General features: G+C 75.6%; 55 protein-coding genes and 1 pseudogene (1 of these 56 cut by a window edge). 35 read left to right on the top strand and 21 right to left on the bottom strand.

All coding sequences use genetic code 11. The features are described 5' to 3' along the window. Positions 1 to 34: 34 nt before the first annotated feature. Entirely contained in the window at positions 35 to 1,102 is a 1,068-nt protein-coding gene (locus ACWCPN_RS23130) for a glucose-1-phosphate thymidylyltransferase (RefSeq protein ID WP_451209208.1), read from the bottom strand. A 135-nt stretch (positions 1,103 to 1,237) separates the two neighbouring features. Then, positions 1,238 to 1,837: an Rv1733c family protein gene (locus ACWCPN_RS23125; RefSeq protein WP_451209206.1), complete on the bottom strand. Its 600-nt coding sequence runs from the start codon at positions 1,835 to 1,837 to the stop codon at positions 1,238 to 1,240. Positions 1,838 to 2,116: 279 nt separating this feature from the next. On the opposite strand from ACWCPN_RS23125, the gene ACWCPN_RS23120 reads away from it, so the two are divergent. The 3 genes from ACWCPN_RS23120 (at position 2,117) to ACWCPN_RS23110 (ending at position 4,787) form a co-directional block, all read left to right on the top strand. Further along, the gene (locus tag ACWCPN_RS23120) at positions 2,117 to 2,557 is read left to right on the top strand and encodes a pyridoxamine 5'-phosphate oxidase family protein (RefSeq protein ID WP_199209496.1); all 441 of its coding nucleotides are present in this window, start codon (positions 2,117 to 2,119) and stop codon (positions 2,555 to 2,557) included. Between the two features lie 239 nt (positions 2,558 to 2,796). Continuing rightward, the gene (locus tag ACWCPN_RS23115) at positions 2,797 to 3,480 is read left to right on the top strand and encodes a response regulator (protein ID WP_451209201.1); all 684 of its coding nucleotides are present in this window, start codon (positions 2,797 to 2,799) and stop codon (positions 3,478 to 3,480) included. A 407-nt stretch (positions 3,481 to 3,887) separates the two neighbouring features. Further along, positions 3,888 to 4,787, top strand: coding sequence for a universal stress protein (locus ACWCPN_RS23110; protein WP_451209198.1), 900 nt, complete (start codon positions 3,888 to 3,890; stop codon positions 4,785 to 4,787). 74 nt (positions 4,788 to 4,861) lie between these two features. Here the strand turns inward: ACWCPN_RS23110 and ppk2 are convergent, their stop codons facing one another. Further along, complete coding sequence (ppk2, locus tag ACWCPN_RS23105) at positions 4,862 to 5,665, bottom strand: polyphosphate kinase 2 (protein WP_451209195.1); 804 nt, start codon at positions 5,663 to 5,665, stop codon at positions 4,862 to 4,864. A gap of 311 nt (positions 5,666 to 5,976) precedes the next feature. On the opposite strand from ppk2, the gene ACWCPN_RS23100 reads away from it, so the two are divergent. From ACWCPN_RS23100 to ACWCPN_RS23080, 5 genes are all read left to right on the top strand, one after another. Continuing rightward, on the top strand, positions 5,977 to 8,685 hold the full coding sequence (locus tag ACWCPN_RS23100; RefSeq protein WP_451209192.1) for a bifunctional acetate--CoA ligase family protein/GNAT family N-acetyltransferase: 2,709 nt from the start codon (positions 5,977 to 5,979) through the stop codon (positions 8,683 to 8,685). 71 nt (positions 8,686 to 8,756) lie between these two features. Beyond that, the gene (locus ACWCPN_RS23095) at positions 8,757 to 9,254 is read left to right on the top strand and encodes a flavodoxin domain-containing protein (RefSeq protein WP_451209189.1); all 498 of its coding nucleotides are present in this window, start codon (positions 8,757 to 8,759) and stop codon (positions 9,252 to 9,254) included. A 144-nt stretch (positions 9,255 to 9,398) separates the two neighbouring features. Further along, complete coding sequence (locus tag ACWCPN_RS23090; protein WP_451209186.1) at positions 9,399 to 10,412, top strand: 2-hydroxyacid dehydrogenase; 1,014 nt, start codon at positions 9,399 to 9,401, stop codon at positions 10,410 to 10,412. A 90-nt stretch (positions 10,413 to 10,502) separates the two neighbouring features. Continuing rightward, positions 10,503 to 11,510, top strand: coding sequence for an Acg family FMN-binding oxidoreductase (locus tag ACWCPN_RS23085; protein WP_451209183.1), 1,008 nt, complete (start codon positions 10,503 to 10,505; stop codon positions 11,508 to 11,510). Positions 11,511 to 11,796: 286 nt separating this feature from the next. After that, positions 11,797 to 12,015 carry a hypothetical protein gene (locus ACWCPN_RS23080; RefSeq protein ID WP_451209180.1) on the top strand — a complete coding sequence of 73 codons (219 nt, stop codon included), beginning with the start codon at positions 11,797 to 11,799 and terminating at the stop codon, positions 12,013 to 12,015. Positions 12,016 to 12,059: 44 nt separating this feature from the next. Here the strand turns inward: ACWCPN_RS23080 and ACWCPN_RS23075 are convergent, their stop codons facing one another. Further along, positions 12,060 to 12,482, bottom strand: a complete 423-nt coding sequence (locus tag ACWCPN_RS23075) for a pyridoxamine 5'-phosphate oxidase family protein (protein WP_199209490.1) — start codon at positions 12,480 to 12,482, stop codon at positions 12,060 to 12,062. Between the two features lie 1,147 nt (positions 12,483 to 13,629). Between ACWCPN_RS23075 and ACWCPN_RS23070 the strand changes: the two genes are divergently transcribed. Continuing rightward, positions 13,630 to 16,014 (top strand): phosphoketolase family protein, encoded by a 2,385-nt coding sequence (locus tag ACWCPN_RS23070; RefSeq protein WP_451209358.1) that lies wholly within the window; start codon positions 13,630 to 13,632, stop codon positions 16,012 to 16,014. Positions 16,015 to 16,027: 13 nt separating this feature from the next. On the opposite strand, the gene ACWCPN_RS23065 is transcribed toward ACWCPN_RS23070, so the two are convergent. The 3 genes from ACWCPN_RS23065 to ACWCPN_RS23055 form a co-directional block, all read right to left on the bottom strand. Next, positions 16,028 to 17,716 carry a sensor histidine kinase gene (locus ACWCPN_RS23065; RefSeq protein WP_451209355.1) on the bottom strand — a complete coding sequence of 563 codons (1,689 nt, stop codon included), beginning with the start codon at positions 17,714 to 17,716 and terminating at the stop codon, positions 16,028 to 16,030. A gap of 145 nt (positions 17,717 to 17,861) precedes the next feature. After that, a complete protein-coding gene (locus ACWCPN_RS23060) occupies positions 17,862 to 18,074 on the bottom strand; it encodes a hypothetical protein (protein ID WP_199209488.1) in 213 nt (70 codons plus the stop codon). A gap of 141 nt (positions 18,075 to 18,215) precedes the next feature. Further along, a complete protein-coding gene (locus ACWCPN_RS23055) occupies positions 18,216 to 19,097 on the bottom strand; it encodes a universal stress protein (protein ID WP_451209176.1) in 882 nt (293 codons plus the stop codon). Positions 19,098 to 19,372: 275 nt separating this feature from the next. Here ACWCPN_RS23055 and ACWCPN_RS23050 point away from each other — a divergent pair, with 275 nt between their 5' ends. Beyond that, positions 19,373 to 19,777 carry an Hsp20/alpha crystallin family protein gene (locus ACWCPN_RS23050; RefSeq protein ID WP_451209173.1) on the top strand — a complete coding sequence of 135 codons (405 nt, stop codon included), beginning with the start codon at positions 19,373 to 19,375 and terminating at the stop codon, positions 19,775 to 19,777. Between the two features lie 66 nt (positions 19,778 to 19,843). On the opposite strand, the gene ACWCPN_RS23045 is transcribed toward ACWCPN_RS23050, so the two are convergent. From ACWCPN_RS23045 to ACWCPN_RS23005, 9 genes are all read right to left on the bottom strand, one after another. Next, positions 19,844 to 20,464, bottom strand: a complete 621-nt coding sequence (locus tag ACWCPN_RS23045) for a V-type ATP synthase subunit D (protein WP_451209170.1) — start codon at positions 20,462 to 20,464, stop codon at positions 19,844 to 19,846. Next, a complete protein-coding gene (locus tag ACWCPN_RS23040; protein WP_451209167.1) occupies positions 20,461 to 21,870 on the bottom strand; it encodes a V-type ATP synthase subunit B in 1,410 nt (469 codons plus the stop codon). The genes ACWCPN_RS23045 and ACWCPN_RS23040 overlap by 4 nt, the downstream gene beginning before the upstream one ends. Continuing rightward, positions 21,867 to 23,756, bottom strand: coding sequence for a V-type ATP synthase subunit A (locus tag ACWCPN_RS23035; RefSeq protein WP_451209164.1), 1,890 nt, complete (start codon positions 23,754 to 23,756; stop codon positions 21,867 to 21,869). Before ACWCPN_RS23035 ends, ACWCPN_RS23040 begins: the two co-directional genes overlap by 4 nt. Further along, positions 23,753 to 24,262: a hypothetical protein gene (locus ACWCPN_RS23030; protein WP_451209161.1), complete on the bottom strand. Its 510-nt coding sequence runs from the start codon at positions 24,260 to 24,262 to the stop codon at positions 23,753 to 23,755. Before ACWCPN_RS23030 ends, ACWCPN_RS23035 begins: the two co-directional genes overlap by 4 nt. Further along, a complete protein-coding gene (locus tag ACWCPN_RS23025) occupies positions 24,262 to 24,486 on the bottom strand; it encodes a hypothetical protein (protein WP_451209158.1) in 225 nt (74 codons plus the stop codon). The genes ACWCPN_RS23030 and ACWCPN_RS23025 overlap by 1 nt, the downstream gene beginning before the upstream one ends. A 2-nt stretch (positions 24,487 to 24,488) precedes the next feature. Then, the gene (locus tag ACWCPN_RS23020) at positions 24,489 to 24,902 is read right to left on the bottom strand and encodes an ATP synthase subunit C (RefSeq protein WP_451209155.1); all 414 of its coding nucleotides are present in this window, start codon (positions 24,900 to 24,902) and stop codon (positions 24,489 to 24,491) included. Positions 24,903 to 24,906: 4 nt separating this feature from the next. Next, positions 24,907 to 26,331 carry a V-type ATPase 116kDa subunit family protein gene (locus tag ACWCPN_RS23015; RefSeq protein ID WP_451209152.1) on the bottom strand — a complete coding sequence of 475 codons (1,425 nt, stop codon included), beginning with the start codon at positions 26,329 to 26,331 and terminating at the stop codon, positions 24,907 to 24,909. After that, positions 26,318 to 27,244, bottom strand: a complete 927-nt coding sequence (locus ACWCPN_RS23010; RefSeq protein ID WP_451209149.1) for a hypothetical protein — start codon at positions 27,242 to 27,244, stop codon at positions 26,318 to 26,320. The genes ACWCPN_RS23015 and ACWCPN_RS23010 overlap by 14 nt, the downstream gene beginning before the upstream one ends. Positions 27,245 to 27,332: 88 nt before the next feature. Continuing rightward, positions 27,333 to 27,770 (bottom strand): hypothetical protein, encoded by a 438-nt coding sequence (locus ACWCPN_RS23005; protein ID WP_451209146.1) that lies wholly within the window; start codon positions 27,768 to 27,770, stop codon positions 27,333 to 27,335. Positions 27,771 to 27,940: 170 nt separating this feature from the next. Between ACWCPN_RS23005 and ACWCPN_RS23000 the strand changes: the two genes are divergently transcribed. The 3 genes from ACWCPN_RS23000 (at position 27,941) to ACWCPN_RS22990 (ending at position 30,731) form a co-directional block, all read left to right on the top strand. Continuing rightward, positions 27,941 to 28,813 carry a CBS domain-containing protein gene (locus tag ACWCPN_RS23000; RefSeq protein WP_451209142.1) on the top strand — a complete coding sequence of 291 codons (873 nt, stop codon included), beginning with the start codon at positions 27,941 to 27,943 and terminating at the stop codon, positions 28,811 to 28,813. A gap of 165 nt (positions 28,814 to 28,978) precedes the next feature. Further along, a complete protein-coding gene (locus ACWCPN_RS22995) occupies positions 28,979 to 29,836 on the top strand; it encodes a universal stress protein (RefSeq protein WP_451209139.1) in 858 nt (285 codons plus the stop codon). 22 nt (positions 29,837 to 29,858) lie between these two features. Beyond that, a complete protein-coding gene (locus ACWCPN_RS22990; RefSeq protein ID WP_451209136.1) occupies positions 29,859 to 30,731 on the top strand; it encodes a universal stress protein in 873 nt (290 codons plus the stop codon). A gap of 349 nt (positions 30,732 to 31,080) precedes the next feature. Here the strand turns inward: ACWCPN_RS22990 and ppdK are convergent, their stop codons facing one another. Next, positions 31,081 to 33,768, bottom strand: coding sequence for a pyruvate, phosphate dikinase (gene ppdK, locus ACWCPN_RS22985; RefSeq protein ID WP_451209133.1), 2,688 nt, complete (start codon positions 33,766 to 33,768; stop codon positions 31,081 to 31,083). Between the two features lie 282 nt (positions 33,769 to 34,050). Between ppdK and ACWCPN_RS22980 the strand changes: the two genes are divergently transcribed. Beyond that, positions 34,051 to 34,335 (top strand): SHOCT domain-containing protein, encoded by a 285-nt coding sequence (locus ACWCPN_RS22980; protein ID WP_392293642.1) that lies wholly within the window; start codon positions 34,051 to 34,053, stop codon positions 34,333 to 34,335. 90 nt (positions 34,336 to 34,425) lie between these two features. On the opposite strand, the gene ACWCPN_RS22975 is transcribed toward ACWCPN_RS22980, so the two are convergent. Beyond that, complete coding sequence (locus ACWCPN_RS22975; RefSeq protein ID WP_451209129.1) at positions 34,426 to 35,310, bottom strand: universal stress protein; 885 nt, start codon at positions 35,308 to 35,310, stop codon at positions 34,426 to 34,428. Between the two features lie 326 nt (positions 35,311 to 35,636). Between ACWCPN_RS22975 and ACWCPN_RS22970 the strand changes: the two genes are divergently transcribed. From ACWCPN_RS22970 to ACWCPN_RS22950, 5 genes are all read left to right on the top strand, one after another. Then, a complete protein-coding gene (locus ACWCPN_RS22970) occupies positions 35,637 to 36,455 on the top strand; it encodes a universal stress protein (protein WP_451209126.1) in 819 nt (272 codons plus the stop codon). A gap of 158 nt (positions 36,456 to 36,613) precedes the next feature. Continuing rightward, the gene (locus ACWCPN_RS22965; protein WP_451209123.1) at positions 36,614 to 38,020 is read left to right on the top strand and encodes a nicotinate phosphoribosyltransferase; all 1,407 of its coding nucleotides are present in this window, start codon (positions 36,614 to 36,616) and stop codon (positions 38,018 to 38,020) included. An 11-nt stretch (positions 38,021 to 38,031) separates the two neighbouring features. After that, on the top strand, positions 38,032 to 38,319 hold the full coding sequence (locus ACWCPN_RS22960; protein WP_199209474.1) for a DUF1876 domain-containing protein: 288 nt from the start codon (positions 38,032 to 38,034) through the stop codon (positions 38,317 to 38,319). 16 nt (positions 38,320 to 38,335) lie between these two features. Further along, a complete protein-coding gene (locus ACWCPN_RS22955; RefSeq protein WP_451209120.1) occupies positions 38,336 to 39,235 on the top strand; it encodes a pyridoxamine 5'-phosphate oxidase family protein in 900 nt (299 codons plus the stop codon). Between the two features lie 94 nt (positions 39,236 to 39,329). Next, a complete protein-coding gene (locus tag ACWCPN_RS22950) occupies positions 39,330 to 40,205 on the top strand; it encodes a universal stress protein (RefSeq protein ID WP_451209352.1) in 876 nt (291 codons plus the stop codon). 222 nt (positions 40,206 to 40,427) lie between these two features. Here the strand turns inward: ACWCPN_RS22950 and ACWCPN_RS22945 are convergent, their stop codons facing one another. Further along, the gene (locus tag ACWCPN_RS22945) at positions 40,428 to 40,883 is read right to left on the bottom strand and encodes a cold-shock protein (protein WP_451209117.1); all 456 of its coding nucleotides are present in this window, start codon (positions 40,881 to 40,883) and stop codon (positions 40,428 to 40,430) included. Positions 40,884 to 41,093: 210 nt separating this feature from the next. Between ACWCPN_RS22945 and ACWCPN_RS22940 the strand changes: the two genes are divergently transcribed. From ACWCPN_RS22940 to ACWCPN_RS22925, 4 genes are all read left to right on the top strand, one after another. Beyond that, the gene (locus tag ACWCPN_RS22940) at positions 41,094 to 41,711 is read left to right on the top strand and encodes a chloramphenicol phosphotransferase CPT family protein (protein WP_451209114.1); all 618 of its coding nucleotides are present in this window, start codon (positions 41,094 to 41,096) and stop codon (positions 41,709 to 41,711) included. A 283-nt stretch (positions 41,712 to 41,994) separates the two neighbouring features. Beyond that, the gene (locus ACWCPN_RS22935; RefSeq protein WP_451209112.1) at positions 41,995 to 42,141 is read left to right on the top strand and encodes a hypothetical protein; all 147 of its coding nucleotides are present in this window, start codon (positions 41,995 to 41,997) and stop codon (positions 42,139 to 42,141) included. Between the two features lie 168 nt (positions 42,142 to 42,309). Beyond that, positions 42,310 to 42,633 carry a DUF2795 domain-containing protein gene (locus ACWCPN_RS22930; protein WP_451209109.1) on the top strand — a complete coding sequence of 108 codons (324 nt, stop codon included), beginning with the start codon at positions 42,310 to 42,312 and terminating at the stop codon, positions 42,631 to 42,633. 306 nt (positions 42,634 to 42,939) lie between these two features. After that, positions 42,940 to 43,341, top strand: a complete 402-nt coding sequence (locus tag ACWCPN_RS22925; protein WP_392401308.1) for an SseB family protein — start codon at positions 42,940 to 42,942, stop codon at positions 43,339 to 43,341. A gap of 61 nt (positions 43,342 to 43,402) precedes the next feature. Here the strand turns inward: ACWCPN_RS22925 and ACWCPN_RS22920 are convergent, their stop codons facing one another. Continuing rightward, positions 43,403 to 43,801, bottom strand: a complete 399-nt coding sequence (locus tag ACWCPN_RS22920; protein WP_365124500.1) for a MarR family winged helix-turn-helix transcriptional regulator — start codon at positions 43,799 to 43,801, stop codon at positions 43,403 to 43,405. A 72-nt stretch (positions 43,802 to 43,873) separates the two neighbouring features. Then, a complete protein-coding gene (locus ACWCPN_RS22915; protein ID WP_199209468.1) occupies positions 43,874 to 44,224 on the bottom strand; it encodes a VOC family protein in 351 nt (116 codons plus the stop codon). Between the two features lie 522 nt (positions 44,225 to 44,746). Here ACWCPN_RS22915 and ACWCPN_RS22910 point away from each other — a divergent pair. From ACWCPN_RS22910 to ACWCPN_RS22855, 12 genes and pseudogenes are all read left to right on the top strand, one after another. After that, positions 44,747 to 45,037, top strand: a complete 291-nt coding sequence (locus ACWCPN_RS22910) for a helix-turn-helix domain-containing protein (protein ID WP_199209467.1) — start codon at positions 44,747 to 44,749, stop codon at positions 45,035 to 45,037. A 6-nt stretch (positions 45,038 to 45,043) separates the two neighbouring features. Further along, on the top strand, positions 45,044 to 45,994 hold the full coding sequence (locus ACWCPN_RS22905; RefSeq protein WP_451209104.1) for an SMP-30/gluconolactonase/LRE family protein: 951 nt from the start codon (positions 45,044 to 45,046) through the stop codon (positions 45,992 to 45,994). Positions 45,995 to 46,062: 68 nt separating this feature from the next. Next, positions 46,063 to 46,524, top strand: coding sequence for a FluC/FEX family fluoride channel (locus ACWCPN_RS22900; protein WP_451209101.1), 462 nt, complete (start codon positions 46,063 to 46,065; stop codon positions 46,522 to 46,524). After that, the gene (locus tag ACWCPN_RS22895) at positions 46,521 to 46,901 is read left to right on the top strand and encodes a DUF190 domain-containing protein (protein ID WP_451209098.1); all 381 of its coding nucleotides are present in this window, start codon (positions 46,521 to 46,523) and stop codon (positions 46,899 to 46,901) included. The genes ACWCPN_RS22900 and ACWCPN_RS22895 overlap by 4 nt, the downstream gene beginning before the upstream one ends. Continuing rightward, the gene (gene crcB / locus ACWCPN_RS22890) at positions 46,898 to 47,272 is read left to right on the top strand and encodes a fluoride efflux transporter CrcB (protein ID WP_451209095.1); all 375 of its coding nucleotides are present in this window, start codon (positions 46,898 to 46,900) and stop codon (positions 47,270 to 47,272) included. Before ACWCPN_RS22895 ends, crcB begins: the two co-directional genes overlap by 4 nt. 75 nt (positions 47,273 to 47,347) lie before the next feature. Next, entirely contained in the window at positions 47,348 to 48,184 is an 837-nt protein-coding gene (locus ACWCPN_RS22885; RefSeq protein WP_199209462.1) for an undecaprenyl-diphosphate phosphatase, read from the top strand. Positions 48,185 to 48,302: 118 nt separating this feature from the next. Continuing rightward, positions 48,303 to 49,034, top strand: a complete 732-nt coding sequence (locus ACWCPN_RS22880; RefSeq protein ID WP_451209092.1) for a FadR/GntR family transcriptional regulator — start codon at positions 48,303 to 48,305, stop codon at positions 49,032 to 49,034. Between the two features lie 76 nt (positions 49,035 to 49,110). Further along, positions 49,111 to 50,133, top strand: a complete 1,023-nt coding sequence (locus ACWCPN_RS22875; protein ID WP_451209089.1) for an asparaginase — start codon at positions 49,111 to 49,113, stop codon at positions 50,131 to 50,133. A 45-nt stretch (positions 50,134 to 50,178) separates the two neighbouring features. Then, complete coding sequence (aspA, locus tag ACWCPN_RS22870; RefSeq protein ID WP_451209086.1) at positions 50,179 to 51,588, top strand: aspartate ammonia-lyase; 1,410 nt, start codon at positions 50,179 to 50,181, stop codon at positions 51,586 to 51,588. A 45-nt stretch (positions 51,589 to 51,633) separates the two neighbouring features. Next, positions 51,634 to 52,572 (top strand): glutaminase, encoded by a 939-nt coding sequence (locus ACWCPN_RS22865; protein ID WP_451209083.1) that lies wholly within the window; start codon positions 51,634 to 51,636, stop codon positions 52,570 to 52,572. 109 nt (positions 52,573 to 52,681) lie between these two features. Next, a pseudogene (mptB, locus tag ACWCPN_RS22860) lies at positions 52,682 to 54,156 on the top strand (polyprenol phosphomannose-dependent alpha 1,6 mannosyltransferase MptB). Beyond that, on the top strand, positions 54,153 to 54,817 hold the 5' end (the start) of the coding sequence (locus ACWCPN_RS22855) for a glycosyltransferase family 87 protein (RefSeq protein WP_451209080.1). It continues 718 nt past the right edge of the window; only the first 665 of its 1,383 coding nucleotides appear in the window; it begins with the start codon at positions 54,153 to 54,155; the stop codon falls past the right edge of the window. The pseudogene mptB and the gene ACWCPN_RS22855 overlap by 4 nt, the downstream one beginning before the upstream one ends.

The raw sequence follows: 54,817 nt of genomic DNA, 5'->3' as shown, positions 1-54,817 counted from the left end.
CGGCCGCCGGGGCCGGTCACCGGGCAGGCGGTCGTCATGACGAGATCTGCACCTTGCTGTGGTCACCGAGTACGAACCGGTGGGCGGCGGGCTTGCGCGGGGAGGGGGTCACCTCGACGTTGCGGCCGATGAGGGAGGCCTCCACCCGCCGGACGCCGCTCACCGAGGCTGCGCGCAGGACGATGGAGTACTCGATCTCGCTGTCCTCGACGCGGCAGTCGCCGGCGATCGAGGTGAAGGGGCCGATGTAGGAGTCGGTGATCACGGTGTCGGCGCCGATGGCCACCGGGCCCACGATCCGGCTGCCGGTCACCTTCGCCCCGGGATCGATCCGCACCCGCCCGATGATCTCGCTGTCGTCGTCGACGGTGCCGTCGATCCGGCGCTCCAGCGTCTCCAGCACCGAGCGGTTCACCTCGAGCATGTCGGTGACGTTCCCGGTGTCCTTCCAGTACCCGGAGATCGTCGTGGAGCGCACGTCGCGTCCGGCGTCGATCAGCCACTGGATGGCGTGCGTGATCTCCAGCTCGCCGCGCCAGGAGGGCTCGATGGAGCGCACGGCCTCATGGATCGCCGGGGTGAAGAGGTACACGCCCACCAGGGCGAGTTCGCTCTTGGGGTGCCTCGGCTTCTCCTCCAGGCCGATCACCCGCCCCGCGGCGTCGAGTTCGGCCACGCCGAACGCGGTCGGGTCCGGCACCCGCGTCAGCAGGATCTGGGCCTGGGGCCGCTCGGCGCGGAAGGCGTCCACGAGATCCGTGATGCCGCCGACGACGAAGTTGTCGCCGAGGTACATCACGAAGTCGTCGTCGCCCAGGAACTCACGGGCGATCAGCACCGCGTGGGCGAGGCCCAGCGGGGCCTCCTGCGGGATGTAGGTGACGGCGAGCCCGAACGCGGAACCGTCGCCGACCGCCTCCCGGATCTCCGCGGCCGTGTCCCCCACGATGATCCCGACCTCGGTGATGCCGGCCCCGGCGATCGCCTCCAGGCCGTAGAACAGCACCGGTTTGTTCGCGACGGGTACGAGCTGCTTCGCCGAGGTGTGGGTTATGGGGCGCAATCGGGTACCTGAGCCACCAGACAACAAAAGTGCCTTCATGCATATCAGCCTACTTACAGCGGACTTGCTGACGGAGGGATTCCGGGTACGAAAGATCCCGTCCTCACGGACCGTCATGCCGCCGGGCCGCGCGACCGTGGAGCAGGGGCGCGGCCGAGCGGGTGTCGCCGCCGGTCAGCCGGTCCTGTGCCCCCACCGCGGGCCGAGCAGGGCCCACTCCCGGCCCCATTCCTCGATGCGCCGCCGGTCGAGCCACCACCGTCCGGCGCACCGGACGCCGAACGCCGCGCCGGTCAGGGCGAGCGCGGCCGAGACGCCCAGCAGCGCCGACTCGGCGGTCGCCTCGCCGGACGTCGGCGGCGCGTTGCTCGGCCTGCCCCAGGCGTCGAGCCAGATCTCCACGGCGGAACCGGCCCGTTGCCCGCCGGGCACCAGCGTGCCGCCGCTGTGCCGGGTGCCGTCCGGGGCCGTCCAGCGGACCCGCGCCGAGGACCGGTCGTCGCCCGGGCCCGCGATCGCCGTGCGCGGGGCGTCGTCGAGCAGCACGGCCGTGACCGGTGTCCGTTCGGCCCGCTGCCGGTCGAAGGACTCGCCGGCGGCCCGGGCGGTGACCAGGCCGACGAGCGTGCCGCCCACCACGACGAGCACCCACACGGCGAGCAGGAACCACGCCTCGAGCACGTAGTCGCGGCGCCGGAGCGGATTTCTCCGCCACCGCCACAGCAGGACCCTCGTCCGCCCCCGTCCGCCGCTCATCCGGCCGCACTCGCGCATCCGTCCCCACCTCCCGCTCGTCACACTCCGAAGGTCGCAGCCCGGGCGGTGCCGCGGCATGGGCCGGCCAGGCGCGGTCGCTGGGCCGACCGGGGCACTCCTGGGCGGTTCCGCTGGGCCGCCCGGCCCTCCCGCCGAGCCGTGCGGTCACGGGCCGTTCTCCGGGGCCGCAGGGACCGGTGGTCCCTCGCACCGCGGCGGGGATCCGGCCCAGCATGGAGCGTGATCCGGTCCACCACCAGGCGAATCCGGTCCACCGTGCGAAAGACGGGCTGTCCGATGTACCCGAACGATGGTTTCCGCGAACTCGGCCGTCACGAGTGCATGCGCCTGCTGGCCACGGCGCCCGTCGGCCGGATCGTGCACACCCGCCAGGCGCTGCCCGCCGTCGTGCCGGTGAACTTCCGCCTCGACGACGACGGGGCGGTGCTGCTGCGCGCCTCGGCCGCCTCGGAGATGGTCCGCGCGGTCGACGGCTCCGTCGTGGCCTTCGAGGCGGACGCGGTCGACGCGGACAAGCAGTCCGGCTGGAGCGTCGTCGTCACCGGGCGGGCCGGGGTCGTCACGGACCCGGCCGAGGTGGAGCGCCTGGACCGGATCGGCCCGCGCTCCTGGGTGCCCTCGCCCGAGGAGATCTTCGTGCGCATCGAACCGGAGCTGGTCACCGGCCGGGAGCTGGTGGGCGGCCGCACGATGTACGGCGTGCGTCTCCCCGCCTGACGCGCGGCACACGGGGACGTGACGGACCTGCCTCCGCACACGGCCGTCCGTCCGTCGCGGGTTCCCGGTGAGGGGCCGGAAGACCCCGCCGGGCGCGCACCCGTGACCGCGGATCGCACGGCACGGCGCACACCAGGGCCGTTCGGCCCTGGCTGTCCGGCCCGGACGGGGCAAGGATCCGTAGGGAAGCCGCCGGGCACCCGCGGGCGGCCACGAAGAGCGCGGACGAGGAGCGGTCAATGGCGGACGGCGAGCGGGGCAGCCCGATCCGGGTCTTCCTGCTGGACGACCACGAGGTGGTCCGGCGCGGTGTGCGCGACCTGCTGAACGACGAGCCGGACATCGAGGTCGTCGGTGAGGCGGGCACCGTGGACCAGGCCCTGGTACGGGTCCCCGCCCTGCGCCCTCAGGTGGCGGTGCTGGACGTCCGGCTGCCCGACGGTGACGGCGTGAGTGTGTGCCGGGAACTGCGCTCGCGCATGCCCGAGCTGGCCTGCCTCATGCTGACCTCGTTCGACGACGAGGAGGCGCTGCTCGACTCGATCATGGCGGGCGCCTCCGGCTACGTCCTCAAGCAGATCCGCGGCTCGGACCTGGTGTCCGCCGTACGCACCGTGGCCCGCGGCCAGTCCCTGCTCGACCCGAGCGCCACCACCAAGCTGATGGCACGGCTGCGCGGAGGCCCGCGGCAGCAGGAGGAACCCGACGAGCTGCCCGGCCTGACCGACCGCGAACGGGAGATCCTGACCCTCATCGGCGAGGGACTGACGAACCGTCAGATCGGGCAGCGGCTCTACCTCGCCGAGAAGACGGTGAAGAACCACATCTCCCGGCTGCTCGCCAAACTCGGCGTGGAGCGCCGCATCCAGGCGGCCGTCATCGCCACCCAGGTCCAGGACAGACGGGAACGGGAGGGGCGCTGACCGCCCGACGTCCCCTAGGGGGCGTCTCCCCGGTCTTCGCGGGTCCGCGGCGTCCGGCACGGCACCTCGCCGCACGGCCGAACCGTCCACGTACGCCCGGTACGAGGGCGACTCGACCGCACGCCGAGGCACCGCACCGGACGCCGCGGCCCGATCCACGAAGATCGGGCAGACGCCCCCTGGGGAAAGGGACGTTCGGCCCACGGAGCGAGACCTTCGGCATCCGGCGAGGTGCCACGCACCCGGCCAGAGTGAGTGTCGTCGGCAGGGGCCGACCACGTGATCCACGGGCCCGCCGCGGGCCCGCCTCCCGCACGAGGGCCCTCGCGGTACCGGCGGCCCCGCGCCGCGCGCCCCTTTGAGGACGACGCCCCCGCGCGTCCCCCGATCCACGAGAGGTGGACATCATGTCCCGCACCATCACCGTAGGCGTCGACGGTTCGGCCGAGAGCCGGGCCGCGGCGGAGTGGGCCGCCCGCGAGGCGCGACTGCGCGGCCTGCCGGTGAAGCTGGTCCAGGTCTGGCAGCCGGTGCCGGAACCCATGGAGGAGGCCCCGCTGCTGGGCGCCGACACCCACCAGCACTGGACCGAGCGGATCCTCCGGGAGGCCGCCGACGCCCTGCGGTCGGCCCACCCCGGCGTCGAGGTGAGCACCGAGCAGCTCACCGGGCTGCCGGCCGCACTCCTGACCGCGGCGGCCGGGGAGGCCGAACTGCTCGTGCTCGGCTCGCGCGGACTCGGCGGACTCGGCGGATTCCTGGTCGGCTCGGTCGGGCAGTCCGTCGTGGCGCACAGCGAGCGGCCCGTGGTCCTGGTCCGCTCCGGCGAGGGGACCGACGGCGGGCACGGCGCGGCGGACGGGGGCGTGGGCGACCCGGCGGGCCCGGTCGTGCTGGGACTGGACGTCAAGGCGCCGGACGCGGCCCTGATCGAGTTCGCGTTCGAGGCCGCGGAGCGCGGCTCGGTGCCGCTGCGGGTCGTGCACGCCTGGAACCCGCCGTCGTACTACTACTCGTACGGCATGGCCATGGACCCCGAGGTCACCACGACGGTGGCCCGGAGCCACGCCGCCGCCCTGGAGGAGGCCCTGAGTCCCTGGCGGCGGAAGCACCCCGGTGTCGAGGTCGTCGCGGAGTCCCGCTGGATCAGCCCCTCGCTGCTGCTGATCGAGGCCTCCCGCGACGCCTCCCTGGTCGTGGTCGGCCGGCGCGTGCGCCGCTCCCCGGTCGGCGCCCACATCGGCACCGTCACCCACGCCGTCCTGCACCACGCCGCCGCGCCCGTCGCCGTCGTGGCGCACGACTGACGCACGGCTCCGTCCGGCGGCCGCCGCCGCACCCCGGGGAGGGCGCGGCGGCGGTGCCGCGGGTGCGCGGCCGCTCAGAGGCTGGCGCTGTGATCGGGCACGTAGGTCTGCAGATCGCGCGGCGGACGCTCGTAGCCGGTCGACGGCGGCCTCGACGGCAGTCGCAGCACCTGCGGCGGCACCTCGTGATAGGGGACGGAGTCCAGCAGGTGGGCGATCATGTTCAGCCGCGCCCGCCGCTTGTCGTCGCTCTCCACGACGAACCACGGCGCCTCGACGATGTCCGTGTGGACCAGCATCTGGTCCTTGGCCCGGGAGTAGGCCTCCCAGCGCGTGATCGACTCCAGGTCCATCGGGGACAGCTTCCACTGCCGCAGCGGATCCTCCAGTCGGCGCCGGAAGCGCTCCTGCTGCTCGGTGTCGCTCACCGAGAACCAGTACTTGCGCAGCAGGATGCCGTCCTCCACCAGCATCCGCTCGAAGATCGGGCACTGGCGCAGGAAGAGCTGGTGCTCCTCCTTGGTGCAGAAGCCCATCACGTGCTCGACCCCGGCCCGGTTGTACCAGGACCGGTCGAACAGCACGATCTCCCCGGCGGCCGGCAGATGCTCCACGTACCGCTGGAAGTACCACTGCGAGCGCTCGCGCTCGGTCGGCTTCGGCAGCGCCGCGATCCGGGCGACCCGGGGGTTGAGATGCTCGGCGACCCGCTTGATGGTGCCGCCCTTGCCCGCCGCGTCCCGGCCCTCGAAGACCACGACCAGCCGGGCGCCCTCGGCCCGCACCCACTCCTGCAGCTTCACCAACTCGGTCTGCAGGCGCAGCAGTTCCCGCTCGTACGCCTCGCGCGGCAGCTTCGCCGCCTTCTTACCGGCCATGCCGCCTCCACCACGCCCGCCGGCCCACCCGGTCGCGCACGCCAGGGCCGTACACCAGGACGCCACCGTACTTTCCGCCGGAGGCCGCCCGCCACCGCTCGCCGCTCCCCGGGGACCGTCCGTCACCGTTCCACGCCCGCCGGCCACCGGACCCCGGCCACCGCCTCGCCCGGGACACCGTCCCCGGCCACCGTCCCGCCCGGTCGTGGGACCGGGGACGTACGGCCCCGTGCCGTGCCCGGACAGCCCATGGGAGCGGTGCCCGAACCGCTGGATGCTCGAGACATCGAGACGCCTGGAGGAGATCCGTGATGTCGGACGACGTGCTCAACCGCCCCCCGGTCCACGCGCTGCTCGCGGACGGCACCACCGTGTGCATCCGTCCCGTGACCCCGGCCGACCACGACGGCCTGCGGCGGTTCTACGACGAGATGTCCCCGGAGAACCTGCGGCTGCGGTTCTTCTCCGTCAGCCGGCGGTCCGGCGCTCTCGCCGCCGACCGCGCCTGCGCCCCGGCCCGCCCCGGATACCGGGCGCTGCTGGCCCGGACCGAGGAGCGGGTGCTCGGCCTGGCGGAGTACGACACGGCCGCGTACGACACGGCGGGGGAGAAGAACACGGCCGAGATCTCGATCGCGGTCGGCGACACGCTGCACCACCTCGGCGTGGGCACCCTGCTCGTGGAGCACCTGGTCTCGGCGGCCCGCGCCGACGGCGTCACCACCTTCACGGCCGACGCGCTCAGCGAGAACCGGGAGGTGCTCCGGCTCTTCTCCGACCTCGGCCTGCGCGTCACCCGCCGCTTCGAGGGGCCCGAGGTCCGGTGCACCATCCGGCTCGACCAGGACGACACGTACCTGGCGGCCGTGGAGGCCCGGGGCCGGGCCGCCGACGTGGCCAGCCTCGTGCCGCTGCTGCGCCCCGACGCGGTCGCCGTGGCCGGCGCCGGACGCACCCCCGGCTCGGTGGGCCGTGCGGTCCTGCACCACCTGAAGGCCGGCGGATACACCCGCCGCCTGTTCGCGGTGAACCCGGGCGTCGACCACATCCTCGGCGTGCCCTCCTATCCGGCCGTCGGGGACCTGCCGGTCACCCCCGACCTGGTGGTCGTCGCCGTGCCCGCCGCGGCGGTCCCGGGCGTCGCCGAGGAGTGCGGCAAGGCCGGGGTGCGGGCCCTGGTCGTGGTGACCGCCGGCCTCGACGCCGAGCAGGCGCGGACGCTGCTGGCCGCCTGCCGCGCCCACGGCATGCGGCTCGTCGGCCCCAACTGCCTCGGCGTCGCCAACACCGAGTCCGGTCTGCGCCTGGACGCCACCTTCGCCGCCGGGCATCCGCGCCCCGGCACCGCCGGTGTCGCCGTGCAGTCCGGCGGCGTCGGCATCGCCCTGCTCGACGGCCTGTCCCGGCTGGGCATCGGCGTCTCCTCCTTCGCGTCCCTCGGCGACAAGTACGACGTCAGCGGCAACGACATGCTCCAGTGGTGGGAGTGCGACGGCCGGACCGACCTCGCCCTGCTCCACCTGGAGTCCTTCGGCGGCCCGCGCGCCTTCTCCCGTACCGCCCGCCGGGTCACCCGCCGCATGCCGGTGCTCACCGTGGACGCCGGCCGCACCGTCGCCGGCCGCCGCGCCGCCGCCTCGCACACCGCGGCCGCCGCCACCCGCACGATGACCCGGCAGGCCCTGTTCGACCAGGCGGGCATCACCGCGACCCGCTCGGTGGGGGAACTCCTCGGCACCGCCGCGCTGCTGCACTCCCAGCCGCTCCCCGCCGGATCCCGCGTCGCGATCGTCACCAACGCGGGCGGCGCCGGCGTCCTCGCGGCCGACGCCTGCGCCGAGGCCGGGCTCACCCTGCCACCGCTCACCCCGGAACTGGTCCGCGACCTGATCGCCGTGCTCCCCGAGGGCGCCACCGCCAGCAATCCGGTCGACGCCACCGCCGCCGTCACGGAGGAGCAGCTCACCGGCTGCCTGGAGCGGCTGACCCGGCACCCGGGCGTCGACGCCGTACTGGTCGCGCTCGTGCCCACCGCCATCGCCGCCGCGACCGGCGACGACCTGGTCCGTGCCCTCACCGGCGCGTCCGGGCAGGGGACCAGGCCGGTGGCCGCGGTACGCCTCGAACAGGACCTGCCGGTCCGGCTGCTGCCCGCCGCGGGCGGCGGCGCCGTGCCGTCCTACGCCGAACCGCAGGCGGCCGCCCGGGCGCTGGCCCACGCCGCCCGCCGCTCCTCCTGGCTCGCCCGCCCCGCGGGCACCGTCCCGGACCTGGACGGCGTCGAGACGGCCCGCGCCCGGGAGGTCGTGCGGACCTTCCTGGCCGCGCATCCCGACGGCGGCCCGCTCGACCCGCGCACCTGCGCCGACCTGCTGGCCTGCTACGGCATCCCGCAGCTCCCCTGGGCCTGGGCGGAGACCGAGGACGAGGCCGTCATGGCCGCCGAACGGCTGCGCGGCCCGGACGGCAGGGTGGTCATGAAGGCGCACTGGCCCGGCCTGGTCCACAAGAGCGAACAGCGCGCCGTGCACCTCGACCTCCAGGGCGACTCCCAAGTGCGCGCCGCCTTCCGGGACTTCGAGAACAGGTTCGCCGGGCTGCTCACCGGGACGGTCGTGCAGCCACTGGCGGCGCGCGGCACCGAACTGCTCGCCGGTGTCGTCCAGGACGAGGTCTTCGGACCGCTCGTGCTGTTCGGGCTCGGCGGCACCGCGACCGAGGTGCTCGGCGACCACGCCGCCCGGCTGGCCCCGCTCACCGACCAGGACGTGCACGACCTGATCACCGCCCCGCGCTGCGCCCCGCTGCTGTTCGGCGCGCACGGCAGCGGGCCGGCGGACCTCGAGGGCCTGGAACAGCTGTTGCACCGGCTGTCCCGCATGGCGGCCGACCTGCCGCAGCTCGCCGAGGCCGACCTCAACCCCGTGCTCGCCACCCCGGACCGGATCCGCGTGCTCGACGCGCGGGTGCGCCTGGTCCCGCGCGACGCCCAGGACCCCTATCTGCGCCGGCTCCGCTGAGGCGGGACCGCGGACGGACCACGGTGGGGCCGGCGACCGGCCGCACCCGAGGTGAGAGGAGGCGGACCGCCATGACCGGCAGGGTGCTGGTGGCCTACGGTTCGACGAACGGATCGACGGCGCGGATCGCCGAGACCGTCGCCGGGGTGCTGCGCGAGGCGGGGCTCGCGGCCGAGGCGCGGCCCGCCGCGTCGGTGCCGGGCGTCACCGCGTACGACGCCGTGGTGGTCGGCGGCGCGCTGTACGCCGGGCGCTGGCAGAAGGACGCGCGCCGCTTCGTGCGCCGTCACCGCCGGGACCTGGCCGCACGACCGGTGTGGTTCTTCAGCAGCGGACCGCTCGACCCCTCCGCCGCGGAGCGCGACATCCCGCCCGTGGCAGGGGTGCGGCGGGCGATGGACCGGGTCGACGCCAGGGAACACGTCACCTTCGGCGGCTGCCTGGAGGAAGGGGCCGAGGGCCGGCTCGCCCGGATGATCCTCCGCGGCGGCAAGGGCGGCGACTTCCGGGACTTCCCCGCGATCGAGACGTGGGCGGCCGGGGTCGCGGCCGAGCTGACGGCCCGCTGACCGGTGACGGGGCGATCCGGCAGGCGTGGTGACGCGGCGTCCGGGGACGATGGGCCCCGCCTCCCGGCCCGGTCGGCCCTCTCACCCGCCCCATCCCCGCCCTACGGTGGAGGGGTGATCGCCGGATGCGACCGAGGAGAACACGTGGAGATCGTTGCGTACGGCGTCCTGGCCGACGAGGAGCCGCTGCTGAGGGACGCGTTCGACAGCGCGTTCGCCGGCCGTCACGAGCTGCGCTGTCTGCGGCTGTTCCTGGACCGGGACACGGCGCCGACCGCCGGAGGCCACGAGATCGTGCTCAGCAGTGTCAACGACACCCTGGACGCCGAGGCGCTGCGCTCCCTCGCCGAGGGCGGCACCCGGCTGATCGCCCAGCGCTCCACCGGATACAACAACATCGACCTGCCCGCCGCGAGGGAACTCGGGCTGACCGTGGCCCGGGTCTCGTCCTACTCGCCGTACGCGGTCGCCGAGTTCGCCTGGACCCTGGCCCTGGCGGTCGACCGCCGGATCGTCCGGGCCGCCCGGCGCACCCGGGACTTCGACTTCCGGCTCGACGGACTCATGGGCCGCGACCTGCGCGGCCGCACGGCCGGGGTGGTGGGCACCGGGAGGATCGGCGCCGCCTTCGCCCGGATCGCCCACGGATTCGGCATGCGGCTGCTGGGCTGGGACGTCGCCGAGAACCCCGACTGCCTCGCCCTCGGCATGGAGTACGTCCCGCGGGAGCGGCTGTTCACCGAGGCGGACCTGATCAGCCTGCACGTCCCGCTGCTGCCCGGCACGCACCACCTGGTCGACGCCGAGGCGCTGGCGCTGATGAAGGACGACGCCGTCCTGGTCAACTCCAGCCGCGGCGGCTTGGTGGACACCGACGCCCTGCTGCAGACGCTGCGCGCGGGCCGGCTGAGCGGTGTCGGCCTCGACGTGTACGAGGAGGAGGCAGGCGTGTTCTTCCTGGACAAGTCGCTGGAGGTGATGACCGACGAACGCCTGGCCCGGCTGATGACCTTCGGCAACGTCCTGGTCACCTCCCACCAGGCCTACTTCACCAGGGACGCCGTCGGGCAGATCGCCCGGACCACCGTGACCAACATCGAGGACCACCTCGCCGGCCGCTCCGGCGAGAACGTGCTCGTCCGTCCCGGTACGGCCTGACCCGCACCCGGCACCGCCGGGCCCGCCGCGCCGGCCGGCCGGATACTGGAGACGGGAAGCCGAGGCGGCCCGATCCGCGAGGAGGGCGTGATGGACCCGCAGCAACTCGACGCGAAGGCCGCGGCCGCACTGGTCGCGGAAGCCGTGGTCGCCCCGTCCATGCACAACGCGCAGCCCTGGCGCTTCCGCCTGCTCGCGGACGAGGGCGTGCTCGAGCTGCGCCCCGATCTCGGCCGCGCCATGCCCCGCTCGGACCCCGGCAACCGGGCGTTGTACATCGGCTGCGGCGCGGCGCTGTTCAACCTGCGCGTCGCCGCCGCGCACGCCGGACTCGCCCCGGAGGTGAGGCTGCTGCCGGATCCCGGGGAACCACTGCTGCTCGCCACCGTCCGGCCGGTCCCGGCGCCCGGCCGTGCCGTACCGGACGAGGACGACCTGGCGCGGCTGCACCCGGCGATCCGCCGCCGGCACACCAGCCGGCACCCCTTCGACGAGAAGGACGTCCCCGAGGACACCCGGACGGCCCTGCGGGCCGCCGCCGCACGCGAGGGTGCCGAGCTGCTCTTCCCCGGCCCCTGGCACGTGGAGACCGTGCTCGACCTGGTGCACGACGCGGAGAGCCGGGACGCCGTGCACCCGGAGGGCCTGGAGGACCTGCGGCACTGGACCCGGCTGGGGCCCGAGGCGGAGACCGCCACCGACGGCGTGCCCGAGTACGCGTTCGGACCCCGGATGCGGGACGGCCGCGCGCCGCTGCGGGACTTCGCCGGGCGCCGGCCGGTGACCGACCGCGACGCCACCGCCTTCGAGCGCAACCCGCACCTCGCCCTGCTGAGCACACCCGGTGACACCCCCGCCGACTGGCTGCGCGCGGGCCAGGCACTGGAACGCGTCCTGCTGGAGGCCACCCTCGCGGGACTCGCCACCTCCCTGACCTCGCACGCCCTGGAGAGCCCGGACCTGCGGCTGCTGGTCCGCGATCCGGTCGTCGGCCGGGGCAACGTCCAGATGGTGCTGCGGCTGGGCTACGGTCCCTTCGGCCCGGCCACCCCCCGGCGGCCCGTGCGAGAGGTCCTGGACGTCGTCCGGACGGCCTGAGCCACGGACGCGAGGTCCCCTCGCCGCCCGGTCGCGTGACGGCGCGAAGCCGTGAGACCGGCCCGCGTGCCGCCCAAGTTCTCTGGTCACTGGCCCGCGTGACGGCGGGAGACCGTGACGGCCGACCCGCCTGACGGCCAAGTCCTCCCTGCGGCAGCCCACTTGCCGCCGCGCACTCACCCTCACCGCGTGCGGCGCGGCCCTCCTGGGCGGACCGACCGGCCCTGCGCGCAGGGCGGTTCGGCCCCATGCGCCGCGCCGGCCCCGCCGAGATGAACGGCGGCCCGTGAGCACGACGGACGTGCCCGCCGAACCCGGGGTGCGTCAGGGGCTGATGGACCTCGGCGGACTGGACCTGCCCGCCGACGCGGACGTCCACCTCTGCGGCTCGCCGCCCTTCATGCGCGCCGTCCGCGCCCAGTTGCTCGGCGCCGGCGTACCCGCCCGCCGTATCCGTTTCGAGGTGTTCGGCCCGGACCTGTGGCAGCCCCACACCGAGGACTGAGCCCCGGGGAGCGATCCGGCGGTACGCCGCCCGGGCCGCCGGCCTCAGCGCGCGTCGGCGCTGCCCGTCAGCTCCCGGCCGGTGACCAGCTCGGCCTCGATGCGCACGAAGACCCCGTCGTGCGTGACCACCCAGGATCGCGGACCGGTGCGCGAGAGCCGTTCGTGCTCGGCGGGACCGGTCACGACCGTCGCGCGGCCCGTGACGACCACGCTCCACCCGGACCGGGCCCCGGCGTCGAAGTCGTCGGCCTCGAAGGCCACCACCACTCCGTCGATCGCCCGGACGAGGTCCGAGCCGGCCGAGATGCGCAGCACGACGGCGGAGTCCGTGTCCATGGAGAAGTTGACCGGCAGCGCCGTGGGGAGCGCCCGTCGGGTGTACACGACACGGCCGACCGGCACCTCGGCCAGCAGGCGCAGGCACTCCTGCCGGTCGAGCACGCGGAAGCCGTCGGTGGGGAACATCCGTCCATGGTCCCGCCGGGCCGCCGGGCACCGTTAGGGCCGGACGGCCCTTGACGAGCTGCCCCGGGGCCCGGGCGGCCGGACGCCGGGGGCCGACGGGCCGGGGAGAAGGGGCCGAACGGCCCCCTCCGGCCGGCGCCCCGGACGCCGATAGTGGGACCAGGACACCGGCACGCGCCGCGCGGCCGGACGATCCGCGCCCCGGGCCGGTCACCCGGCCGCACCGCACGCCACCCACACCGGCACCGGTGTCCGCCACGCTCCCGGCCGGCGCGCCCCGGCCGCCCGGATCCACTGACGCCGCCCGGATCCACTGACGACGAGGAGAACCGCGAGATGTGCGACCACCCGCGCCCGCCCGGCACCCCCGTCCGTCGAAGAGCCGATGGGGCACGGGGCGGTCGCGGGCCTGAGGAGCCCGGTGCGCGACGCCGACCGGGACGGGGACGTCACGCGGAAGGCGGAGGCCGCCCGGACGACCGTCTGTGTGCCGGGCCCGCACACCGGGGCCGGGGAACCTGGACCGTTCCCCGCGCCGGCCGGTGACGTCCCGGAGCAGCGGAGCCGCCTGGAGGCCGAGCACCGCCGGGGCGGGGCCGTGCCGCGCGAGGCCGGGCGGTGGGGACCGGGCGGCTGGAGGCCGTCCTGTCGGTACGCGCCCGGGGCGGCACCCGTATGCCGTAGCCGCGGCCGTCCGCCTGACCCGGCGTCCGCACCGGTCGTGGGCCCGTTCGCGCGCGACGGGCAGGGCCCCGGCGCCCGGTTCCGGGAATTGTGGCAGCACGGGCGATGGCGTTCCCTGGGACGGGGACCGAGGGGAGCATCCGAAGGGCCGTCAGGCCCGGGAAGGGGCGAAACGGTGGCCACGGAGAAGGAGCGGGCGCCGGACGGCGAGCGCGGGCCGGGGCCCCCGGGTCTGGACCGCGGGCTGCCGGAGGCGCTGGTGCGCTCCCGGCGGTACTTCACCACCCGCCTGGTCCACGTGCTCACCGCGCCGGTCGGCCACCTCACCCGCCCCTGCATCGTCTACCGCAGCCGCGACACCCGCCTCGGCACCCGTGCGCCCCGCCGCGGCCGGGAACGCCTCGGCCGAGGACACGTCCCGCAGACCCAGGTCCCTGAACCGCCCGTACGGAAAGGAACCCCGATGTCCGTCGACACCCAGCAGGTGCCCGGCAGCCTCACGGAGGAGGAACTGAGGTCGCTGGACGCCCACTGGCGCGCCGCGAACTACCTGTCCGCAGGCCAGATCTACCTCATGGCCAACCCACTGCTGTCCGAACCGCTGCGCCCGGAGCACATCAAGCCGCGGCTGCTCGGCCATTGGGGCACCTCACCCGGCCTCAACCTGGTGCACACCCACCTCAACCGCGTGATCAAGGCCCGCGACCTGAGCGCCCTGTGCGTCTGGGGCCCCGGTCACGGCGGACCCGCCGTGCTCGCCAACTCCTGGCTGGAGGGCTCCTACTCCGAGACGTACCCCGACGTCACCCGGGACGCGGCCGGCATGGCACGCCTCTTCAGGCAGTTCTCGTTCCCCGGCGGGGTGCCCAGCCACGTGGCCCCGGAGACGCCCGGCTCGATCCACGAGGGCGGCGAACTCGGCTACGCGCTCTCCCACGCGTACGGCGCCGCCCTCGACAACCCGGACCTCATGGTCGCCTGCGTCATCGGCGACGGCGAGGCCGAGACCGGACCACTGGCCGCCTCCTGGCACTCCAACAAGTTCCTCGACCCGGTCCACGACGGCGCCGTACTGCCGATCCTGCACCTCAACGGCTACAAGATCGCCAACCCGACCGTGCTCGCCCGGCTCCCCGAGGCCGAACTCGACGACCTGCTGCGGGGCTACGGCCACGACCCGCTCCACGTCACGGGTGACGACCCGGACACCGTGCACCGCGCCATGGCCGCCGCCATGGACACCGCACTCGACCGCATCGCCACCGCCCAGCGCGCCGCCCGCGAGGACGGCGCCACCGAACGGCCCCGCTGGCCGATGATCGTGCTGCGCACCCCGAAGGGCTGGACCGGCCCGGCCGAGGTCGACGGCGTGCCCGTGGAGGGCACCTGGCGCGCCCACCAGGTCCCGCTGGCCGCCGTCCGGGACAACCCCGGGCACCTGCGGCAACTGGAGCGCTGGCTGCGCTCGTACCGGCCCCGGGAACTCTTCGACGAGCGGGGCGCCCCGCGGCCGGAGGTCCTGGCCTGCGTGCCCGCTGGTCCGCGCCGGCTCGGCGCCACCCCGCACGCCAACGGCGGCCTGCTGGCACGCGAACTGCCGCTGCCGCCGCTGGAGCGGTACGCCGTCGCCGTCGACAAGCCCGGCGCCACCCTGCACGAACCGACCCGCGTCCTCGGCGACCTGCTCGAGGACGTCATGCGGGCCACCGCCGACCGCCGCGACTTCCGCCTCGTCGGCCCCGACGAGACCGCCTCCAACCGCCTCCAGGCGGTGTACGCGGCCAGCGGCAAGGCCTGGCAGGCCGAGACCCTCGACGTGGACGAACACCTCGACCGGCACGGCCGGGTGATGGAGATCCTGTCCGAACACACCTGCCAGGGCTGGCTGGAGGGCTACCTCCTCACCGGCCGGCACGGACTGTTCTCCTGCTACGAGGCCTTCGTCCACATCGTCGACTCGATGGTCAACCAGCACGTCAAGTGGCTGCGCACCACCCGCCGGCTGCCCTGGCGGGCCCCCATCGCCTCCCTCAACTACCTCCTGACCTCGCACGTGTGGCGCCAGGACCACAACGGGTTCTCGCACCAGGACCCCGGCTTCGTCGACCACATCCTCAACAAGAGCCCCGAGGCGGTCCGGGTCTACTTCCCGCCGGACGCCAACACGCTGCTGTCCGTGGCCGACCACGCCCTGCGCAGCCGCGACTACGTCAACGTGATCGTCGCCGGCAAGCAGCCCTGCTTCGACTGGCTGCCGGTGGACCAGGCGCGGGTGCACTGCGCGCGGGGCGCCGGAGTCTGGGAGTGGGCGGGCACCGAGGACGGGTCACGGGACCCGGACGTGGTGCTGGCCTGCGCCGGCGACGTACCCACCCAGGAGGTGCTGGCCGCCGCCCAGTTGCTGCGCCGGCACCTGCCCGAGCTGGCCGTGCGCGTGGTCAACGTGGTCGACATCGCGCGACTGCTGCCGAAGGAGGAACACCCGCACGGGATGACCGACTTCGAGTACGACGGGCTGTTCACCCCGGACAGGCCGGTCATCTTCGCCTACCACGGCTACCCGTGGCTGATCCACCGCCTGGCCTACCGGCGCACCGGTCACCGCAACCTGCACGTGCGCGGCTACAAGGAGATCGGCACCACCACCACACCGTTCGACATGGTGGTCAGCAACGACCTCGACCGCTACCGCCTGGTCATGGACGTCATCGACCGCGTCCCCGGGCTGGCGGTGCGCGCGGCGGCCGTACGCCAGCACATGGAGGACGCCCGTCAGCGCCACCACGTGTACATCCGCGAGCACGGCACGGACATGCCCGAGGTGGCCGACTGGACCTGGGACGGCTGAGCGGACCCGGCGGTCAGGGAGCCAGCGGCACGGTCCACTCGACGACCGTGCCGCTCGGCTCGTTCGCGGACACGGCGAACGAGCCCGCCATCTCCTCCGCACGCCGGCGCAGATTGGCCAGCCCGCTGCGCCGGGTGACCGCCGGATCGATGCCGCGGCCGTCGTCGGCCACCCGCAGCCGCAGGGTGGCGTCCGTGACCTCGACCCCGACGTCGACCGACGTGGCGTGCGCGTGCCGGGCCGCGTTGGACAGCGCCTCGCCGAGCACGGCGAGCAGCTGCTCGCCCTGCTCGGCGGAGACGACGGTGTCCAGCAGCCCGGTCATGCGCAGCGCCGGGGCGAAGCCGAGCGATTCGGTGGCCCGTTCGGTGGCCGCGACGAGCTGGGCGCGCAGCCCGCTGCCGCGCCGCGCCTGGTCGCGCTCGCGCAGGGCGTAGATGGTGGAACGGATGATCTTGATGGTGTCGTCCAGGTCGTCCACCACCCGCTGGATCCGCTCGCTCGCCTGCGGCCGGTCGGAGACCCGGCCCAGGGTCGACTGCAGCGACAGCGCCCCCGCGAACAGCCGCTGGATGACCAGGTCGTGCAGGTCACGGGCGATCCGGTCGCGGTCGTCCAGCACCACCATCCGCTCGGCGTCCCGCCGGTGCTCGGCGACGTCCAGGGCCAGCGCCGCCTGGTTGCCGAACCCGGTGACCATGTCGCTCACGGCGTCGGCGAACAGGGCCCCGCCGGGCAGGTTCGCCACCTGCAGTACCCCGCGGACGTGGTCCGGGGTGCCGAGCGGCACGAAGAAGGCCGGTCCCAGCTCCACCACCGAGGCGCTGCCGCCCTCCGCGCGCGGGTCGGCGCTCAGGGCGTCGCTGGTGATCGTCTCACCGGAGGTGAAGACCTTGGCGGCCAGCGCCGAGGGGGGCAGCACCAGACCCCGGACCTTCTCGGCCCCCGCTCCCGAGGCCGCCTCGATCACCAGCTCACCGCGATCGCCCACCGGGACCGCGAGGGTGACCAGGGCCGCGCCCGCGACCTCCCGCACCTTCGCGGTGAAGGACTCCAGCACCGCGCTCGGCTCGGCGCCCGACAGCAGGCTGCGGGTCAGGTCGTTGCTGGCCGTCAGCCACCGCTGCCGGCGCTGCGCCTCCTCGTACAGCCGGGCGTTGTCGATGGCCACGCCGGCGGCCGCCGCCAGGGTGCGCAAGACCGCCTCGTCGTCGCTGTCGAACTCCGCCCCACTGCGCTTGTTCGTCAGGTAGAGGTTGCCGAACACCTGCTCGCGGATCCTGACGGGGGCACCGAGGAAACCGCTCATCGGCGGGTGCCCGGCCGGGAAGCCCACGGACGCCGCGTGCCGGTGGAGGTCCGCCAGCCGCAGCGGCTCCGGGTGACGGATGAGCTGGCCCAGGATGCCCTCGCCACGCGGAAGGTGCCCGATCCGGGCGATGGTCTCCTCGTCCATGCCGACCGTCACGAACTGCTTGATCGTGCCCTCGTCACCCAGCACGCCGAGCGCGCCGTACTGGGCGTCGACCAGGGTGACCGCCGACTCCACGATGCGGTGCAGCACCACCTCCAGGTCGAGGTCCGAACCGACGGCGAGGACGGCTTCGAGCAGCGTGTGCACCCGGCCCCGCGCCGCCCGCACCTGCGCCACCTGGGTCTGGAGGTCGTCCAGCAGCGCGTCCAGGCGCAGCTGCGGGGACATCCCTGACGCCTCCGCCTCGCGCCCGTACTGCGCGCGCTCGTCCACCACGGGCTCCCCTCGCCGGTCCGCCGACTCACCCCCAGGATGCCCGACGGGGCGTGGTCGTTCCACGGCGGCCCGGGGCCCCGGCGTGCGGCCGGCGTCCTCAGCCGAACAGGCTCGGTACGCGGATCGTCCGGACGTGCCGCCACGTGCCCCCGGGCAGCAGCATCCACTCACCCGCCCCGCGCCGGGGCGCCCGGGCGGCACGGCCGTCCCGGGCGCGCACGGCCTCGGAGCGCGCGGCTCCGCGGGACGGCAGCCGGGCGCCGCAGCGCTCGGACTCGATCCGCGGCAGGGTTCGGACACGCTTGCTCACTGTTCCTCCCGGGATGTGCGGCGGAAGGTGCCGTCCGCCCGCGCTCCTTCGCGGGCCGCTGTGCCGTGCCGGCCGGCGGGACTCGGGTGACCGGGCCCGTTAGCGGCGGCCCCCTCCGCCCCGGTTCCCGTCCGCTCCGGTTCACGCCGGCGGAGACGGGACCACCAGGACGGGGCAGCGGGCGTGGCGCAGCAGACCCTGACTGACCGAGCCCAGCATCATGCCCGTGAAGCCGCCGTGTCCCCGGGTACCCACCACCAGGCCCAGCGCGTGCGCCGAGGCGTCCGCGAGCGCCCGCACGGGATGCCCGGTCAGCAGCTCGTGGCGCAGGTCCACCTCCGGATAGCGGTCCCGGCGGCCGGCCACCGTCTCGGACAGCAGCCGCCGGCACTCCTGCTGCGCCGCGTACTCGTCGAAGATCCGCAGCGGCCCCGGCTGCCACACGTACAGCGCCCGCAACTGGGCTCCGCGCAGCGCGGCCTCCTCGAACGCCAGGTCGACGGCGACGGCGGAACGCTCGCTGCCGTCGACGCCCACGACGAAGTACGCGGGCTCCTGCGTGACGTGCTCCGGCTCGGGCACGACGACCACCGGGCAGTGCGCGTGGGCCGCCACCGGCAGCGCGACGGCCGCCGAGCCGAACACCTCCTGCGTCCGGTTCAGATGCCGCGAGCCCAGCACCACCGACGTGGCGTCGCGGCTCTGTTCGCGCAGTACCCACACCGGGTCGCCCTCGGCGAGCAGCGGATCGACGACGGCGTCCGGGCAGCGCGCGGTGACGAAGTCGACGGCGTCGTCGAGCACCTGCTTGCCGGCCCGGTGCAGCGTGTCGTTCCACTGCTCCCAGGACGACGGGACGTCCGGCGCCCGGGTGCCCCTGGTCGGTACGCCCTCCACGTGCACCGGGCGCAGCGGGACCCGCCGCCGGACCGCCTCGTCGGCAGCCCAGGCCAGCGCCATCCGCCGGCCCGGGTCCGGATCGACGCCCACCACGACCGGCCTGCGGTCAGCGGCGCCCGCCATGGCGGCCTCCCTCGTCCGCCGGGGCCGGGGGCCGGGGCAGCACGTTCATCGTCCTCGCCTCCTCGCGGCGGTGGCACGGGGAGAACCACCGCTCCTTTCCATGGAAGTCCCGGTACGGCCGGACTGCCAGTGCCAGGAGTCCCCGGCTTCCGGCGCCGGTGCCGGAAAGGACCCAGCGGCCCGCAAGAAGGGCTGTTCGGCCTACGCGCGAGGGGCCCGCGCGCGCTGCACTGGAGGTGCCGGCAGACCCGACGACCGCAGAGGAGGTCACGGTGATGGCCACACTGACACGCAGGCAGAAATTCCCGTTCCCGGACATGCCCGACTGGTTCGAGACCATTCCCAGCAAGTTCTCGATGCCCGCCGTACGGATCGAGGACTACACGGAGAGCGGCCGCTACGTCATGCGCGCCGAACTGCCGGGCATGGTCCCCGAGGACATCGACGTCGCCGTCGGCGAAGGCGTCCTGACGGTCCAGGCCGAGCGCACCGAGCGGGACGTGGACAAGAACCACAGCGAGTTCCGGTACGGCGCCATGAGCCGCAGCGTGACGCTGCCGCGGGGCGCCGACGAGGACGACGTCACGGCCGACTACACCGACGGCGTGCTCACCGTCAGCGTCGGCCTGGGCGCCGAGCGGACGGAGGCGAGGCACGTCGAGATCAAGCACAAGCACTGACCGGCGACCGGTCCCCGGCCGGCGGGCTCCGCGCGGGGCCCGCCGCCGTCCGCCCGCGCCGCTCCGTCACCGGACGGCGCGCGTCGCGGCCCAGCGCCGCCGTACCGCGTCCTCGTGCTCCGCCTCCTCCAGCGCGAGCTCGACCGCCGCCAGCTCCCGCCGCAGCCGGGGGATCCAGTGCCCGCGCAGGGCCCGGACCCGCTGCCGGGTCCGGGCGGCCTCCGCGGCGAGCAGCTCGGCGGCTGCCCGGTGGACGGCGTGTTCGGCGGCGGCCCGCACCGCGGCGCGGTAGGCCGTCTCCGCGTGCGCGAGTGCCGTGTTGGGCGGCGCCGGCTCCTCAGGGGCGCGCACCGGGGCCGTCCAGGACAGGGCCGCCGGATGCCGGACGCCCATCACCGCCTCCCACCGGACACCGACCCGCGCCCGGTCGGCGGGCGCCGCCTCGGCCCACGCCCGTTCACCGCCGAGCAGCAGCCCGCGCACCAGCCAGGTGTCCGCCTCCGCCAGCCGATCGCGCCAGACGCGGCCCGCCTCCCCGGCCGCCTCGCGCTCCGCGCCCTCCCGGTCCAGGAGCAGCCGGAGCTTGCGTTCCAGCAGTTCGGCCCCGCGCTCGGCCGTCGCCAGGCCGCGCCGCAGCCGCAGCCGGCCGGCCCGCCCCACCGGCCCCCGGCCCCCGCGCCCGCTCACGGCGTCCCCGCCCCGTCCGCGCCGTCGGCGGCCGGCGGCCGCCGGGCGTCGAGCAGCTCGGCCGGAAGCATGCCGAGCTGACCGCGGGGCAACGTCAGCAGCACCTCCCAGGCCCGGTCCAGGGACTCGTCCAGCGAGCGGTTCTCGGCCGTGCCCTGGGCGAGGAAACGCTCCCGGAAGGCGTCCTCGAGGTCCAGGTGGCGCAGATCGGCCGGGGAGAGCGCCGGCCGCCCGATGAGGTCGGCCAGCTCCCTCACCTGCCGTGACCGGGCGAGCGCGGCGATGAGCTGCGCCGCGACGTCCGGATGGTCGGCGCGGGTGCGGCCCGCGCCGGCGCCCTTGCGCATCAGCCGCGACAGGGAGGCCAGCGGGTCGACCGGGGGATAGGTGCCGGCCGTGTGCGCCTCGGCGGACAGCACGATCTGGCCCTCCGTGATGTAACCGGTGAGGTCCGGCACCGGATGGGTGATGTCCCCGGCCGGCATCGTCAGCACCGGCAGGACCGTCACCGAGCCCGGGCGGCCCCGGATCCGGCCGCACCGCTCGTACAGGGAGGCCAGGTCGCTGTACAGGTACCCCGGATAGGCCCGGCGGGCGGGTATCTCGCCGCGCGCGGCGGACACCTCGCGCAGCGCCTCCGCGTAGGCCGTCATGTCGGTCATCACCACCAGCACGTGGCGGCCCTCCGCGAACGCCAGGTGCTCGGCCACCGTCAGGGCGATGCGCGGGGTCAGCAGCCGCTCGATCACCGGATCGTCGGCGGTGTTGAGCAGCAGCACCAGGTCCCGGGCCGCCGAGCGCTCCGCCAGCCCCGCCCGGACGAACGCCGCGTCGGCGTGGGTGAGCCCCATCCCGGCGAAGACGACGGCGAACGGCTCGCCCCCGCAGGCGGCCTGCGCCGCGATCTGCACGGCCAGCTCCAGGTGCGGCAGCCCGGCCGCGGAGAACACCGGCAGCTTCTGGCCCCGCACCAGGGTGGTGAGCACGTCCACGGCGGTCACACCGGTGAGCACCGGCTCGTTCGGCGGCTGCCGGCGCACCGGGTTGATCGGGGCGCCGCCCACCGCCGCGTCGGCGGCGCCCAGCACCGGCGGGCCGCCGTCGGCGGGCTCGCCCCGCCCGTCGCAGACCCGGCCCAGCCAGCCGGTGCCGACCGGGATCCGCAGCGGCGCGCCCGAGAAGGCCACCCGGGTGCGGGTCCGGTCCATCCCGGCCGTGTCCTCCAGCACCTGCACCACGGCGAGGTCCCGGTCCACCTCCAGGACCAGCCCGTGCCGTCGCCCGCCCGAGCCGACCGCGATCGTGGCGAACTCGTCCCAGCCCACCCCGCTCACGCCCTCGACGACCACCAGCGGGCCGCGCAGCTCCCGCACCCCCGTGTACTCGACGTCGGCGGGCCCCTTCATGCCGCCGCCCGCCCGAGCCGGTCCAGCACGGTGTCGCGGGCCCGGCCCACCGGAGCGGTCTCGGCGGGCCCGGCGGTCTCCCTGGCCCGCAGCAGCGGGGTGAAGTCGACCGCCTCGACCGCGTCCGCCCCCGTGCCGCCCTCCACCAGCTCGACGCAGCGGTCGATCACCGACAGCGAGGCCTCCACGAGCGCCGCCGTCTTCCCCGGCGCGCTGTAGGCGTCCGCCGGGGACAGCGCGCTCTGCTGGATCACCGCCTCGCGCAGCAGCCGCCCGGCGAGCACGCTGATCCGCTCGCGGGGCGGCAGGGCCGTGACGCCGACCAGCTCCACGAGGTCTGCCAGCCGGTCGGCCTCGGCGAGCAGACCGGCCACCCGGGCCCGCCGGGCCGCCCACCCGGGATCACCGGCCCGCGCGTAGGCGGCGGCGAGCGCGGCCACGTCCCGGGAGAAGGAGTCCGTCCAGGAGACGGCCGGGTAGTGGCGGGCGTAGGCGAGGTCCCGGTCCAGGCTCCACAGGCACCGTACGAACCGCTCGGTGTGCGCGGTGACCGGCTCGGTGCGGTCGCCGCCGGGCGGGGACACGGCACCGATCACCGTGACGGAACCGCGGGCGCCGCCGAGGGTGCGCACCGGGCCCGCCCGCTCGTAGAACGCCGCCAGCCGGGAGGCGAGCCCCGCCGGGTAGCCCTCCTCGGCCGGGAGTTCGCCCATCCGGGAGGCGAACTCGCGCAGCGCCTCCGCCCAGCGGGAGGTGGAGTCGGCGATGACGACGACGTCCAGTCCCATGTCGCGGAAGTACTCGGCGACCGTGGCGCCCGTGTGCACGCTCGCCTCGCGCGCCATCATCGGCATGTTGGAGGTGTTCGCGATCGTCACGGTGCGCTCCGACAGCCGTCCTCCGGTGCGCGGATCGGCGAGCTCGGACAGCTCCTCGATGACGTCCGCCATCTCGTTGCCGCGCTCGCCGCAGCCGACGTAGACGATCACGTCGGCGTCGCACCACTTGGCGATCTGCTGCAGCAGCATGGTCTTGCCGGTGCCGAAGCCGCCCGGCACGGCGACCGTGCTGCCCCGGGCCACCGGGAACAGCAGGTCGACCGCCCGCTGCCCGGTGTGCAGCGGCTCTTCGGCGGGCAGCCGCCCGGCGGCCGGCCGGGGCCTGCGGACCGGCCAGCCCTGCGCCATGCGCACCTCGTGCCCCGCCACCTCGGCGAGCACGGCGTCCGCGCGGTACTCGCCCGCCGCCGCGACGCCGGTCACCGTCCCGGCCCGGCCGGGCGGCACGAGCAGGCTCAGGCGCACCCGCGCCCCGATCTCCCCGAGGACGTCACCCGCCTCCACCCGGGCACCCTCGCCCACCCGGGGCACGAAGGGCCAGGCGCGCCCGTCCGGCGCGCCGTCCCCGGCACCGGGCAGCAGCAGGTCGCCGGCGCCGGACAGCGGCCGCAGCAGACCGTCGAACACCCCGCCGAGCAGGCCGGGTCCGAGTACCACCGACAGCGGCCGGCCGAGCGGTTCGGCGGGCTCCCCGGGCGCCATGCCGCCCGTGTACTCGTACGCCTGGACGGTGGCCGAGTCGCCGTGCACGGCGACCACCTCACCCGGCAGCCCGGCGGTGCCCAGCGAGGCGAGATCGTGCATGGCGACCGAGGCGGGGCACTCCATCTCGACCAGCGGCCCGGCGACCCGGAGGACGCGGGGTACGGCGTCGCGACGAGCCGGGTCCGGATCCGGGGCGGGAGGCCGGTCCGGGCTCGGGTCCGGGGTCTCCGGCGCGGTGCCGGACCGTGTGTGCGTGGTGCCGGACCGTGTGTGCGTGGTGCCGGACCGTCCGTGCGGGGCGCCGTCGCCGTCCGCAACACGTCCGCCGCCCGGGCCGGTCACGGCCGTTCCCACAGGTGCTCGGCCCGTACCCCGGCCCGGTCCAGGGCCCGGTCGGCGAGGGTGTCCGCCGACAGGTCGACGCGGCGCCCGGGCACCTCGGCGCTCACCCCGCCGCCCGGCGCGTCCGTGACGCGCGCCCGTGCCCCCAGCAGGGCCCGCGCCGCCGCCACCAGCCGGTCCCGTGCGCGAGGGTCCCCGGCCAGTGCCCGCCGCACACCCGCGCGGACCTCGGCCCGCAGGTCCGCGTAGACCTCGGCGCGGGCGGCGAGTTCGGCGGTCCACGCGTCCTCGGCCGCCCGCATCCGCTCACCCGCGGCCGCCGCGGCCCCGTCCGCGGCGCCGGCCTCGCGGGCCGCCGCGAGCACCCGGTCGGCCGTGCCGCGCGCGACGCGCAGCGTCTCCTCCGCGTCGGCCCGCGCCCGGTCGAGCACCGCCCCGGCCTCGGCCCGGGCCGCCCGCAGCAGTTCGGCACGCACCGGTTCCAGCGCGTCCACGGGCGCGGCCATCAGGGCATCACCACGGTCAGCGGCCGGGACGGATCCGGCACCGTCACCCCGGCCCCGAGCGCCTCGGCGGCCGGTGCCGTGAGGATCACCAGGGCGACGCCGCGCGGGAGCCGGCCCCAGGCCCGGCGGACGGCGTCCGGGCTCTCCGCGACCAGCACGTCCACACCGGCGAGGGCCAGCCCGCTCACGTCCGGGCGCGCGCCGATGGCGGCCACGGTGCCCATCGTCAGGCCTTTCCGATCAGCAGGATCGCGACCACCAGCCCGTACACGGCGATGCCCTCCGCCAGGCCGACGATCACCATCGCCCGGCCGAACATCTCCGGGCGTTCGCTGAGCGCGGCCAGCGCCGCCGCACCCGTGTAGGCGACGGCGATGGCGGCCCCGATGGAGGCACCGGCCACCGCGATGGCCGCCCCGATCAGCGCGGCGCCGCCCGCTCCGCCCGGCGCCCCCGCCTGCGGCGAGGCCTGCGCGGGCGTGGTGAGCGCCGTGACCAGGACGGCGCAGGCGCCCAGCAGCAGGGCGAGGTTGGTGGCCAGCAGCCAGCGCACCGCGTGTCCGGGCCGGCGCCGGCGCAGCAGTGCCACGGCACCGGTAACCGCGAGCAGGACCGGCAGGACGACGATCCAGGTGAGCATGGGATCACCTTCGTAGCAGCGCCTCGGCACGCTCCGCCGCGGGGACGTGCCAGGGACGGAACGGCCGGCCCTCCGTCTCGAAGAGCCGGGAGAAGATCTCGTAGAACGCGAGCCGCAGTGCCTGCACCCCGGCCACCAGCGCCTCCAGGCCGAGGGAGACGGCCGTTCCCACGACGAACAGCACCGCCGCGCCGGCGACCCCGCCCGCCCCGCGGCCGGCCAGCGCCGTGGTGCCGCGCCACACCAGGTCGGCGAGCGCGGCGTGGGTGAGCCCGAAGGCCGCGAGCCGAGCGAACGACAGGGTGTTGGTCCCGGCGCGCACGACCACGTCGAAGAGCCGCACCGCCGTCTCGGCCAGCCCCGCGCCGCCGCCCGCCGAGGCCCGGAACAGGCCCGACGCCAGCAGCGCGAGCCCGGACGCGGCGAGCGCTGCTCCGCCCGCCGACGGCACCGGCGAGTGCAGCACCAGGCCCGCCGCGGCCAGTGCCAGCCCCAGGTAGAACAGCAGCCCGGCACACCCGGACGCCGCGTACAGCCCCGCCGCCCAGCCGTCCTCACGCACCCGGTTCACCGCGCCGGCGGCGTGCGCCAGGGCCAGCAGCCCCGCCCCGAGGACCACGGCGGCGGTCAGCAGTCGCGCGGGACTCTCCAGCGGGGCCAGCCACAGGACGGGCAGGAGGCCCGTCGGCCCGAAGAACTCGCCGTAGGCGGCACCCGCCAGCATCGAGGCGAGTCCGGCGCCGGCGAGGAACGGCCACAGCCGGCGCAGCGGTGCCAGGCGCCGGGGCCGGCCGAGGCGCAGCGCCACCGCCCCGAGCAGCAGCAGCGCGCCGTGCCCGACGTCGCCGAACATGATCCCGAACATCGCGACGTAGGCGAGGCCCGCGGGCCACGAGGGGTCGAGATCGGCGTACCGCGGTGTGCCGTACGTCGTCACCAGCGGTGTGAACGACACCCGTCCGGTCTGCCGCAGCAGGGTCGGCGGATCGGTGCCGCGCGGCGTCGGCAACGGCACCAGGGCACCGCCCGCCGCGGCCAGCCGCCCCGCCACACGGGGCATCTCGGCCGCCGGGCACCACCCGGCGAGCGCGGCCACCTCGCCCCGCCGTTCGGCGCTCCCCGCGCGCTCCTCCAGCTGGGCCTCGCCGGCCAGCAGCCCCCTGTCGTCCCGCCGGGCCAGCCGGTCCAGGTCGGGCGCGGCGGCGGCCAGGACTGCCGTGTCCCCGCTCTCGGGCGTGGCCGGCCCGGCGCGCCCCCGCAGCCCGCGCAGCCGCAGGGCCGCCGGACCCGGGGCCGCGTCGGGCGCGCGGTCCAGCTCCACACAGCCCGCCTCGGCGATCCGCACCAGTGCGTCGCGCAGCGCCGTCCGGGGCACGACCACCGCGACGCGCCGCATCCGGACCGGTGTCATCGGCTCAGGCCAGGGCATCGAACGCCTCCCCGACCCGGCCTCCCCGCGCCGCCGACTCCAGCGCGGCGCGCACCCGCCAGGCGTCCACGGACAGTACGGCGACCGCGCCGACGACCGCGCGGGGACCGAACCGGTTGTCGCGCAGCATGGCGGCACCGTCGTCCCGCAGCGTGCGCCACCAGCCCACCTCGGCCCGCCACAACGCGCCCGGCTCCCCGGCCTCGGCCAGGAGCCGGCGGGCCGGGGCCGGCAGCAGTTCGCGGAACCGCGGATAGGAGGCCGCGCCCGTCGCCCGCGCCCCCAGCAGCCGGGCCGCGTCGCGCCGTACCGGCTCCGTCAGCGGCCGCCCGTGCACGAACAGTTCACGCGCCGTCAGCAGCGCCGCGCGCCCCACCGCCCAGTCCCGCGCCTGCGGCACCGCGAGGGCGGTCCGCCGCGCGGCGGCCATCCGCATGCCGGTGAGCACGGCACCGGCGGAGTCACCGCCCGGATCGCCCCAGGCGGACGCGGTCAGCACGGCGCGCAGCCCAGCCCCGGAACCGGCGCCCTCCAGCCGCCGCCAGGCGGTCTCCAGGGCGCCGAGCCGGTACGGCTCGACGGGGGCCGGGCCGTGACCGTTTCCGGCGAACAGGGCGGCCACGTTGGCCACCTCGAAACCGCAGGCCAGCGGCACGAGCAGGCGTGCTCCGCCGCGCGGCAGCCAGCCCGCCAGCACCCGCAGGTGCCACAGCAGCGTGGCGGACACCGCCCGCTGGGCCTCGGACAGCCCGGCCACGGGCGGCGCGTACTTCCCGTACGGCGTCACGACCAGCTCCCGCAGGGCATCGCCGAGATCCGCGCGGACCGCGAGCTCCCGGGCCCCGGCGGCGCCGACGCGACGCAGGGCGAGCTCCCGGGCCCGGACCGTCCCGGCCACCCATGCGGGGCTCATGGTGTTCCGCCCGTCTCGGTGGCCTGGCGTGGGGTGTCGGTCACCGTGGGGTTCACCGTCCGGGCCGTTGCGGCCGGCCGTGCGGTACTCATCGTGTTCCGTCCGCGCCGGTGGCCCGGCTCAGGGCGTCGGCCACCGTTCGGTCCACCAGTTCGGGCATGCGTTCGCGGGCCCGCGCGCGGACCGCCTCGGCGCTCCGGTCACCGGCGGCGCGCACGGCGTCGGCCTCGCGCCGGGCGTCCTCGAGGACGGGCGCCGCGGCAAGCCGCCGTACCTCCGGGGCCCGCTCCCGCGCGTCCGCCACGACCCGCTCCGCCCGCAGCGCGGCGTCCCGTCGCAGGACCTCGGCCGCCTCGTCCGCCGCCGTGCGGATCCGGGCCGCCTCCCGCTGAACGTCCGTCAGCCGCGCCAGGGCGGGCTCCAGCTCCGCGGCCCGCTCCGCCGCCCGGTCGGCGGGCACGCCGACGGCGGCCGCTCCGGGCGTACCGGTGGGACGGAACCGCTCCAGGAAATCCCGCAGGCTCATCTCCCGGCCTCCTGCCGGTCGGCTGCTCCTCCAGTTTCACCGTCCCCGCCCCGGCCCGCACCGGATAGGGCCGTCACGCCGCTCCACCAGGGCCGTTCGGCTCTAGGCGGCGGGCACGGGAACGCGGTGACACTGGACCACAGGCAACCCGACGGAGCGCGGAGGCCACCGTGAACAGGCACGAGAACTTCTCCACGGGGGCGGAGGCCCGGCGGACCCAGCCCGGCCGTTCCTGGAGCCCCGGTGAGAGCGCCCGGCAGGACATGCTCGTCCGGTACCTGGGCGCCGTGGCCGCCGCCGCGGCCTGGCACGCGGGCCCCGGGGAGTCCCCGCCGGGCGAGACCTCCCGGCCGGCCCCCCGGGCCGCGCCGCCCCCGCGGCCCACGACGCCGGGGCACGGCGCGGGCCCGGTGCTGGTGCGGGACGTGATGGACGTGCCCGCCGCGTCCCTGCGGGACGACCTGCCCTATCGGGACATCGCCCGGCTGCTCGCGCGCGAACAGGTCGGTGCCCTCCCGGTCGTGGACGGCGAGGACCGTGTACTCGGCGTCGTCTCGGAGTCGGATCTGCTGGCCAAGGTGGCGTTCGAGGCCTCGGGCCACCGGCCCGGCCCCATCGGCAGGCTCCGGGAGCGGCGGCTGCACGAAAAGGCCCGTGGCGAGACGGCGGCCGACCTGATGACCAGCCCCGCGATCAGCGTGCTGCCGGGCACCACCGTCGCCGAGGCCGCCTGGCTCGCGGCGCTGTCCCGGCTGAAGCGGCTGCCGGTCGCCGACCACGAGGGCCGGCTGGTCGGCGTGGTCGGCCGGGACGCCCTGCTGCAGACCCTGATCAGGGACGACGCCGTGATCCGGGCGGAGGTGGAGACGAGAATCCGGGCCGTCTGCTCCCCGCACGACCGCGGGACGGTGGATGTGACCGTCCACGACGGCATCGTCGAGCTGACGGGGCAGGTGTCACCGGCGACCGGGGCCCGGCTGCTGGCCGAGGTCGAGCGGATCGCCGACGTGCTCGAGGTGAAGAACCTCCTCCGCGCGGACTGACACCGCCCGGTCGCGGCCGGACGGCGGACGCCTCCGACCACCGGCCCACCCGGCCCACCCGCCCCACCGGCCCCCCGCTTCACCGCCCGCCCGGCGCCCGGCGGAACGCACGCCCACCCACCCCAGACAGCCCCGACCGCCCCCCAGTCCCCGGAGGTGGAGACCATGACCCGAACCGTCACCGCGGGCCTCGACGGCTCGCCCGAGAGCCGCGCCGCCCTCGAGTGGGCGGCCCGCGAAGCCGGGCTGCGCCACCTGCCGCTGAAGATCGTCAACGTCCGCGAGCCCGGCCCCGCCGCCGACGACCTCCCGCGCGAGGCCGCCGAGGGCGTCCGGCTGCGGCATCCGGGAGTCGAGGTGGTCACCGACCGGTTCACGGCAGACCCGGCCGAGGCCCTGACCGAGGCGGCGGACGCCGCCGAACTGATGGTCCTGGGCTCCCACGGGCTCGGCACCGTCGGCGGGTTCCTGCTCGGCTCGGTCAGCCTGGCCGTCATCGCCCGCGCCGAGCGTCCGGTGGTGCTGGTCCGGGCCGGCGAGCAGGCCGCCGACGAGCACCGGCCGGACCCGGCGGGCGTACCGTCGGCCGCCGCCCCCTTCCGGCCCGTCGTCCTCGGCCTCGACACCGGCGCCCCGGACGACACGCTGCTGGAGTTCGCCTTCGCCGCCGCCGCGTGCCGGGACACCGCCCTGCGGGTCGTGCACGGCTGGAACGAGCCGCACGGCTCAGTGCACCCGCTCCAGGGCGACGCCGAAGAGCACGCCTCGCACGCGCGCGGGCAGGCCACCGTCCTGACCGAGCTGCTGCGTCCCTGGCGGCAGAAGTTCCCCGACGTCCAGGTCATCGAGGCGAGCCGGTGCGGCAGCGCCGCCCGGGTCCTCGTGGGCGCCGCCCGTGACGCGGCCCTGGTCGTCGTCGGCCGTCGGGTCCGCACCGGCCCCCTCGGCGCCCGTATCGGCCATGTCACCCACGCCGTGCTGCACCACGTCGAGGCACCCGTGGCCGTCGTCCCGCACACCTGACTCCCGAGCCTAGGAGAGCCCGATGGAGCTTCCGATCGTCGTCGGCGTCGACGGATCCGGTCCGAGCCTGCGGGCCGTCGACTGGGCGGCCGACGAGGCCGCCCTGCGCGGCGCGCCACTGCGCCTGGTGTACGCATCGCTCTGGGACCGGTACGAGGGCGCGCTGCTCGCCCAGGAGCTGGACCGTCCGAAGGAGGAGGTCATGGCGCAGGACGTGGTCGGCACCGCCCGGCAGCGCGCTCGGGCCCGCCGACCCGAGGTTCCGGTCCACACCGACGTACTGGGGGAGGAGCCGGAGGAGGGACTGGTACGGGAGAGCCGCACCGCCCTCGCGGTGGTGCTGGGCTGCCGCGGCCGAGGCGGAGTGACCGAGGCGCTCCTGGGCTCGGTGAGCCTCACGGTCGCCGGGCGGGCGCACTGCCCGGTGATCGTGCTGCGCGGCAGCCACGACAACCGGGCCGGCTCCGCGTCGCGCGGCCCCGTCGTCCTCGGCGTCGGTGAGAAGCCGACGGTCTCGGCCGCCGCCCGCTTCGCCGCCGAGGAGGCGGTGCTGCGCCGAGTGCCCCTGGAGGCCGTACGGGCGTGGCGGCACCCCGCGCACGCGGCCACCGGGCACCCGCTGCTCACCGGTGAGCCCGCCCACTTCGAGGAGCAGCGGGCCGCCGAGGCGGTGGAGGAGGCCCTGGCCGACGCTCCGGCCGGTCTCGAGGTGACCCGCCGGGCCGTCGAGGGGCACGCCCGCGATGTCCTTGTCGCGGCCTCCCACGAGGCCGGCCTGCTCGTCGTCGGCGCCCGGCACCGGCACGGCCCCTTCGGGCTGCACCTCGGCCGGGTCGTGCACGGCGTCCTGCACCACGCGGCCTGCCCGGTCGCCGTCGTACCCGAAGCCTCCTGACACCGAGCCGCGGCCGAAGCCGAGCCGCGGCACACCGGACGGGAAGCCGGGCGACCTGTGAGCCGTCCGCACCGGAGCGGAAGCCGTCCGCACCCCGAGCGGAGTCCGACCGCGCGAACGGCGACCCGATCGCGCGCCGGTCGCACCGGCGCGCCCGGGTCGCACCGGCACGGCGGCCCGGCCGCGACCACACCGGACGGACCGCCCCGAGAAAGGGCGGTCCGTCCGCCGCGACCGGGACCCGGCCCGTCCGCCGTGACCAGGACCCGGCCCGTCCGCCGCGACCAGAGCCCGGCCCGCCGTCATCAGGACCCGGCCCACCCCGTCGTGCCACCGGGGCAGGCCGGGCTCACCGGGTGTCGCCGGTGTCGACGTCGTCCAGTGCCGCCCGGCCGGCCTCCAGCCGGGCCACCGGGACCCGGAACGGCGAGCAGGAGACGTAGTCCAGCCCCACGGAGTGGAAGAAGTGGATCGACTCCGGGTCGCCGCCGTGCTCGCCGCACACGCCGGTCTGCAGCTCCGGGCGGGCGGCCCGGCCCTCCTCCACGGCGATCCTGACGAGCCTGCCCACCCCCTCGCGGTCCAGCGTCTCGAACGGCGAGGCGGCGAACACGCCCTTGTCGAGGTAGGCCGGGAAGAACGCGGCCTCCACGTCGTCCCGGGAGAAACCCCAGGTGGTCTGGGTCAGATCGTTGGTGCCGAAGGAGAAGAACTCCGCCTCCGCGGCGATCCGGCCCGCGGTGAGCGCGGCCCGGGGCAGCTCGATCATCGTGCCGACGGGGCACTCGACCGGTACGCCCGTCTCCGCGCCGACCTCGTCCAGGACCCGCCGCACCTCCTCCCGGGCGAGCCGGAGTTCCTCGACGGCGCCGACGAGCGGCACCATGATCTCCGCGCGGGGCGAGCCGCCGGCGCGGACGCGCTCCACCACCGCCTCGGCGACCGCCCGCACCTGCATGGCGACCAGGCCGGGCACCACCAGACCGAGCCGCACGCCGCGCAGGCCGAGCATCGGGTTCTCCTCGTGCATCCGGTTCACCGCGGCGAGCAGTTCCGCGTCGCGGGCGTCCGCCCGGCCGCCCGCCGCCTCGGCGGCCGCGACGCGCACGGCGAGACCCGTGCGGTCCGGCAGGAACTCGTGCAGCGGCGGGTCGAGCAGCCGAATGGTGACGGGCAGTGCGTCCATCGCCTCCAGGATGCCCGCGAAGTCTTGCCGCTGGAGCGGCAGCAGAGCGGCCAGCGCCCGCTCCCGCGCGGCGTCCGAGGACGCGAGGATCATGTCCTCGACCAGCCTGCGCCGTTCGCCGAGGAACATGTGCTCGGTCCGGCACAGGCCGATCCCCCGCGCCCCGAACCGCCGTGCCCGCGCCGCGTCCTCGGGGGTGTCGGCGTTGGCCCGCACCTCCAGCCGCCGTACCGCGTCGGCGTGTTCCAGAGCGCGTGCGACCGAGGCGACCTCGCTGCCGGTCTGCATGCCCGTCTCCAGATAGCGCATCGTGGCCGAGGCGGCGAGCGGGACCGCGCCCGCGTACACGTCACCGCTGGAGCCGTCCACCGAGACGACCGTGCCCTCCTCGACGACGGTGCCGGCCCGCGTGGTGAACCGCCGCGCCCCGGTGTCGACGGTGATGTCCTGCGCGCCGCAGACACACACCTTTCCCATGCCGCGGGCGACGACGGCCGCATGGCTGGTCTTGCCGCCCCGTCCGGTGAGCACCGCCTGCGCGGCGACCATGCCGGGCAGGTCGTCCGGTGTGGTCTCCTCCCGGACCAGCACCACCCGCTCACCGGCCGCCGCCCGCCGCACCGCCTCCGCGGAGTCGAACACGGCCGCGCCCACCGCGGCGCCGGGCGAGGCCGGCACGCCATGGGTGAGCGGGGTGCCGGCGGCGGAGGTGTCGAAGCGCGGGAACATCAGCCGTGCCAGCCCGTCGCCGCCGACCCGGGCCAGGCCCTCGTCGGCCGTGATGAGCCCCTCGTCCACCAGCTCGGCGGCGATGGCGAACGCGGCGCCGGCGGTGCGCTTGCCCACCCGGGTCTGCAGCATCCACAGGGTGCCGCGTTCGATGGTGAACTCGATGTCGCACAGGTCGCGGTAGTGCCGCTCCAGGGTCCGCGCGTGATCGCGCAGGCGGCGGTACGACGCCGGGTCCAGCGGTTCGAGCTCGGCCAGCGGCACGGCGTCGCGGACCCCGGAGACGACGTCCTCGCCCTGGGCGTTCGACAGGTAGTCGCCGTACAGCCCGGGGCGTCCGGTGGCCGGGTCGCGGGTGAAGGCGACACCGCTGCCGGAGTCCGGGCCGAGGTTGCCGAACACCATGCGCTGCACGGTGACCGCGGTCCCCAGGTCGTCCGGGATGTGCTCGCGCCGCCGGTACAGCCGGGCGCGCCCGGCGTTCCAGGACCGGAACACGGCGAGGACCGCCTGCTGGAGCTGCTGGGCGGGGGACTGCGGGAAGTCCCGGCCGGTCTCGTCCCGGATCAGCTGCTTGTACGTCTCCACCAGCCGGGCGAGGTCGCCCGCGTCGAGACGCAGGTCGTCGGGGGCCCCACGGACCTCCTTCAGCCGGGCCATGACCTCGTCGAACCGGGCCGGATCGACGCCCATCACGGTGCTGCCGTACATCTGCACGAGCCGGCGGTAGGAGTCCCAGGCGAAGCGTTCGCTGCCGGAGACCTTGGCCAGGCCGAGCACGGAGTCGTCGTTCAGGCCGATGTCGAGGACCGTCTCCATCATGCCGGGCATGGAGAAGCGCGCCCCGGAGCGCACGGAGACCAGCAACGGGTCGTCGCGCTGCCCGAGCCGCCGCCCGGTGGCCGCCTCCAGAGCGGACAGGTGCCGGGAGATCTCGGCGGACATGCCCGCCGGCTCCTCGCCGTTCGCCAGGAAGGCGCGGCAGGCGTCGGTGGTGACGGTGAACCCCGGTGGGACCGGGAGCCCCAGCCGGGTCATCTCGGCGAGGTTCGCCCCCTTGCCGCCGAGCAGGGCGGCCAGTTCGCGGCCGCCGTCCCGGAAGTCGTACACGTAGCGGCTCATGACGCCTCTCCTCGGCTCGTCGGTCCGGTGCCGGTACCCGTCCAGCGTCCGCCGCCGGGCGGCGGCCGGGGAGGTGCCCTCCGGCCCGTGGGCCGGGCCGACCGGCCCCGGACCGCGCCGCCGGGACGGGGCCCGAGGCCCGACGAGGGCCCAACGGCCCCCCGGACGGGCCTCATCGGCTCATGACGCGCCGTCCGGCGCGGGCGACGGTGGACACAGACAGGTCGGACCCCGCGCACCGGAGCGCTCGTCCCGGTGCCCTCCAGGAAGTGAGTCGCCGTGATGTTCTGGTACGACCACGATGCCGGGTGGGGCTGGTTCGCCATGTCCGTCGGCATGCTGCTCTTCTGGGCCCTGATCGTCGCCCTCGGCGTGCTGCTGTACCGCGCCCTGGCCCGGCCGCGCGGGGGTGGCGCGCCCACCGGGACGCGGCCCGCGGGCCCCGCGGCCGAGCACCTCCTCGCCGAGCGCTTCGCCCGCGGCGAGATCGACGAGGAGGAGTACCGCCGCCGGCTCGCCGTCCTGCGCGAGGACGCCGGTGACGCCCCCAGGCCCGCCCGGCGCTGACCCGCACCCGCCCTGCCGGGCATCGCGCCCGGCCCGGCGGTCAGGGCTCCGCCGGGCCCCGCCGGTCAAGGCTCCGCCGGGCCCCGCCGGTCAAGGCTCCGCCGGGCCCCTCACCACGGCGACCGGACAGTGCGCGTGGTGCAGCAGTGCCTGACTCACCGAGCCCAGGAGCAGACCGGTGAAGCCGCCCCGGCCCCGGGCACCGGCGACGAGCAGCTGCGCACCGCCGCTGGCCTCGATCAGCGCCGGGCGCACCCGGGAGCGCACCACGCGCCGCTCCACCCTGACCTCCGGACGGCGCTCCCGCCACGGGCGCAGACTCTCTTCCAGCAGGCGCTCCTCCAGGGCCTGCAGCCGGCCGGCGTCCGTCACCACGTCCAGAGGGTGGGCGGGTTCGCCGCCGGCGTCGTCGCTCCAGGTGTTCCACACCCGCAGCGCCACCAGGTCCGCGCCGCGCAGCGACGCCTCGTCGAAGGCGAGGCCGCCGGCGGCCTCGCCCGCCGGTGAGCCGTCGGACGCCAGCAGCACGGGACCGTCCGGATCGGGCCTGCCGCGCACCACCAGCACCGGACAGCGGCCGTGCGCGGACAGGTGCACTCCGGTGGAGCCGAGCAGCAGGCCGCCGAATCCGCCCAGCCCGCGGCTGCCGACCACGACGAGCGAGGCGGTGTGCGACTCGATCTCCAGCACCATCAGCGGCTCACCGGCTGCCACTTCCCGGGTGACCGCCAGCTCCGGTACGGCCTCGCGGGCGCGCCGTTCGGCCTGCACCAGGGTGCCGTCCACCATCTCGCGCGCCCCCGCCGCCGCCGGATTCCACGGCGGCCCGCCGGGCGGCAGATGCACCGCCGGCCAGCCGAAGGCGTGCACCAGGCGCAGTTCCGCGCCGCGCAGCCCCGCCTCGCGGGCCGCGACCTCGACGGCGTCCAGGCTCGACGGCGATCCGTCCACTCCGACGACGACCGGTTTCGTCATGACACACCTCCGGGTAGCCGGCTGTAACTCCCGGCACGCCCCGGCACGGGTGGAGCCGGGGGCCGCCCGCTTCTCGCGGGCCCTGATTGCACGGTGCGCGGTTTCGCTCCGCTTCACCGTGTCTCCTCGTGGCCCTCGGCTCAACTCCAGGACACCTCGTCCCGCACGCGGACACCAGGGCCGCACGGCCCCGGCCGGGGGACCGGCCGGCCCCGGGGCCGCCGCGTGGCGGCCGCACCCGTCCCGTACGAAGCTGGAGACCCGGCCGTCCGGGTCCGCCGGACCGCACGGGCCGGACACGGCCGGGCCGAGAGGAGACGACGACGGTGACGGTTCCCCTGGTGGTCGGCCTCGACGGCTCCGAGGCGAGCCTGGCGGCGGTGGACTGGGCCGCGGGCGAGGCGGTCCGGCACGGGGTGCCGCTGCACCTGGTGCACGTGACGCCGGGGGACCGGGACACCCGCGCCCTGATCGGCGCCGCCACGGAGCGGGTCCGGCGGTGCGCCCCCACGGTGCCGGTGACCGGCGAGGTGCTGCACGCCGACCCGGCCGGCGCGCTGATCGGCAAGGGACACGAGGCCTTCGCGCTGGTCCTCGGTTCCCGGGGACTGGGTGACCTCGACGCGATGCTCCTGGGGTCCGTCGGCCTGGCCGTGGCGGCCCGGGCGGAGTGCCCGGTCGTCGTGGTGCGCGGCGCGGCCGAACACCGCCGGACCGCGTTCGGCAGCGTCGTCGTCGGCGTCGAGAACGGCGAGGGCAGCGGCACGGCGGTGGCCTTCGCCTTCCGCGAGGCCCAGGTGCGGCACTGCGGGCTGGTGGTGGTGCACGCCTGGACCGCGCCGCCCGTCGCGCACGCCACGGCGCAGGCGCCCTCCTGGGCGCTGGAGGCACACCGGCGCCCGCCGGCGCAGGTGCTCGACGACGCCCTGCGCGGACTGACGGAGCGTTACGGCGACGTGCCGGTGACCCGCAGGGTCATCGAAGGACCGGCCCGCCGGGAACTGCTCGACGCCGCGGCCGCCGCGGACCTGCTGATCGTCGGCGCGCCCCGGCGGCACGGGCACCCGGGCCTCCAACTGGGCCTGATCGGCCACGCCATGCTCCACCACGCGCCGTGCCCGGTCGCGGTGGTACCCCGGAGCTGACCGGGACCGGCCCGCCCGCCCGCGGCCGGCGGGAGCCGCTCCGGGGCCGTCCGGCCGCCGGGGCCGGACGTCGGCACGGCAGGGCCGTTCGGCCCTGTGAGCGGGGTCCGCCGCCGACCGATCGTGGGACGACGGGGGGAGCCGAGGAGGCGACGCCGATGTCGGAGGCGACGACCACCGATCTGTACGAGGTCACCATGGCCCTCTCGTACCTGCGGGAGGGCATGTCGGGCCCCGCGACGTTCAGCCTGTTCGTCCGCGACCTGCCGCCCGAGCGGGGATTCCTGGTCGCCGCCGGTCTCGAGTCGGCCCTGGAGTACCTCTGCGGCCTGCACGTCGGCCCCGAGGACGTCGAGGACTTCGCCGCCGCCCTGCACCGGCCGCCGGACGAACTGCGGCCCCTGCTGGGACTGGAGTTCACCGGCCGGGTACGGGCCGTGCCCGAGGGGCGGATCGTGCTCGCGGGCGAACCCCTGCTGGAGGTGACCGCGCCCCTGCCCGAGGCGCAGCTCGTCGAGACGTACGTGCTGAACCGGCTCAGCCACCAGACGCTGATCGCCTCGAAGGCGGCGCGCTGCGCCCTCGCGGCGGACGGCCGCCCGGTCGTGGACTTCTCCCTGCGGCGCACCCACGGCCCGCAGGCCGGGTTCCAGGCGGCCCGGCTCGGCGCGCTGGTCGGCTTCGCCGGGACCAGCAACGTGGCAGCCGCCACGGCCACCGGCACACCCGCCGTGGGCACCATGGCCCACTCCTACGTGGAGGCGTTCCCCGGCGAGGAGGAGGCGTTCCGCGCCTTCGCCCGGACCCACCCGGGGCCGCTGACCCTGCTGGTGGACACCTACGACACCGAGGCCGGCGTCCGCGTCGCGGCCCGCGTCCTGCGCGACCTGGACCTCGGGCCGGGCTCCGCCGTACGCCTGGACAGCGGCGACCTCGGGGCCCTCGCGGTCCGTGCCCGGGCCCTCCTGGACGACGCGGGCCTGCCGGAGGTGCGGATCATCGCCAGCGGCGGACTCGACGAGTACGCGGTGGACGACCTGAGGCGCGCCGGGGCCCCGGTCGACGTCTTCGCCGTCGGCACCCGAGTCGGCGTCTCGGCCGACGCGCCGTATCTGGACTCCGCCTACAAGATGGTGGAGTACGACGGCAGACCGGTGATGAAGCTGTCGTCGGCGAAGGTGACGGCGCCCGGCCCCAAACAGGTGTTCCGCCGCCCCGGGTACGCCGATGTGATCGCCCTCGCCGACGAGCGGCCCCCCGGCGACGGCACGCCGCTGCTGGAGACCGTGATGGCCGGCGGGCGGCGCACCGGCGGGCCGGCCACGCTCGACGACGGCCGGGCGCGGTTCGCCGCGGACCTGGACGGGCTGCCGCCCGCCGCCCGCCGCGTCCGCGCCCCGGTCGCACCCCGCGCCACGGTGTCCGGGCGGCTCGCCGCACTGGCCGCCGACGTCCGGCGGGGCATCGAGGAGCGGATGTCCGCCGCCGGTCCCCGGCCGCCCGGCGCGGGACCCACCGCCCACGGGCCGCTCCGGCCGGTGGCCCACCGGCCGGTATCCAGGTGAGGAGAGAAGCGATGTCGCACACGGCTGAGTGGAAGGTCCGCCTCCACCTCTTCGAGGACGACGAGGGGACGACGAAGGCACATGTGGTGCTGGACACCGGCACCACGGCGCTCACCGGCGAAGGGGCGGCTCACTGCCACCCGGCGGACGCGAACGTACCGGAGATCGGCGACGAACTGGCGGCGGGGCGGGCCATGGTCGACCTGGCCAAGCAGCTGCTGACGACCGCCGAACGGGACATCCAGGGCATGGGGACACCCGGGCCGGCCCCGGGGACCCTGAAGACGGCATCACTCTGAGGAGAGGGCGGCGACCATGCGAGCTCACCTCGGCGACCAGCTCGTCGTCGAAAGCCCGGCGACCGGCATCGCCCGGCGCGACGGCGAGATCGTCGGACTGCACCACGACGACGGCACACCGCCCTACGACGTGCGCTGGTCGGACACGGACCAGGTGTCGCTGGTGTTCCCCGGGCCCGACGCGCACATCCGCCACATCGCACACGGCGCGCCCCAGTCCGGTCACGCGGCCCCGGCGGCGTCCGGCGCCGCCGTCCCGGCGTTCGGCGCCCCAGGAGGCGGCGACATCGGCCGGCGGGTGGCGGTGGAGCGCCGGCGGCGCGGGCTCACCCGGGAGGAGACGGCGGGCCGCGCCCGCATGTCGCCCGACTACCTGGCCTACCTGGAGGAACACCCCGCGGACCCGACGCTCGCCACCCTCGTCAGGCTGGCCGACGCGCTCGGCACGACCGTCGCCGCGCTGCGCGGCGGAGGCGCCGACCGGCCGCCCGGGCAGGGCCACGCGCTGCTCCACCCGCGCCTGCGCGACCTCGGCCCGGACGAGTGCCGCGCCCTGCTGTCCACGCACGGCGTCGGCCGCGTCGCGGTGACGGGGCCCGACGGGTCGCCCGCGGTCGTGCCGGTCAACTACGAGATCCTCGGCGACACGATCGCCTTCCGGACCGCGCCGGGCTCGCTGCCCGCGGCGGCCGTGGGCACGGAGGTCGCCTTCGAGGTGGACCACCTGGACGAGCCGCTCAGCCAGGGCTGGAGCGTGCTAGCCGTGGGCACCGCGCGTGCCGTCACGGACCCGGACGCCGCCCGGCGGCTCGCCGGGGGCGCGTACGGCGAGCCGTGGGCGGGCGGCGAACGCGAGATGTGGGTGTCGATCCGGCCCACCCGCCTCACCGGCCGCCGCATCAGCCCGGGCCCCTGACCGGGGCCGCGGCGACCGCGCGACGGCACGCGGGGGAGCGAAGGGGGTTACGGCAGGGGGGTGCGGCAACCGGACGGAGAAGGCGATGGCGACGATGGAACTCCCGCTGGTCGTGGGCGTCGACGGCTCGGACCCCAGTCTGCTCGCGGTCGACTGGGCGGCGGCCGAGGCGGCGCGGCACGGGCTGCCACTGCGCCTGGTCCACGCGTCCCTGTGGGAGCGCTACGAGGGCGCCCGGCCGTCCTTCGGCACCGGCCGGCCCGCCGAGGAGGTCATGGCCCAGCACATCGTCGCCTCCGGCGCGGAACGCGTCCGCGCGCGCGAACCGGAGGTGAAGGTGTCCGGCGATGTGCTGCCCGCCGACCCGGTGGCGGTGCTGCTGGCGGCGGCACCCACGGCCTCGGCCCTGGTCACCGGCGTACGCGGGCGAGGCGCGATCGCCGGTCTGCTGCTGGGGTCGGTGAGCCTCGCGGTGGCGGCGCGCGCGGAGTGCCCGGTCGTCGTGGTCCGGGGGGCGGAACGGAACGTCGCCGGGTCGCTGGGCCGCATCGTGGCCGGAGTGGGCGAGTCGGCGGGCAGCGCCGACGCCCTGCGGTTCGCCGCCCGCGAGGCGGAGGCGCGGGGCTGTGCCCTGACGGCCGTCCGGGCCTGGCGCACCCCGGCACAGCAGCCGGTGGACCACATGATGATCGCCGACGACGCGGCCCGGTCCCGCGAGGAACGGGCCCTGGCCGGCCTCGAGGACGCCCTGAGGGAGACCGAACGGGAGCACCCCGGACTGGAGATCGAGCGCCGGCCGGCCGAGGGCCCCGCCCACCGGGTCCTGCTGGAGGCGTCCGCCGAGGCCGATCTGATCGTCGTCGGCGCCGTGCGGCGCGAGGGCCACCTCGGCCTGCAGCTCGGCAGGACCGCCCACACCCTGCTGCACCACGCGCGGTGCCCGGTCGCCGTCGTCCCGCACCGCGTGTGAGGTCCGCCGGGACCGTACGGGAACCCTGCGAGCCGCTCGCGCCGAGGGCGCCCCGCCTCCCGCGGTGGCGGACGCCCTCCACGAGCGTGCGAGTCATTCCGCGACGAGCCCGAGCGGCCGGACGCCGACTCGACGTCACCGGCGCGCTCGTGACGACCTGCGCCGCCGCGTTCGCCGGCTCGGAGACCGTCGTCGCGACGGCGCCCGACGGGACCCGGTGTCTCAGTCCTCGGTCCACCCGTGGTTCCTGCCGAACCGCAGCAGCCCGAGCCGGACCTGAAGGATCTGCTCCCCGGTCAGGGACGGCGCGGTGGCCAGCAGGATCTCGGTGACCTCGTGGAGGTACTCGTCCGGGGTGAGGACGTCGCACAGCGGGTCGTCGCCGTCCGGGTGCCTGGCGTCCGGATGCCTGGGGGTGGCCGGGAAGGGCACCGCGCCGCCGCCCCCGGCCGGTGCCGCCGGCCGGCCGGCGGACGCCGCCGGCAGCTTCACCGACGAGGCCTTCGGACCCCGGTCGCCCTCCTCGACCTCGAACTCCACCACGAGCCCCGGACGCAGCTGCTGCTCGGGAATGAGCAGATCGTTCACGTGCAGGAAGACGTCCTCGGTGCCGTCCTCCGGAGCGATGAACCCGTACCCCCGGGATCCGTCGAACCGCACCACCCGACCAGCGACCATGCCACCAACCCCCAAAGAACCGGCCCCCTTGCCCGGGCCGTCACCAGCGCAGCAGACTAGGCCACCGCAGGCCGTCGCGGCGAGCCGCGCCCGGTCCCACCCCTCCCGCGGGCCCCGCCCCCGCCACCACTCGTGCCGTCGTACGCGCCGGGATGCGATGATCACGGCGCCCCGCCCGGCCCAGGGCCCTCGCCGACGGAAGGACGACCCATGGCGACCGAAGCGGCTCCGCACCCGGCCGACCCGGACCACGCACGCATCCCCGGCACACCGGCCGGGGGCACGGTCGTCCTGCTCAACGGCACGTCCAGCTCGGGCAAGTCGAGCATCGCCCGCGCGCTGCTGGAAGTGCTCGACGGCACCTGGTTCCACATGCCCGTCGACACCTTCCACTCCATGCGCGGCGGGCGGCCGCTCGCCGGCGCGGACCTCCCGGCCGAGATCGACCGCACCGTCAAGGGCTTCCACCGCGCGGTCGCCGGGATGGCGGCGGGCGGCAACAACCTCGTCGTGGACCACCCGCTCAGCCGCCACTGGCGCCTGCTCGACCTGCTCGGCCTCCTGGAGCCCGGGGACACCTGCCTGGTCGCCGTCCGCTGCCCCCTGCCCGAACTGGAGCGCCGGGAGCGTGCCCGGGGCGACCGGCAGCCGGGACTGGCAGCCCTGCAGTACGAGCACGTCCACGCGCACGGGCCGCACGACGTCGAGGTGGACACCAGCGTGCTGTCCCCCCGGGAATGCGCGCTGCGCATCGCCGGCTTCCTGCGGGACCGGCCACGCCCCACCGCGTTCGAGAGGCTCCGGGCGGCAACGCGCGACGGGGACTGAGCCCGGTCGGCGGCCGGGACACCGCGCGGCCCGCGCCTCGCGGGAGATGTCGGAGAGCCGGGCCCGGGGCCGGTCGACCGGCCGGCCGACGGCCTCTTCCGTCGCCTCGTCGGCGGGCAGGCGGACGCGGACGGCGCGCGAGACGGTCCCGAACCCCGGCCTGATCAGGGAGCGCGCCCTCGACCGGTGACGGATTCCTGCCGATTCCTGCCGTCATGGGATCCGGTGCCCGCGGGTACTCGGAGACGTCGCACCGGCATGCGACAGGTGTGGAGGTACCGGCATGACCGAACAGACCCCCTCGCAGGCCGAGGGCGAACGCGACGACGACGTGACGAGGGCCGAACCGCCGCGCACCACCCCCTCGCAGGCCGAGGGCGAGCGGGACGACGAGGACGACGGCCGCGACGCCTCCGCCGGCGGCGAGTGACGACAGGGGCGCCCACCGGCGAGCAGACCTCGCCGGGGAGCGGCACGCGCCGGCGGGCGCCACAGGCCGGCGGGCGCGACAGGCCGGCGGGCGCGACAGGCCGGCGGGCGCGACAGGCCGGCGGGCGGAACTCGCGACGAGCGGAGGAGACCCGAAGGAGGAGACCCCATGACACGTGCACGCACCACCGTTCCCGACGTGCTGGCCGCGATCAGGGGCGTCGGCTTCCCCGCCGGGAGGGACCGGCTGGTGGCGGCGGCCCGGGACGCCAACGCACCGGAAGAGGTGCTGCGGGCGCTGCGCGGCATGCCGCCCGATCGGTACGCCGACCGCGAGGAGGTCGCCAGGTCGGTCCGGGTGGACCCCGCCGCGGACCCCGACCCCGCCACCGCGCGGCGGATCGCACGGGCACGCGAGGGCGGCAGGCCCGGACTGTCCCGGCATCTGCGCGAGGAGCCGAGGACGCCGATCCAGGAGGAGTTCGGCCGCTGAGCCCCCCGCGGCCGGCCGGCCGGCCGCCGCCGCCGATCGGCCGGGCCCCGAACGCGCCCGCCGGGATCACGTCGCGAGGCCTGGTTGACGCCCCACGGGTCCCGCCCGAGCGTCCCCCCCCGGCGGACACGTGCGCTCCGCCGCCGTCCGGCCCGTCCGCCGCCGTCCGGCCCGTTCTCACCGGTCGGCCGCCGCTCCTCCCCGGAATCCGCACGCATGGCCCGAATCCGAACCGGGTACGCGAGGCGGGAGCACGCCCGGGCCCCCCGGCCGTGTGCCCGTACCGCCGCTACCTGGGGATCTGCCATGGAGACACCCGCTCACGACGACAATCTGCCCACGCCGGCCCAGCAGGCGCTCGACGCGCTGGCCGTGAACGCCGAGGATCAGATCGCCCTGGACACCCTCGCCCACAGCGAGGTGCTCGTCCCCGTGCCGGACGAGGCGGTGGACGGGGAGGGCGCCGACTCCTCCACCGTCGCGCTGCCCATCCTCGAACAGGCCGACGGCGATCCGGTCGTCCCGGTCTTCACCTCGGAGGGGACGATGGCCGAGCTGCTGCCGTTCATCTCCCGCTACCGCCTGATACCGCTCGGAGCCCTGGCCTCCCAGTGGCCCGAGGAGGACCTCTCCCTCGCCATCGACGGCAGCTCCGCCCACGGGCTGACGCTGACCTCACAGGGGGTGCGCACCCTGCTGGCCCGCTGAGCGGCCCGTACGCGCGGCGGAACCGCGGGGCCCGCGACGGTGCCCCGCGGGCCGCTCCGGGTCATCCGGCCCGTTCGGCCAGCATCCGCTCCAGCACGGCCCGCTGCAGCGGCAGTACCTCGGCGTGCAGATCACGGCCCCTCGGGGTCAGCGCGACCCACACCCCGCGCCGGTCCTCCGCGCACACCGAGCGTTCGACCAGGCCGTCCTTCTCCAGCCGGCCGATCAGCCGGGACAGCGCGCTCTGGCTGAGATGGACCCGCCCGACCAGGTTCTGCACCCGGCACTGGTCGCCCTGCGCGGGTGACTCGGCGGCCAGGATGTCCAGCACCTCGAAGTCGCTGGCGCCGAGCCCGTGCGGATGCAGGGCACGGTCGATCTCGCACATCGTGCGCGCGTGCACGGTGAGGATGTCCCGCCACCGCTCCTCGAGCCGGGCATCGGCCGTCTTGACTGCCATACCCGCACCGTAGCACCGTTCCGGCCAATCGTTGAGTGTGCAACTAGTGCGGATGCCGGGGCCCGTGACGGCTCAGGCGGCCGGGTCCTGGAGGAGGCCCACCAGGTTGCCGTCGGCGTCCCTGACGAACGCGATCAGCCGGCCGCCGCCGACGTCCTGCGCGTCCTGCACCGGCTCGGCGCCCGCCGCCACCAGTGCGGCCAGCCGCTCCCGCAGATCGGTGACGTGCCAGTAGGGGACCGGCCCGGTCATGCCCTTGGCGTGCCCGCTCGGATCGAGACCGACGTCCTGCCCGGCGGCCTTGAAACCGACGTAGTACGGCTCGTCCGCGTACGGCTCGACACCCAGCAGCGCCGCGAACAGAGCCTTCGCCTTCTCCAGGTCCTTGACGGGGTAGATGATCGTCTGCGCGCCGGCGGTCATGGAACTCACTCCTCGGAGGTCGGTGTCCCGACGGCTCCCCGCCGGTGACTCCACGCTAGGCCGGGCGGGCCCGCCGCCGCTTCTCCGATCCTGACCGGTTGCGCCGGCCCGGCCCCGGGCACCGCCGGCGCGGCTCGGGCCGACTCGCGGCGGACCGGTTCCGTCGGGAGGACCATCGCGGCCGGGCCCCAGCCGCCCACCCGGGCGAGCGGCCCGGCGCACGCACTCCGTACCGTCCCGCCGCCGATCCGGTCACCCGGCCGACGGACGGTGGTGAGCGCCGGGGTCGCCGCGGTTGCCACGGGGGAGTGGCCGACGGCCCGGTCCGGCCAACGCTGAACCGCCCCGGAGGGGACCCGGCCGTGGGCGGACGGCCGGGTTCCGTGCCCTGCCCGTGAATTCCTCACGCGGCAATGGCCGTTCGGTACCGGTCAAGGGGCGACGAGTCTTGTACGGGACGCGTCCGGCTGCGCCAGAGTGGGAACACCGCGCACGAGGAGGCCGGGGACGGAGGCGGGACGGATGACGGGAACTCCCTCGGGCCGTGTACGGCAGACCATCCTTGACTGGCTCAAGGACCCGGCGGCGCACTTCCCGGCCGGGCGCGGGAGCGGCGACCCGGCCGAGACGGGCGTCACCGCGTGGGCCGTGGCCGCGAAGCTGGGTGTGCCCCGCCGGACGGCCGCCGCCCACCTCGACCTGCTGACCCGCCTGGGCCTGCTCCGCACCCGGCGCATCCGGTGCCGCACCCACTACCGGCGTGACGAGATCCGCATCGCCGAGGTGGCCCGCATGTTCGAGAAGGGCTGGTGAACATGTATGACCAGGGCACTCGTCCCACTCCACTACGTGCGCCTCGGCGGCCGCGGCCCGGAGGACGTGGTGACCGACGCCGAGGGTCACGTCCTGACCGGGACCGCGGACGGACGCGTCCTGCGCATCCGTCACCTCGCCGATCCGCGCGCGGTCCGGGTCGAGACACTGGCCGACACCGGCGGCCGCCCGCTCGGTCTGGAACCGCTGGCCGACGGCGGCCTGCTGGTCTGCGACGCGGAACGCGGCCTGCTCCGGGTCGACCCCGACGGCGCCGTGCGGGTCCTGGCGGACTCGGTGGCGGGGGAGCGGCTGCGGGTGTGCAGCAACGCCGTCGCGCTGGACGACGGCAGCGTGTGCTTCACCGTCTCCAGCCGCCGCTACCCCCTGGAGCAGTGGATCGGCGACATCGTGGAGCACACCGGCACCGGTCGGCTGCTCCGCCTTCCGCCCGGCGGCGGCACCCCCGAGGTGCTGCTGGACGGCCTCCAGTTCGCCAACGGTCTCGCCCTGAGCGGTGACGGCACTTTCCTGGTGATCGCCGAGACCGGCGCCTGCCGGCTCACCCGCTACCACCTCACCGGACCGCGCGCCGGCCGGTCCGACCACTTCGCGGACCTGCCGGGCATGCCCGACAACATGTGGCGCGAGAGCCCGGACGGCCCGGTCTGGGTGGCCCTCGCCGGACCCCGCGTGCCTCCGCTCGGCCTGCTGCACCGCACCCCGCCCGGCGCCCGCCGGGCCGCCGCCCGGGCGGCCGTCCGCGCCCCGTTCCGTCCGGGCGGCACGATCGGCGTGGTGGCGGTCGACGACCGCGGCCGCACCGTGCACCACCTGAGCCGCCACCGTTCCCGCTACCGCATGGTCACCAGCGTCTGCGTGAGCGCCGGTCTGCTGGTCCTCGGCAGCTTCTGGGAGCCGGGCGTCGCCGTCTGCGCGGCACCGGCCACCGGGTGACCCGGCGGTACCCTGGTGCCCGGCCGTGATCACCCGTCGTGGTCCGGCCGAACAGGAGATCCACGAGCATGACAGCCCCGGAAGCCGAGAGCCTCCGCGCCCGCCCCGCCCAGCGGCGGCGGTCCGAATGGCGCGCCCAGGCTCCCGTCGTCGCGGTGGTCGCCGCCGGCGGCTCCCTCGGGGCGACGGCCCGCTACGCGCTCACCCTGGCCTGGCCAACCCCGACCGGCGGTTTCCCCTGGGCGACCTTCTGGACCAACGTCTCCGGCTGCGCCGTGATCGGCGTCCTCATGGTGCTGATCACCGATGTGTGGGCCGCCCACCGCCTGGTCCGCCCCTTCTTCGGCACCGGGGTGCTCGGCGGCTACACGACCTTCTCCACCTACGCCGTCGACATCCAGAAGCTGACCGACGGCGGGCACCCGCGCACAGCCCTGGCGTATCTCGCCGTCACCCTGCTCGCGGCCCTCGCGGCGGTGTGGGCGGCCTCGGCCGCCGCCCGTGCCCTGCTCACCAGGAGGCAGCGATGACATCCCTCACCGGCCGGGCCCTGCGGCTGACCGTGTACATCGGCGAGGACGACACCTGGCACCACAGGCCGCTCTACTCCGAGATCGTGCACCGTGCGCACGCCGCCGGACTCGCCGGGGCCAGCGTCTTCCGGGGCGTCGAGGGCTTCGGCGCCTCCTCACGCATCCACACCTCCCGGCTGCTCTCGCTGAGCGAGGACCTGCCGGTCGCGATCGTCGTCGTGGACACCGAGGAGCGCATCAGGGCGTTCCTGCCGCAGCTCGACGAACTGGTCGGCGAAGGGCTGGTGACCTTGGAGGACTGCGAGGTCATCCGGTACGTGGGGCGGGGCCCGGACCCGGACGGAACGGACCCGAACGGTAAGAGGTCGTTGTGAACTGGCTGCTGGTCGTGCTGGGGGCCGCGGTCGGCGCGCCCCTGCGCTATCTCACCGACCGCGCCGTCCAGGCCAGGCACGACTCGCTCTTCCCCTGGGGCACGTTCGTGGTGAACGTCACCGGCTGCCTGGTCCTGGGGCTGCTCACCGGTGCCGCCTCCGCGGGAGCCGCAGGTCAGCACCTTCAGCTGCTGCTGGGCACCGGCCTGTGCGGGGCCCTGACGACGTACTCGACCTTCTCCTACGAGACGCTCAGGCTGACCGAGGCCGGTGCGGCCCTCTACGCTGCGGCCAACGCCGCGGCGAGCGTGGTGGCCGGTCTGGCGGCGGCCTTCGCCGGGGTGTGGCTCGCCGGCGCCCTGTGGGCGTAGCGACCGGTCCGCCGCACCGGGCATAGTAGGAACGTCTACAGCACTGTCGACCAACTCTCCTCAGAACTGGATCCCATGAGCGCCATCTCCGTCGGTCAGGCCGTCGTCCTCGGAGTAGTCGAGGGGGTGACCGAATTCCTCCCCGTGTCGTCGACCGGCCACCTCAAGATCGCCGAGGGGCTCATGGACATCCCCGTCGACGACAAGTCCGTCGTCGGGTTCTCCGCCGTCATCCAGGTCGGCGCCATCGCGGCCGTGCTCGTGTACTTCTTCAAGGACATCAAGCGGATCGTCTCCGCCTGGTTCCGCGGCCTGACCAAGCCCGAGGAGCGCTACCACCACGACTACAAGTTCGCCTGGTGGGTGATCGCCGCGACCATCCCGATCGTCGTGGTCGGCCTGGCCGCGAAGCCGCTGATCGAAGGCCCGCTCGCCTCGCTCTGGGTGGTCGCCGGCTCCCTGATCGTCGGATCCGGTGTGATGTGGGCGGCCGACCAGATGGGCCGGCACAAGCGCGGTGAGGACGACACCTCCTTCAAGGACGCGATGCTGGTCGGCTGCTCGCAGATCCTCGCGCTGCTCTTCCCCGGCTTCTCCCGCTCCGGCGCCACCATGTCCACCGCGCTCATCCTCGACCTGGACCGGGTCGCGGCCACCCGGCTGTCGTTCTTCCTCGGCATCCCGGCCCTGACCGGCGCCGGCATCTACGAGCTGAAGGACGCCCTCGGCGCGGGGGTGGGCGCCGCCCCGCTGGCCGCCGGGACGATCGTGTCCTTCGTGGTCGCCTACGCCTCCATCGCCTGGCTGCTGAAGTTCGTCGCCAAGCACTCCTTCAACGCCTTCGTGATCTACCGGATCGTGATCGGCGTCGCGCTCCTCGGCCTCCTCGCCACCGGCACCCTCAGCAGCTGAGCGAAGTCACCGGTCACCCACGGGGTGCGGCAGCCCGGCCCGGGCGCCGCACCCCGTGTCCGTTCCCCCGATCGGCCCGCCTTGACAGGGTCGTCCCGCAGGCCGCAGGATCGCTCGTGTGAACCTGTCAGACAGCCAGACAGGTGGTCCCGGTCCGCGGCGCGTCAGCGCCATGGAGGCGGTCCTCGGCCACCTGCGCGGTGCCATCGAACGCGGCGAGTACGCCGTGGGCGACAAGCTCCCCTCCGAGGCCGAGCTGTGCCGCACCCTCGAGGTCTCCCGGCCGGTGCTCCGCGAGGCGCTGCGCGCGCTGCAGACGATGGGCCTGACGGTCTCCCGCACCGGCAAGGGCACCTTCGTCGTCGCGGACTCCGTCGACGAGCCCACCTTCGGCGACTACACGGCCGGTCATCTGCTCGAGGTCCGCCGCCACGTCGAGATACCGGTCGCCGGCTACGCGGCGGTCCGCCGCACCCCGGAGAACCTGGACCGCCTCGACCGGCTGCTCGACCGCATGGAGCGGGAGACGGACACCACCGCGTGGGTCGCGATGGACAGCCTCTTCCACCTCGCCGTCGCCGAGGCCGCGCAGAACCCCGTCTTCCGCCGGGTCATCGAGGAGATCCGCGACGCGCTGGCCCGCCAGTCGGCCTTCCTCAACGAACTGGGCGGGCGCCGCGAGCAGTCCAACCGGGAACACCGGGCGATCCTCGAGGCGCTGGCGGACGGCAGCGAACACGACGCCGTCCAGGCCATGAGCCACCACCTCGACCGCGTCGAGACGACCCTCACCGACATCGTGCGCGCCGGCCGCCCCGACGCGGCCGCCGACGGCCGCCCCGGCGCGTGACCCGCGATCCGGTCCACGCCACCCGCGCCCCGCACCCGTCCCGCCCTCCCCACCCCGACCACCGATTCAGGCAGTGATGTACAGCAGCTCTCCCGCCACCGCGTCCGCGCCCGCCGTCCGGGAACCCCGGCACGCCCCCGTCGCCCACCTCGTGCGCGGCGGAGTCGTCGAGGGCGTCCACTACGGCTCGGTCGTCGTCCTCGGCGCCGACGGCCGTGTCCAGCTCCAGCTCGGCGACATCGAGGCCGCGTTCTACCCCCGCTCGGCCCTCAAGCCGCTCCAGGCCATGGCCATGCTGCGCGCCGGGCTCCCGCTGGACGGCGCGCTGCTCTCGCTGGCCGCCGCGAGCCACTCCGGCGAGGAGCGGCACCTCGACGGCACCCGGCGGATCCTGGAACTCGCCGGGCTCGGCGCGGAGGACCTGCGCAACGTGCCCGACATGCCGTACGGACCGGCCGTCCGGGACGCCTGGGTCCGCGCGGGCCGGGAGCCCTCCCGGCTCGCCCAGAACTGCTCCGGCAAGCACGCGGCGATGCTGTGGACCGCGAAGCTCAACGGCTGGTCCCTGCCGGACTACCTGGACCCGGCCCACCCGCTCCAGCGGGCCGTCGCGGACACGGTCGAGGAACTCACCGGCCAGCCGATCGCCCGGGTGACCGTGGACGGCTGCGGCGCGCCGCTGTTCTCCGTCTCGCTGCACGGCCTCGCCCGCGCCGCCGCCCGTCTCACCACCGCCGCGCCCGGTACCGCCGGGGCCCGGGTGGCCGACGCCATGCGCGAGCACGCCGAGATGGCCTCCGGCGCCGGCCGGGACGTGGCCGAGCTGATGCGGGCCGTGCCGGGCCTGCTCGCCAAGGACGGCTTCGAGGGCGTCCAGGTCGCCGCGCTCCCGGACGGCCGCGCCGTCGCCGTCAAGATCGCCGACGGCGCGAACCGGGCCCGCATACCGGTGGCCGCGGCGGCCCTGGCCCGGGCCGGCGTCGACCCCGCCCTGCTCACCGCGTTCGCGGGCGAGCCGCTGCTCGGCGGAGGGGAGCCGGTCGGCCGGGTGCGGCCGGTGGCGGCACTGGACCCGGTCCCGCTGCCGACCTGCGCCTGACCCCACCCCCACACCCCCTGTCCCTCCGAAAGAGGCCGCACCCCGATGACCGCCGCCACCCGAAGCGAGCACGACCTGCTCGGCGACCGCGACGTACCCGCCGACGCGTACTGGGGCATCCACACCCTGCGCGCGACGGAGAACTTCCCCATCACCGGCACCCCGATCTCCGCCTACCCGCACCTGATCGACGCCCTGGCCGCCGTGAAGGAGGCCGCCGCCCTCGCCAACGAGGAACTCGGCCTGCTGGAGCCCCGGAAGGCGGCCGCGATCGTCGCCGCCTGCCGGGAGATACGCGCGGGCGCTCTGCACGACCAGTTCGTGGTGGACGTCATCCAGGGCGGCGCCGGCACGTCCACCAACATGAACGCCAACGAGGTCGTGGCCAACCGCGCGCTGGAACTGCTCGGCCACGGCAAGGGCCGGTACGAGCACCTGCACCCCAACGAGGACGTCAACCTCGGCCAGTCCACGAACGACGTGTATCCCACCGCCGTCAAGATCGCGACGGTGTTCGCGGTGCGCGGCCTGCTCAAGGCCATGGCCGTCCTCCAGGACGCCTTCGCGGGCAAGGCCTTCGAGTTCCGCGACGTACTGAAGATGGGCCGCACCCAACTCCAGGACGCCGTGCCGATGACCCTCGGCCAGGAGTTCTCGACGTTCGCCGTGATGCTCGACGAGGACCGCAGCCGGCTCGCCGAGGCCGTGGAACTGATCCACGAGATCAACCTCGGCGCCACCGCCATCGGCACCGGCCTCAACGCCCCGGCCGGTTACGCCGAGGCCGCCCGCCGGCACCTCGCCGCCATCACCGGACTGCCCCTGGTCACCGCGGCCAACCTGGTCGAGGCCACCCAGGACTGCGGTGCCTTCGTGCAGATGTCCGGCGTGCTGAAGCGGATCGCGGTCAAGCTCTCCAAGAGCTGCAACGACCTGCGCCTGCTGTCCTCCGGTCCCCGCGCGGGCCTCGGCGAGATCAACCTGCCGCCGGTGCAGGCCGGTTCGTCGATCATGCCCGGCAAGGTCAACCCGGTCATCCCCGAGGTCGTCAACCAGGTCGCCTTCGAGGTCATCGGCAACGACGTCGCCATCACCATGGCCGCCGAGGCCGGACAGCTCCAGCTCAACGCGTTCGAGCCGCTCATCCTGCACTCCCTGTCGGAGAGCATCACCCATCTGCGCAGCGCCTGCCTGACGCTGGCCGAGCGGTGCGTCACCGGCATCACCGCCAACACCGAGCGGCTGCGCGCGGCCGTGGAGAACTCCATCGGGCTGGTCACCGCGCTCAACCCGTACATCGGCTACACGGCCGCCACCGACATCGCCAAGGAAGCCCTCGCCACCGGCCGGGGCGTGGCCGAACTCGTGCTGGAGAAGGGCCTGTTGCCCGCCGACCGGCTGGCCGGACTGCTGCGCCCCGAGATCGTCGCGGGCAGCGGGGCGCCCGCCGCCTGACCCGAGCGGGCACGCACGACGCGCCCGGACCGGCCGGGAGGCACAATGGCGATCATGACAGCGACGTCGTCCCCCGCCTTCCTGCCGGTCCTGGAGCGCATCGCGCAGGAGCTGGGCCGCACGCCCGGCCGCGGGCGCCCCGCCGACTACATCCCGGCGCTCGCGGCCTGCGACCCGCGCAGCTTCGGCATGGCCGTCGCCGAACTGGACGGCACGGTGTACGGGGTGGGGGAGTGGCGGCAGCCGTTCTCCACGCAGTCCATCACCAAGGTGTTCACCCTCGCCCTGGACCTGGCCCGCGAGGGCGACGAACTCTGGGAGCACGTCGGCCGCGAGCCCTCCGGCAACCCGTTCAACTCCCTGGTGCAGCTCGAGTACGAGAACGGCATCCCGCGCAACCCGTTCATCAACGCGGGCGCGCTGGTCGTCACCGACCGCCTGCAGACCCGCACCGGCGACGCCTCCGGCGAACTGCTCGCCTTCCTGCGCACCGAGAGCGGCAACCCCGGGCTGGACTTCGACCTGGAGGTCGCCGCCTCCGAGACCGCGCACGGCGACCGCAACGCGGCCCTCGCCCACTTCATGGCGTCGTACCACAACATCGACAACGACGTACCGGTGCTGCTCGACCAGTACTTCCGGCAGTGCTCCGTCGCCGCCTCCTGCGCCGACCTCGCCCTCGCCACCGGCTTCCTGGCCCGGCACGGCATCCGCGCCGACGGCACCCGGCTGCTCACCCGCAGCCAGGCCAAGCAGGTCAACGCGGTGATGCTGACCTGCGGGACGTACGACGCGGCCGGCGAGTTCGCCTACCGGGTCGGGCTGCCCGGCAAGAGCGGCGTCGGCGGCGGGATCATCGCGGTGGTCCCGGGCCGCTGCACCCTGTGCGTGTGGAGTCCGGGGCTCGACGAGCGGGGCAACTCGGTGGCGGGCGTGGCGGCCCTGGACCGGTTCACCACGCTCACCGGTCTCTCGGTGTTCTGACCCGGGCCCGTCCCGCCGCGCACACGCCGGTCACGTCCGGGCCGTCCGCCGGTGCGGGGAGCGTCGTCTTCCGGCCATCCGGCCTTGCCACGCTGACCCGGTGCCGGTCATCGCCCTTCCCCTCGACCTCCGCCGCTGCCAGGTGCTCGGGCTGGCCGGCACCGCCCTCCTCGCGCTGGGCGGGGAGACGGCCGGCGCTCTGCCGGTGCGGGACCTGCTCGCTCCCGCCTCCGCGCGGGCCGCGCTCGGCCTGGTCGGGGTCTACTGCGGTGTCGTGCTGCTCACCGCCGCCTGGGCGCTGCTCGGCCGTCTCGTGCGGGGCCCGCGACCGCCCGGCGTGCGCTCCCTGCTCCTGGTGCTCGCCGTCTGGGCGGCCCCGCTGCTGCTCGCGCCCCCGCTCTTCAGCCGGGACGTCTACAGCTATCTCGCGCAGGGCGCCATGGTCGACGCCCACATGGACGTGTACGCCCACGGCCCCGCCCGGCTCGGCGGCCCGCCGGCCGACGAGGTGGCCCCGGTGTGGCAGAACACGGCCGCCCCCTACGGCCCGGCGTTCCTCGCCCTGGCCTCCGCGCTGTCCGCCCTGACCCGTGGCGAGCTGCCCGCCGGTCTGCTCGGCATGCGCCTGGTCGCCGTGCTCGGCGTGGCCCTCATGGCGGCGGCGCTTCCCCGCCTGGCCCGGCACAGCGGCGCCGACCCGGCCGCCGCGCTGTGGCTGGGCGCCCTGAACCCGCTGGTCCTGCTGCACCTGGTCGCGGGCGCCCACAACGACGCGCTCATGCTCGGCCTGCTGGGACTCGGCCTGGTCGCGGCCCTCGGCCGGTGGCCCCTCCTCGGCACGGTGCTCATCACCCTGGCCGCCCTGGTCAAGGCGCCCGCCGCGCTCGGCCTGCCCGCGGCCCTGATCCTCCAGCTCCACGCCGGCCGCGGCCCGCTGCGCGCCACGGTGACGACCACGGCCGGCGCCGCCGCGACCACGGTCCTCGCCACCGCCGTCGCCGGCACGGTGGCCCGCTGCGCGCCACGGTGACGACCACGGCCGGCGCCGCCGCGACCACGGTCCTCGCCACCGCCGTCGCCGGCACGGGGTACGGCTGGATCGGCGCTCTGGACACCCCCGTCTCCTCGCACAACTGGGCCCTGACCAGCCTGCTCGGCCGGGCCACCGGCGCCCTGCTCGAACACCTCGGCAGCGGCCTGGCCCCGCTGGCCGTGCCCGCCTGGCATCTGCTGGGCCTGGTGGCCACCGCCGTCGCCGTGACGCTGATCTGGCTCCGGCTGCGCCCGCTGCCGGTGTACGCCCTCGGACTCAGCCTGCTCGCGGTCGCCGTGCTCGGCCCGGCCATCCGGCCCTGGTACGTGCTGTGGGGCCTGTTCCTGATCGCGGCGGCCGCGCCCAGCACCTCGGTGCGGCACCGGGTCGCCGCCCTGACCGGGGTGCTGGCGCTCGCGGTGCTGCCGAGCGGCTGCCCGCCGGGTCCCGGCCAGCTCGCCCTCGCGGTCTGCGGCGGCGCGCTGGGCCTGGTCGTGCTGGGACAGGCCCGGCTGGCCGCCCGGGCACCGGCGGCGGGACGCCCGGCATGACGGGCCCGTCCCTGCCGCGCACCGGCCGCGGCCGTCTGCTGCTCGTGGCCGCCCTGGCCGCCGCGGTGACCGTGTTCACGGCCACCGTGCCGCTGCTGCGGGACTTCTTCGACCTGCGCGTCTACTACGGGACCGTGCACACCTGGGCGGGGCACGGCGGCCGGATCTACGACTACCGGGTGCCGGGGACGTCGTACGGCTTCACCTATCCGCCGTTCGCCGCGCTGCTCATGCTGCCCCTGGCCGCGATGGGCCGGCACACCGCGATCGCCGCCTCCCTGCTGGCGAACCTGGCCGCGCTGGCGGTGGTCCTGGGCGTCCTGGCCGGGCCCGGGCGGCGGCACGGCTGGTTCCGCTGGTCGCTGGCGCTGTGCCTGCTCGCGCTGTTCGAACCGCTCCGGGACACGTTCAGCTTCGGGCAGGTCAACCTGGTGCTGCTGGCCCTGGTGCTCGGCGACGCCTGGCTGCTGCGGACCGGCCGCGGCCGCTGGGCGGGCGCCGGGATCGGGCTGGCCGCCGCGGTGAAGCTCACGCCGGCCCTGTTCGTCGTCCTGCTGCTGCTCGCCCGGCGGTGGCGGGCGGCCGCGGTGGCGAGCTGCGTGGCCGCCGCGGCGACCGCGCTGGCCGCCTGGGCGGACCCGGGCGCGTCGCGTTCCTACTG

The organism is Streptomyces sp. NPDC002386, from assembly GCF_053593175.1.
The sequence above is the reverse complement of the archived record's forward strand: the minus strand, read 5'-3'. Positions and strand labels throughout refer to the sequence as shown.

Excerpts from the sequence above, each read along its gene's own strand:
- ACWCPN_RS22980 (WP_392293642.1), top strand. The coding sequence starts at position 34,051 with ATGTTCTGGTACGACCACGATGCCGGGTGGGGCTGGTTCGCCATGTCC.
- ACWCPN_RS23055 (WP_451209176.1), bottom strand. The coding sequence starts at position 19,097 with ATGGCGGGCGCCGCTGACCGCAGGCCGGTCGTGGTGGGCGTCGATCCG.
- ACWCPN_RS23120 (WP_199209496.1), top strand. The coding sequence starts at position 2,117 with ATGTACCCGAACGATGGTTTCCGCGAACTCGGCCGTCACGAGTGCATG.
- ACWCPN_RS23100 (WP_451209192.1), top strand. The coding sequence starts at position 5,977 with ATGTCGGACGACGTGCTCAACCGCCCCCCGGTCCACGCGCTGCTCGCG.
- ppk2 (WP_451209195.1), bottom strand. The coding sequence starts at position 5,665 with ATGGCCGGTAAGAAGGCGGCGAAGCTGCCGCGCGAGGCGTACGAGCGG.
- ACWCPN_RS22995 (WP_451209139.1), top strand. The coding sequence starts at position 28,979 with ATGACCCGAACCGTCACCGCGGGCCTCGACGGCTCGCCCGAGAGCCGC.
- ACWCPN_RS22975 (WP_451209129.1), bottom strand. The coding sequence starts at position 35,310 with ATGACGAAACCGGTCGTCGTCGGAGTGGACGGATCGCCGTCGAGCCTG.
- ACWCPN_RS22900 (WP_451209101.1), top strand. The coding sequence starts at position 46,063 with ATGACAGCCCCGGAAGCCGAGAGCCTCCGCGCCCGCCCCGCCCAGCGG.
- ACWCPN_RS23130 (WP_451209208.1), bottom strand. The coding sequence starts at position 1,102 with ATGAAGGCACTTTTGTTGTCTGGTGGCTCAGGTACCCGATTGCGCCCC.
- ACWCPN_RS22990 (WP_451209136.1), top strand. The coding sequence starts at position 29,859 with ATGGAGCTTCCGATCGTCGTCGGCGTCGACGGATCCGGTCCGAGCCTG.
- ACWCPN_RS23050 (WP_451209173.1), top strand. The coding sequence starts at position 19,373 with ATGGCCACACTGACACGCAGGCAGAAATTCCCGTTCCCGGACATGCCC.
- ACWCPN_RS22945 (WP_451209117.1), bottom strand. The coding sequence starts at position 40,883 with ATGGTCGCTGGTCGGGTGGTGCGGTTCGACGGATCCCGGGGGTACGGG.
- ACWCPN_RS22935 (WP_451209112.1), top strand. The coding sequence starts at position 41,995 with ATGACCGAACAGACCCCCTCGCAGGCCGAGGGCGAACGCGACGACGAC.
- ACWCPN_RS22920 (WP_365124500.1), bottom strand. The coding sequence starts at position 43,801 with ATGGCAGTCAAGACGGCCGATGCCCGGCTCGAGGAGCGGTGGCGGGAC.
- ACWCPN_RS23065 (WP_451209355.1), bottom strand. The coding sequence starts at position 17,716 with ATGTCCCCGCAGCTGCGCCTGGACGCGCTGCTGGACGACCTCCAGACC.
- ACWCPN_RS22950 (WP_451209352.1), top strand. The coding sequence starts at position 39,330 with ATGGAACTCCCGCTGGTCGTGGGCGTCGACGGCTCGGACCCCAGTCTG.
- ACWCPN_RS22955 (WP_451209120.1), top strand. The coding sequence starts at position 38,336 with ATGCGAGCTCACCTCGGCGACCAGCTCGTCGTCGAAAGCCCGGCGACC.
- ACWCPN_RS23010 (WP_451209149.1), bottom strand. The coding sequence starts at position 27,244 with ATGAGCCCCGCATGGGTGGCCGGGACGGTCCGGGCCCGGGAGCTCGCC.
- ACWCPN_RS22895 (WP_451209098.1), top strand. The coding sequence starts at position 46,521 with ATGACATCCCTCACCGGCCGGGCCCTGCGGCTGACCGTGTACATCGGC.
- ACWCPN_RS22865 (WP_451209083.1), top strand. The coding sequence starts at position 51,634 with ATGGCGATCATGACAGCGACGTCGTCCCCCGCCTTCCTGCCGGTCCTG.
- ACWCPN_RS22925 (WP_392401308.1), top strand. The coding sequence starts at position 42,940 with ATGGAGACACCCGCTCACGACGACAATCTGCCCACGCCGGCCCAGCAG.
- ACWCPN_RS22910 (WP_199209467.1), top strand. The coding sequence starts at position 44,747 with ATGACGGGAACTCCCTCGGGCCGTGTACGGCAGACCATCCTTGACTGG.
- ACWCPN_RS23025 (WP_451209158.1), bottom strand. The coding sequence starts at position 24,486 with ATGGGCACCGTGGCCGCCATCGGCGCGCGCCCGGACGTGAGCGGGCTG.
- aspA (WP_451209086.1), top strand. The coding sequence starts at position 50,179 with ATGACCGCCGCCACCCGAAGCGAGCACGACCTGCTCGGCGACCGCGAC.
- ACWCPN_RS22930 (WP_451209109.1), top strand. The coding sequence starts at position 42,310 with ATGACACGTGCACGCACCACCGTTCCCGACGTGCTGGCCGCGATCAGG.
- ACWCPN_RS23070 (WP_451209358.1), top strand. The coding sequence starts at position 13,630 with ATGTCCGTCGACACCCAGCAGGTGCCCGGCAGCCTCACGGAGGAGGAA.
- ACWCPN_RS23095 (WP_451209189.1), top strand. The coding sequence starts at position 8,757 with ATGACCGGCAGGGTGCTGGTGGCCTACGGTTCGACGAACGGATCGACG.
- ACWCPN_RS23110 (WP_451209198.1), top strand. The coding sequence starts at position 3,888 with ATGTCCCGCACCATCACCGTAGGCGTCGACGGTTCGGCCGAGAGCCGG.
- ACWCPN_RS22965 (WP_451209123.1), top strand. The coding sequence starts at position 36,614 with ATGTCGGAGGCGACGACCACCGATCTGTACGAGGTCACCATGGCCCTC.
- ACWCPN_RS22875 (WP_451209089.1), top strand. The coding sequence starts at position 49,111 with ATGTACAGCAGCTCTCCCGCCACCGCGTCCGCGCCCGCCGTCCGGGAA.
- ACWCPN_RS23020 (WP_451209155.1), bottom strand. The coding sequence starts at position 24,902 with ATGCTCACCTGGATCGTCGTCCTGCCGGTCCTGCTCGCGGTTACCGGT.
- ACWCPN_RS23005 (WP_451209146.1), bottom strand. The coding sequence starts at position 27,770 with ATGAGCCTGCGGGATTTCCTGGAGCGGTTCCGTCCCACCGGTACGCCC.
- ACWCPN_RS22940 (WP_451209114.1), top strand. The coding sequence starts at position 41,094 with ATGGCGACCGAAGCGGCTCCGCACCCGGCCGACCCGGACCACGCACGC.
- ACWCPN_RS22960 (WP_199209474.1), top strand. The coding sequence starts at position 38,032 with ATGTCGCACACGGCTGAGTGGAAGGTCCGCCTCCACCTCTTCGAGGAC.
- ACWCPN_RS23125 (WP_451209206.1), bottom strand. The coding sequence starts at position 1,837 with ATGCGCGAGTGCGGCCGGATGAGCGGCGGACGGGGGCGGACGAGGGTC.
- ACWCPN_RS23085 (WP_451209183.1), top strand. The coding sequence starts at position 10,503 with ATGGACCCGCAGCAACTCGACGCGAAGGCCGCGGCCGCACTGGTCGCG.
- ACWCPN_RS23030 (WP_451209161.1), bottom strand. The coding sequence starts at position 24,262 with ATGGCCGCGCCCGTGGACGCGCTGGAACCGGTGCGTGCCGAACTGCTG.
- ACWCPN_RS22885 (WP_199209462.1), top strand. The coding sequence starts at position 47,348 with ATGAGCGCCATCTCCGTCGGTCAGGCCGTCGTCCTCGGAGTAGTCGAG.
- ACWCPN_RS22915 (WP_199209468.1), bottom strand. The coding sequence starts at position 44,224 with ATGACCGCCGGCGCGCAGACGATCATCTACCCCGTCAAGGACCTGGAG.
- ACWCPN_RS23075 (WP_199209490.1), bottom strand. The coding sequence starts at position 12,482 with ATGTTCCCCACCGACGGCTTCCGCGTGCTCGACCGGCAGGAGTGCCTG.
- ppdK (WP_451209133.1), bottom strand. The coding sequence starts at position 33,768 with ATGAGCCGCTACGTGTACGACTTCCGGGACGGCGGCCGCGAACTGGCC.
- ACWCPN_RS23115 (WP_451209201.1), top strand. The coding sequence starts at position 2,797 with ATGGCGGACGGCGAGCGGGGCAGCCCGATCCGGGTCTTCCTGCTGGAC.
- ACWCPN_RS22905 (WP_451209104.1), top strand. The coding sequence starts at position 45,044 with ATGACCAGGGCACTCGTCCCACTCCACTACGTGCGCCTCGGCGGCCGC.
- ACWCPN_RS23040 (WP_451209167.1), bottom strand. The coding sequence starts at position 21,870 with ATGAAGGGGCCCGCCGACGTCGAGTACACGGGGGTGCGGGAGCTGCGC.
- ACWCPN_RS23015 (WP_451209152.1), bottom strand. The coding sequence starts at position 26,331 with ATGCCCTGGCCTGAGCCGATGACACCGGTCCGGATGCGGCGCGTCGCG.